This is a genomic window from Paraburkholderia sp. USG1, assembly GCF_031570135.1.
GTDB classification, from domain to species: domain Bacteria; phylum Pseudomonadota; class Gammaproteobacteria; order Burkholderiales; family Burkholderiaceae; genus Paraburkholderia; species Paraburkholderia dioscoreae.
This window is the reverse complement of record NZ_JAMWXW010000005.1, coordinates 56952-114132: the sequence shown is the minus strand read 5'-3', so window position 1 is coordinate 114132 and position 57181 is coordinate 56952. Positions and strand designations below refer to the sequence as shown.

Below are 57181 nucleotides of genomic sequence, written 5' to 3'. Positions count from 1 at the left end.
CTCTTCGCTGAGTTGCCGCAGATTGCGGTTGGTCGCCGCGACGATGCGCGTATCCACCGCGATTGTTTCATCGGAGCCGACGCGCTGAATCTCATGCGCTTCCAGCACGCGCAGCAGCTTCACCTGGCCGGCGAGCGGCAATTCGCCGATCTCGTCGAGAAAAATGGTACCCGTATGCGCGCTTTCGAATTTCCCCTTGCGGTCGCTCGAAGCCCCCGTGAACGCGCCTTTGCGATGTCCGAACAGTTCCGACTCCAGCAGATTGTCGGGAATCGCGCCGCAGTTCACGGAAATAAACGGTTTGTCGGCGCGCGAGCCGTTGGCGTGAATCACCTTCGCCATCAGCTCCTTGCCGGTGCCGCTTTCGCCGTCGATCAGCACGGGTAGATCGGTCGGCGCCGCTTTCTCGGCGATTTCGAGCGATTCGAGCAAACGCGGATTGTCGCCGAAAGTCCCCTCGAAAATGAAGCTGCGTTCGAGTAGCGCTTTGCGCCGCGCGCCGCGCGATTGATCGACACGCTCCTGGGGCTCGGCGGCCACTGCCGCTTGCACGAAACGTTCCTTGTGCGACAGTTGCATCACCTCGTCGCGTAGCGAGGTGGCTTGCCGGAGTAGTTTGTCGATGTCCGCGCGCTCCAGCCGCGACGACCAGCGCAACGTGGAGCGCAAAATCTCGATCCGCTCGATCAGCCCCGCATACGAAATTGCGGGACTGGCCTCTTCAATCTGGTCGAGTATCTTCATCATCACGCACTCAACTGTTTCTGGACCAACTGGTAATACATACCGCCGCGCTGAATCAGCTCTTCGTGACGGCCCTGTTCCACAATCGCTCCTTCGTACAGCACGAGAATCTTGTCCGCACGCATGATCGTGCTGAGTCTATGCGCGATGATCACCGCCGTGCGGCCTTTCAGGATGTCGTGCATATTGCCGAGAATATTGCTTTCCGATTGCGAGTCCAGTGCCGAAGTCGCTTCGTCGAATACCAGCAGCCGCGGATCGTGATACAGCGCCCGCGCAATGCACAACCGCTGGATCTGCCCGCCCGACAAACCGATTCCGCGCTCACCGACAATCTGCTCATAGCCGAGCGGCATCTTGCTGATGAACGCGTGCGCGTCGGCCATCTTCGCCACTTCCTCGATGCGGCGCCGATCGGGCGCATCGTCTCCGCTCGCGATATTCTCGGCAATCGTGCCGGAAAACAGCAGGTTGCTCTGCATCACATAGCCGATCTGCGCGCGGTAATAGGCTTTATCGACCACGCCGAGATCGTAACCGTCTATCGTCATCTTGCCCTCGGTTGGCGTGTAGAAGCCGACCAGCAACTTGGCGAGCGTGGTCTTGCCCGAACCGCTGCGCCCGACTATCGCCACCAGTTCACCCGGCTTGATATCGAAGCTGATGTTTTCGAGCACGTACGACGAGTCGTTTTCGCCGTAGCGGAAATAAACGCCGCTCAGACTGATTTCGCCCTGGAGTTCTGGCAGCATCACACGCGAAGGCAGATCCTGAGGCTTCTGCTCGGGTTCGATATCGAGTACATCGCCAAGGCGTTCCATTGCCACGCCGGCATCATTCAGCATGCTCCACAAGCCGACCAGGCCCATCAACGGACCCAGTACGCTGCCCATGAACGCGTTGAACGCGATCAACTGGCCGATCGTCATTTCGCGCGCCAGCACGAGATTCGCGCCGACCCAGAGAATCGCAATCGTGGTCGCGGCATTCAGCAACTGACTGCCGAGTCCCACGAGAATGTTGAACGCATGCGCGCGATATTGCACTTCGAGCGCCTTCGCGTACTTCTTCTCCCAACGCAAACGCACCGGCCGCTCGATACCCATGCCCTTGATGGTCTCGACACCTGCGAGCGCTTCCATCAGAAACGACTTCGATTCGGTCGACGCGGTGAACACTTCGCGCGCATAGCCTTTGATCTTAGGCGTGGCGATCGCGGTCAGCGCCATGATCGGAATGACGAACGCAATCAACACCAGCGTCATCTTCACGTTGTAGACGAACATGATCGTGAAGTAGATGAACACCATCAGCAGGTTCAGCGCCGTGGTGACTGTGGATTCGGTCAGGAAAGCGCGGATCGTCTGGTTCTCCTGGAAGCGCGCGAAAATGTCGCCGGTCTTGCGCTTGGCGAAAAACGAGAATGGCAGCGACAGGGTGTGCCTGAAGAACTGCGACATCATCGCGAAGTCCATATTGCGCACCATGAAATTGGCCAGATAGGCGCGAATCGACGACATCAACTGCGAAAAGACATTGGCGATAATCAAGCCGCCAATCAGCAGATGCAGCAGGCTGACATTCTGATGCACGATCACGCCGTCCAGAATGTTCTGGATAATCAGCGGCGGAATCACGCCCAATACCTGAATCACGAAGGTGGCGAGAAACAGGTGGCCGAGAATCTTCTTGTACGGCGTGAGGTAGCCGACAAAGCGGATCCACGGCGAACGCGCGGCGGACATTTGCAGCAGATTCGGGCCGCCGGCAAACAGCAGACAGGTGCCGCTCCAGCCGCGCTCGAAATCTTCGACGGTCATCTTCCTGAAGCCGACCGCCGGGTCCGCGACCCACACATAATCTTTTGAAAGCCCATACACCACGACATAGTGGTAGCCCTCCCAGTGCACGATGAACGGCAGGTCGAAGCCGCGCAACGAATCGAACGTGCATTGCACGCCGCGCGCTGTGAAGCCAAGCGACTCGCCCGCACGCGCGAGACTGTCGAGCGTGGCGCCCTGAGTGGTGACGTTGGCGAGTTCGCGCAATTTGCCGAGCGTCATCGGAATGCTGTAGTGGCGGCATATCATCGCAAGACATGCCGCGCCGCAGTCCATTTCCTCGGCCTGTTCGACCAGCGCGAAGCGTTTGATCACCTTCTCGCCAAACTCGGGTTTGGTCTGCAGATCGAGCATGAGCGGCAGCTTGCGCCGCTGTTCGAGCCGCTTTTGCCGCTGCAATTCGCGGTCGCCGTAACGAATCCGCTCGTCGAGTACTTCGCGCAACTTCGGATTGCGTTCGAGAATGAAGTGGACCGTGCGCTCAGGAATCACCAGTAGCCGCGTATCGGTCGTCGCGACAGCCGAGGCCATCTGCTCCTGGCGCATCAGGCAAGCTTTCTCGCCGAATATCTCGCCTTCGCCGAGCGTGGCGAGCGTGTAGTCACGACCTTCCTCGTGCCGGACAATACGCACTTGGCCCTGCCGCACCACATACAACCGCCGGTCCTCGCGTCCATCCTGCTTGAGAATCTCCTTGCCGGCTGCGACCCGCTTCACACCGACGCTGCGCACATACTCTTCGAGTTCCGCCTTGTTCAGCTTGCCACGCAGATCGAACAGTTGCGCGACGAAACCGCCCGCGGAGTTGATTGCCACATAACTGGCGACGAACGCCAGCGCGGCCTGATTGCCGGCGATCACCGGCTCGATCGCGGCACGCGGAATGAACAGCAACTCGGTTTTCGCCGACGCCCGCACCGACGCTTCGTGAACATAGGCGCGCAGCATCGCGATATCGGCAAAGATCTCGCCGGATTTGCGCACCCCCATGCTGGTTTCCTTGCCGTGCTCCTCCGTGAAAATCCGCACGGAACCCGAGCGAACCACGTATAGCCCGTCGGCCGTCTCGCCCGCGGAGCAGACCGTTTCGCCGAAGGAATAGAAGCGCGCTTGCGCATATTCGGCAAGACGCTCGATCTCGTCGCGCGAAAATGGCGAAAGGATCTCCACCGAGGTCAGAAACTCGGCTGCGGAGGGCGCGGTCTGGGGTGCATCCATGTGCTTGCGGACCTCGAATCGGCGTGTCGTGGCGTTGTTTCAATGCGGCATGCAGGGCGCGAACGGACTAGCGCGCTTCGATCACGTGTTCCTGCGCACGTGCGATCAGCCAGCTTTCGCGCAACAGCCGCCTGACTTCGGCGGCCACGTCGGCGTCCAGCGTCGCGGGATATTTGGCCGTGACGGCGAAAATCTCGAAGCACGAGCGATCCGCCGATGGAAACGGCCCCAGCAGGTCGCCCACAGCCGCGTTGAAAATCTTCGCTTCGATATCCGGCTTCAATGAGCCTCGCAGCACCTTGCCGATCACGCCACCCGCCTCGCGCGTATCCGCAATCGAGTGCTCGCGCGCCATGTCGGCAAAACTGTCGGGATCGTCGTGCAGATACGAAATCATTTCCTTCGCCTTGCCCTCGCTGTCGAGCACGATATGGCTCACCTCGATCGCGTCGAATTTCGGCGAATTCAGCGCGAAGTAATCCTTGATAGCGGCCTCGTTGCCGATCTCGTCGAGCATCTTCTCCTGATACAGTCCGTCGGTAATGAAAGCCTCGAACTCGTCGAGACTGACGTTGAGCGCGTCGAGGTACTGATTCATATCCGTCGCGCGATGCAAGCCGCGCACGCGGCGGAATTGATCGGCGCGTTGCTGGATTTCGTCGGCGCTCACGGTTATGCCCTGCTTCTTCGCCGCGTGAACCGTGAGCTTGTCGCGCACGATCTGCTCGATCAGGCTTTCGAACTGGCCGGTCAGTTTCAGAAGGCGAATGAACTCGCTCACGTCCACGACTTCGTCATCGATTCGCACTATCGCGGTCATTTCATCCGCTCCTTTAATTGACGTGTGATCCGCGCGGTCAACCCGCTACCTGCCTGAACGGATCGAGACCCAGGTCGATCAGGCGGCGCTCGCGCACCACGATCTCGGCGCTTGCCGTCATGCCGTAGCGCAACGGATAGCGCGTGTCGGCAATCTGGTAGTAATCCTTGTCGAGCGTGACGCGGCCTTCGTAGACCGGCTGCTTGTCCGTCGACGACGGCTTGGTGGCCGGGGAAATATAGGCCAGCGTGCCGTTGATCAGCCCATAGCGCTGATAGGGAAAGGCGTTGAACTTCAGCTTGACGGGCAAGCCTTCGTGCAAAAAAGCGCGATCGTGTTCGGCAATTTCTATTTTCAGCACGGGCCGTGCGTCTTTCGGCGCAATGCCGCCGAGCGGCGCGTTCGCCTGAATCTTGTCGCCGCGCTGCGTCGAGGTCACGTCGGTAATGACGCCCGAGACCGGCGCGAGGATCAGCAGAAAATTATCCTTGTCGATGTTCTCGAAGCGAATCCGCGCGGCCGCCTCGGACACCAGCCGCGCACTTTGCAGTTGCAGGCGCAACTTGTCTTCCGCGTCGGTAATGTCGCGCACCGCCGAATCGTATTGAAGCTGCAGGTCGGTGGTCTGCTGGCCACTGGTTTCCAGTTGCGCATTCGCCTGTGCGTATTCATGGCTCAGGCGGAAATCCAGCTCCGCGAGTTTTGATTGCGCGACACGGTACGCGTTATCCGCTTCCATCGCCGCAGTGCGTTTCTGCTCCACCTGCAATTCGGCAATACCGCCTCCGCCCGGCTGCGCGAACAGCCGCGAGTAGCGGTCCAATTCCTGGCGCGCCGCTTCACGCGTGCGCCGGGCATTGTCGAGCACGCTGCGCGCTTCGTCGAGTTCGGCCTTCTGCCCTTCCGCGAGTTTGGTCGTGCCTTCGGAGACGCGATTTTCGTGCTGGTGTGCTTCCACCTCCATCTGCGCCTTGAGCGCGGCCGCTTTACGCTCCATCAGCGCTTTCTTCTCAGGGAACTGCTTCCAGTCGCGCTCGGCGTCTTCCAGTTTGAGTTGCGCTTGCAACGCGTTGCTGGCGGCCTCGATTGCACCGCGCGCGTTCAACCGCGCCAGCACGTCGCCCTTCGATACGGGTTGCCCCTCGGCGATATACAGATCGGCAAGCTCGCCGTCGATCGGCGCGTAGATCCGGCGCACCTCCGATTCCGGCGACAGGGTGCCTTGCGCGCTAACGATCACATCCGCACGCCCCACGAACGACCACAGCAGTCCCACCACGACCAGCGCGACCATCGCCCAGATCAGCGCGCGCGCAATCCGCACGGGCTCCGCCGTGAGAATCGCAATGCCCTCGACGCTGTGATCTTCCAGCGCCTCCGACAACGGTCTAGGGTGACTGTCGCGCTTCACTCTGCTCGCCTCCGATCAACGCCAGCTTCGCTTTCAGAAGTCCCGGATCCAGCACCATGCGCAGTTCCGTCAGCGAACGGCGCTGCAAATTCGCTTCGGCTTCGATATCCGCAAGCAGACGGTCGAAGTCGGCGGGATGATCGGCCTTCAGTTGCGTGTAAATACGCATGCCCTGTTGCGCCGACGTTTGCGCATCGGAAAGCAGACGCGCCTCGCTGCGAAATCCCGGCGAAATACCGGCTTCGAGACGTTGCGTTCCGCCGATCGATCCGCCCGCGCGATATTGTTTCCACAGGCTCTGCGCGCGCAACAGCAGATCCTGCGCACGCGCCAGTGCCTTGTCGTGCAACGCGGCTACGTCTTTCTGGATCGACTGCAAAAACCACACGTCCGTTGCAGGATCGAGGCTCGCGTAGAACGACAGCAGGCGCTGGTCGTAATCCTTGTCGGCGCGCGTCTTTTGCAGGTTCGCGTATTGATCGAGCAGGGCTTTCTTGTGCGCCAGCTCGGCGGTGAGCACATCGGACCACGGCCCGGCGGGCATGGCCTGCAAACCGGCCAGCGCCTGCTGTGAGTCGCCGTGCTGCCATGCCGCCGTCACCGCGTCATGGCGCGCAATCACGTCAGGGGAAGGCAAACGGCTGGCCGCCATTTGTTGAAACTGCGCCTGAAAAGGCGGCGTGCCGAAATGCGCCGATTTCAGCATGGCGACCAACGGTGCCAATTGCCGGCTCAGCGCGGCATTCAGCAAGTCCGTGTATTGGCGCAAATCCTGACGCACCCGGTCAATGCCCGCGAGACGCGGGTAGCGCTGCGCGTAATCGTCGAGCACGGGTGGCAGCGCGTCGGGTTTGTCGCGCGCCAGTTCGGTGCGAATCGTCCCGTTCAGGCGATCGATCGCGGCGAGGTAGACCGAATCGTCGCTTTCGAGTTTGCGCAGATGGCTCAGCGCCTGCGCATAAGGGTCGGCGAATACGGGTACATAAGAAGCGATACGGTCGAGCGCGCGCTGGTGACTCTTCGCGTCGTCTTCCCAGCGTTGCAGGAGGTTGCCGATCGTGCCCTCGTCCGTGTACATGCGAATCGGCGCATCCATGCCACCGCGTCCCGCCACGAAGCGCTCCAGATCGCCGACCCATTGCAATTCACTAATCAGCGACGCCGCATCCGCATTGTTCGCGCTCAATGACTTCATTTCGTTGAGCAGTGCGTCGGCCTGATCGAACTGCGCCTTTTCCAGCACGTTCAGCCAGTTGGGGAGTTTCGCCTTCAACAGCGCCTCACTCGCTAGCGCGCTGACTTTCGTGTCCGCGGGATGGCTCGCCAGATAGCCCGTTGCCGTGGTCACCGCGCTGCTGTAATCGCCGTTGGCCAGCAGGTTCTTCAACTCGCGCTCCGACGAACCGCGCATATATAGCGTCGATGCAATCGCAATCAGCGCCACCAAGCCGACGCCGCCCCAAATCGCGATGCGCCGCACGCTCGCGCGATCGCCGATCGCAAAGGCCTTGCCGAGTTCACCCGCGAGCAAACGCCAACGTTGCGGCCTGCGTTTCGCCGCTCCCGCATGGGCGGCTCCGTTCGCACCATTCGCACCGTTCGTTCCGTTCGCTCCCTTTTCCGTACCCGTCGGCGTATCGCGTTTCCCATGCGCGGAAATAGGCTGCGCCGCCTCGTTGACTTCGTCTTCACGCTGCAGGCCTGGATCGACGCAAAAGATGTCGAGGAAAGAATGCGCGGCGCCGACGAAGGTGGTCTTGTCAGGATCGGCAGCTTCAGCGGCGGCCGGATTGAGGAATAGCTGGGTCACGGTGGGCTCGACTTCAGGGGTCTTCTGCAGCGTCACCCTGTAGACGAAGTGATCTCCGCCAAATGCAACGACGTCTCCCTCTACGAGCGGCAACGCGGATTCGTCCAGCCGCTTTCCGCCGACGAATGTGCCGTTGGTGCTGCCGAGATCTTCGACGTAGAGCTCGCCGCCCTTCAGAAAGATATGCGCGTGTCGCCGCGAAATGTAATTGACCTGATGCGGATAGCGGTCCTTGTAGCGCGAAAAGACGTCGTCCGATTTGCTGACGAGAAACGGAAACGCCTGCACCTCGATGAGTTGCAGGCCGAGATCGTCCCGCTGCGGCACCAGCAGCAGTCCCGGCGCGACGGCCGAACCGGCGGCCGCGACGATACGCGCGCGCGGCTCGATGCTCACCCGGTAGCAGAGCTCGTCGCCAAAGCACAGTTCATCGCCGGCGCGCACGCGTGCCGGTGTTTGCCGCACCGCGACGCCATTCACCGTCGTGCCGTTCTTACTGCCGAGGTCTGCCACGTACACCGCGCCATGTTCCATGAAAATCCGCGCATGACGGCGCGACAGGCGCGCAATCCGTTCCGCCGGATAGTCGGTAAATGGTGCCTCGCTGCGCCCGATTGCGAACAGGTTGTCGACGATCCTGATCGCGTCGAGCGCAGGACGTTGCGCGGACGCAGCCGGCGACAACACCACGTCGAACGCAGCGCCTTCAGTCGCGCGCATCTCAGCAATCGGAGCTTCGCCGGCGGCCATTTTATCTGGATCACTAAGCGTTTACCCGTTGCGCTGGGTGCGCAACGGAAACGGGACGAAGGACTACGGCGGAAAGATATGGTTCGAGTGAGCCGTGCATGAGCGGGCTCCTTAAAGATTGTAAGTCACACATGGCGAGTGTCAATTTTTCGATTGTCAGTTATGAAGGCAACGAGTGCGTCAGATACAGCCGAAATACCCCCTGCTGCGCGCCACGTTACGGATTAGCTCAGTGTTCCTTTACTTGTGCCTGCACATCCACGCTCGGCCAGCCGCCGCCCAGTGCTTTGTAAAGCAGCACCGTGTCGGACAGAATCTGCTGATGGTTGGCGAGCAGTTCCTGCTGCGCCTCCAGCAAGGTCCGCTCGGTTTCGAAGACCTCCAGCTGAGACACCACGCCGAGCCGCAATTGCGACTGGATCTGGTCCGCCACGATTTGCAGCCGCGACACCTCCTGCTGCAACTCCACGCGCTGTTCCTTGTGCGAATTCACATTGACCAGCGCGTTTTCCACTTCCTCGAACGCGCCCATCACCGCCACGCGATATTGCTGTTCGGCAACCGTAGATTGCGCTTGCGTGACTTTCACATGCGCCCGCACGCCGGGATCGAGCAGCGGAATGTTGATGCTGGGCATGAAGCCGTATGTGAACGACTTCAGCAGGTCGGTCAGTGCAAAACTCGCTGTGCCGCCGTGCCCGGTCAGGCTGATACTCGGCAGTTGTGCGAGCTTGGCCTGGCCGACCAGGTCGTAGGCTTCGAGCACTCTGAACTCGGCGGCCACCACGTCGGGACGCCGCGCAAGCAGTTGCGCCGGCAGGCCGTCCGGCACGGGCGGCAGTTGCACGCGCTGCTGCAAATGCCCCTTGGCCATCTGGAACTCTCCCGCCGGCACGCCGATCAGCGTGCAAAGTGCGTTGTTAGCGAGCGCGCGCGAACGGCGCAGATCGAGCAACTGATTGGTCAGGCGGTTGATCTCCGCCTGCTGGCGCAATACCTGCGTTTGCGGCACGAGGCCGTTGCGGCGCTGGCCGTCGTAAATCGTGAGGATCTGGCGGTTCGTTTCGAGCGTTTTCTGCTGCTGCTCGATCTGGTCGTCGAATTGAAGAATCTGGAAATAGGTGCTGGAAACATTCGATACCAGTTCGAGGTAGCCGGCGCGCCAGTCGGCCTCGCTGGCGTGGAATTCCGCCTTTTGCGCCTGCACGCCTTTTTCGACTTTGCCCCAGATATCGATATCCCAGTTCACCTGCGTCGCGACGTTGTACTGCTTGGCGAAGGTTTGGTGCGTGGTCTTTTCGAAATCGGCGCCCGCACCGAGATCCATGGTCGGCAAGGCGCCGGCTTTGGCTTCGCCGATCTGCGTGCCGGCCACGTCGATACGCGCGGCCAGTACCTTGATATCGAAGTTGCCGGCAATCGCCCTGGCGATCAGCGTGTCGAGATAGGGATCGTGGAAGCCTTTCCACCAGTCGGGTTCGATCGTCGCGGCAGCGGATACGGGTGCGCCCTTCTGATCCGACCAGGACGCCTTGGCCGGTGTGTCGGGGCGCTTGTAGTCGGGCATGCTGACATCGATGCAGGCCGACAGCGAAAGCACGCACGCAGTTACCGCCCAAACGCAGCGCAGCGCCGAGGTCTTGCGGAACATGCGCTGACGAACTGATGAAAGCAACGCTGACACGATGTGTCTCCGATGACGCCCACTTCATTGCACGAGCAGAACGCGCCCTTCAACCTTCAAGTAAAGCATCTCCTGCGCAGCTTCACCATCGAAGCAATGCGGGAAGATCGGCGCGGGAATCGGGCGGTGACGCGGGGGTCGCGTGGAAAGAACGATTGGCTGTGAAATCTTTTTGAGGAGCGGGCCGTCTGGAGCCCGCGGAGGCGCCAGGGCCTCCGCGGCGGCCTGTGCCGTTTAGTGCACGCTGATGTTGTTGCTTGCGTTCACGTGCGGATCGATCGTGGTCGTGACGCCAGCGACGAACGCTGCGTTGTTGCCGTTGGCGTTCTGGATGTCCATCTGCGTGTTGATCAGTTGGGTGGCGTTGACGGTCTTGCTGTTGTTCGGCGCGTACACCGGCATGAAGTTGAAGTACGACGACGACGGATAGAAGCCGGTGCCGCCGCGCACGGCGCTCATGGCCTTGCTGTCGAGTTGTTCGGTGATGGACAGGTCTTTGATGGTCAGCGTGTTCATGGTAAATCTCCTGGAAGGGAATACTGCACAGTTTGCGGTTGGGTTCGAGCAACTTGTCTGCTCGACTGTCACTAATGCATGGGCTGTGCCAGAGTTGCTTTCCGATCCTAAGAAATTTTCCGGAACGCTGTAGATAAAGGGTTGCGCGGTTGGTGCGCGGACGAATCTGAAGCAGAGCGGTCAAACGCCGCGCGGAAGATGGTGGATCTCAGCCAACAATTCGCGCGGAGCTGTTGGTTGCGGCGTAACACCGGGACGCTGGGGCGTCACGCCGCGCGTTGCGTCATCGCGCAATGACGGTGATCTTCTTCGAGTACACCGGCGGATTGTGAGGGACATGCATGTCGTCGCCCATCAACAGTTGCAACGTGTGCTTGCCTGGCGGGAGTTGAATCATGGTCTCCGTTTCGCCCGCACCGAAATGCAGATGATTGCGATCGGACGGAATCTCCTGATCCATTGGCGGCAAATCAGTGTCGATCAGCAGATGATGGTGGCCGGTATTCGGATACTTGACGCCTTTGGGCGCCACACCCATGTACCGCAGGCCGAACCACACCTTGAACGGCTTGTTGGCCGGTACGACCTGGCCGTCGTTGGGATAGCCGATATACGCATAGGCGCCGGCCGGTGCCGGCGTCGTACCCGCAATGGCGACATTCGGCGAAGCCAAAGCCGCCGACATGGCGAGTGCCGCGACCGCGATGATCTTGTACATGAAGGTCTCTCCGTTCTCACGGACCCGCTTTGAACGAACGGATCGCGCTAGTCTTTTAGCACGGTGATGGTGATCTTTTTCGAATACACGGGCGGCACATGCGGCACATGGTTGTGATCGCCGAGAATCAGTTGCAGCGTGTGCTTGCCCGGTGGCAATTCGATACGCGCGTCCGTCTCGCCCGCGCCGAAGTGCAGGTGATTGCGATCTGACGGGATTTCCTGATCGAGCGCCGGCAGGTCGGTGTCGATCAACAGATGGTGATGGCCGGAGTTCGGGAACACGACACCCTTCGGGCACACGCCCATGTTCCGTAGCCCCATGCGCACCCACAGCTTGCCACCGTGAATCACGGCGCCGTCCGGCGGCCAGATGATGTACTCCTCGGCACCCGGCGGCGAAGCCGTTTGATCGGCGAGCGCGAAGGCGCTCGGCAACATGTTGCCGAACACGAGGAAGAGCGTCGCGCGCAACGCCTTGCGCCGTGCCTCGCGATGCGCATTCGATTCATGACGCACATCGAGAACAACGGGGGTAACGGTTCTTCTTCGCATAGCGCACTCTCCCGAAGAATGGTCATGGCCACCCCGGCTGCACGAGGCAGGCCGGGCGTTCCGGCTGGATATCGCGGGCGCTCGCGCGGTTGGACGGCCGCCCTAGTTAAAACGACGCGCCGCCTCACTTTGTGAATTAGCTTAGGTCGTAACTTGCCAAAAAGATACGCCACGCTCGTTAACCGTATGACGCATTCGGGGCACGCCGACAGTTGTGACGCGCAAAGCGCGTGCTATCGTTATTAAGAGGTTGCAGATGGATGGTCGATAGCGGCGTCGATGCTTCGCGCGATTGACTCCAGCAACTGCTGCGAGTGGCGCGGTGCTCGATTGCCTATGTTCTGTCCGGAACAAACAGGATGTGAAGATGTGGCGAATATTCATGCTGGTGTGCATGGCCGGGGCGATTCAGGCGCATTGGGGCAGTGCGGATGCGGCGCCGCAACGTGACAGTGCCGAGCGAGGCGCGAGCGCGGAGAAGATGGACGCTGTGCCGCTCACCCCGTTCGCGCCACAGCGGGGCAAGCTGCCTTCTCCACGTATCGCGCTGGTGATCGGTAATGGCGCGTATGGTGCGGATCGCAGGGACCGCAATGACTTGCAAGTGGATGCACTGCGCGAGAACGCCCCGCGCGATGCCGAAGCCATGCGTGACAGGCTGCAAACGCTCGGCTTCGAGGTCATCATGCGCACGAATGCGACGCCGCAGCAGATGCGGCAAGTCATCGGCGAATTCCATGCGCGCTTGCGGCGCGGCGGTGTCGGCCTCTTTTATTTCGCGGGACACGGCATGCGGATCGGCCCGCAAACATTGCTCATCCCCGCAGGACTCGACGCTCGCTCGCCAGCTGCGGCGGTAAGCAATGGCGTCGATCTGAACGCCGTATTGCAGGCAATGCGCGCGCCGCGTGACGGTCAACTCAATCTCGTGATTCTCGATACGTGTCTGAACAATCCGTTCTCGGCGGACGTGACCGGCAATACGTCTGCGCTTCCAGGCAATACGGTGGTTGCATACGCAACCGCACCCGGCGGTTTTGCAGCGGACGGCGCGCGTCATGGCGTCTACACGAATGCATGGCTGCACGCGCTCGACAGCGCTCCGTCGCAAGCCTTGGCGGATCTGTTGCAACGCGTCGCGGCGCAGGTGCGCGACGTGACTGGTGGTGAGCAAACGCCCTGGCTTGCTTCATCGCTTCCGCAGACCTTGCTGACGGCCGATGCGACGTCCGCCATTCGTGACGATCCCGTGGTCACGCTGCATAGCAGAGGTATTTTGCCGAAAGACAGCAGCGAACAATACGAAATCACGTTCTGGAATTCGATCAAGGACAGCAATTACCCGGCCGACTATGAGGCGTATCTGAAGGCCTATCCGAACGGCCGCTTCGCCACGCTCGCTCATGCGCGCATCGACCGCTTACGCGCAGCAGCGACGTCGAATGCACCGTCCGCGGCCACGCCTGCTGCGCCGTCAGTTGCACCGGCTCCGCAAGCCGCGCGGCCAGCGCCGCCTCCCAGTGTGCCGCCGCCCAAACCCACCGCAAGCGCTCCCGCGCTGGCCACGCCACCTGCGGCGACAGTCGCGCAAAAGCCCGTCACGCATGCGCCGGTTGCCGGTGAAAGCCGTGATTGCGCCACCTGTCCGATCATGATCGCCGTGCCCGCCGGTTCTTTCTCGATGGGCAGCAGTACCGACGATCCTTCCGAAAAGCCCGTTCATCACGTGACCATCGGCGCGCCGTTCGCGATCGGCAAGTACGAAGTGACGGTCGATCAGTGGAACTCGTGCGTCGCCGCCAATGCCTGCCAGAAGCTCACACCCGAAAGCAACACTAGCAAAGCCGCGCCGGCGCGCGACCTCAGTTGGGACGACGCGCAGCAATACGTGAAATGGTTGAGCAGGACCACCGGCAAACCGTACCGCCTGCCCACCGAAGCGGAATGGGAATACGCGGATCGCGGCGGCACCACGACCGCCTACTGGTGGGGCGACCAGATGCGCAAGGGCAACGCCAATTGCAAGGACTGCGGCGACCCGTGGCACAAGGAAGGACCTGAGGCGGCCGGCTCGTTCGCACCAAATCCGCTCGGCCTGTACGACATGAATGGCAGCGTCTGGGAATGGACCGCCGACTGTTGGCACAACTCCTACCAGGGCGCCCCCGCCGATGGCCACGCGTGGGACAACCCAGGCTGCGACATGCGCGTGATTCGCGGCGGTTCGTGGCGAGAAGGCGGCGGCTATATGCTCAGCGCGACACGCTTCAAGTACAGCTCGGGCGTGCGCCAGTCGCAAGACGGCTTTCGGGTCGTCAAGGATCTCAAGTGACGTGGGTGGCTTGTCGGATCTGCCGCCGATTCACGGCAGACCGGCAAACCACGCCGACGCTCTCCACGCTCCATGCTCAAGGCGAGCGTGGCTTTGTCGTAATCGGCGCGAAATCGGCGACGATATGATCGCGGCCATATTTGCTGCCGATCTGTGTGAGCCGCGTGTCCAGCGCGCGCAGATATTCGGCGCGCGATTCGCTTTCGGGCCGCGGCTTGTCGAATAGCGGCGCAGGCGTAATCAGCAGCACGACCATCTCCGATCCGAACGGCTTTGAGATGATCCAGTCGCCGGCGCTGCCGATGGTGGCGGTGTAATGCGGCGGCGCCTGATTGTCCTTGGCGCGCGGGCTCGGCACCATGTGCACGACGCTGCCGTCGAGCTGGTAGTAGTCCAGGTTCACATACGAGTCATAGCCCGGCGTGGCGACGTCGACGACCAGCGGATCGCCGTCGCTCAATTGACCGCTGGGCGGCCTCACGTGCAAGGCCGCAGCGTGGCCGGTCTGCATGTTGTCAATCCAGTAGGGCGCGAGCGCCTTGACGGTGTCGCACTTGTCGTCGGCGAGCGGCTCGACTGCAAGTGTCACCGTATCGACGCCCGGCAGCGCCGCCAGCGTGTCCTTCAGACGCGCCGCGCCGTAACGCTGCGAGACGTAACCGCGCACCGTCAGCGAGTGATCCTGCACCGAAGCGGACAGTGCGGAACAGGGCGCCTGCATTAGCGCGGACGTGACGGTGGCTAGAGTCAGCGCGGGCTTGGGCGCGGGCGGTGGCGCAGGAGTCGTAGCGGGCGCCACCGCGACAGGACCTGCCGGAGGCGCCGCAACCGGCGCCGACACCGCCTCACCCGAAGACGACAAAGACGAAGACGAAGAAGCCGCCTGCTCCGCCGGACTCTGCGAAGCGCCCGCCTCCGTCTGCGGCTCGGTCTGCCGGTTCGGCGCCGAGCGGAACGCGAATACACCGACCGCCGCGGCGCACACCACCGCGAAGCTCGCGAGCCCCACCTTCGCCAGCGTGCCGGATTTCTCCGCGCGGGCTTCGTTATCGAACTCGGCGATGAAGCGCTCCACACTCGGCATGCGCGTATTGCGATCGAACGACAACGCGGCACGCAGCGCGCGCCATTGTTTCGCGTCGAGATTGGCGGGCCGCTGCGGCTTGAAATCAGCATTGCGGGCCTGCGTGGCCGACAACCGGTCGAACGGATGATGCCCCGTCAGCAGTTCATACGTGATGCAGCCGAGTGCGTAGATATCGTCGCGCGGGTCCGGTTCGCGGTGCTCGATCATTTCCGGGCTGGCGTAGGCGGGCGTCAACGCGCCGAGGCTGCCGGGATCGAAGACGGTCGCGTCGCTCTCCTCTTCCGGACGCTGAAACACGCGGGCGATGCCGAAATCGATCACCTTCACTTCGGCATTCGTTGTGAGAAACACGTTGGCGGGCTTGAAGTCGCAATGCACGAAGCCGCGTTCGTGAGCATAAGCGAGCGCGCTGCTCATGCCGCGCACGATCGGCAGTGCCGCGCGCACCGGCATGCCCTGATAGCCCGGCGTGCGCAGCAACTGGCTGAGCGGTTTGCCGGACAGATACTCCATGGTCAGATAAACGATCGGCCCGTCGCGGTCGAAGTCGTACACCGTGATGATGTTGCGATGCGCGAGCACCTGCGCCTTGCGTGCCTCGCGCTGTAACGCGACGAGCGAATTCGGGTTGCCGCGGAACTGGACGTTGAGCACCTTGATCGCGAGGTATGGCTTGCGATCCGAAGCTTCGAGCTTGCGCAGATCGAGCGCCTTGTACACCGTGCCCATGCCGCCGACGCCAAGGCATTCTTCGAGCACGAAACGGTTGTTCAACGTATCGCCGGTGCCTTTGATCTGGTCGTGTGCCGCCGCGCCGCCGGTGCCAGCCGCATTGGGTGCACTGCCTGCACTGCCGACGCTCGCTGGGCGCAGCGACGGAATGTCGACCGTGGTCTGGATGCCGGTTTCCTCGCCGCCCGCCGCCACGTTCGAGACGCGCAACTGCTCGATGCGCCGCCGCACTTCCACATAAAGATCGTCGGGTAGCGGCGCTTTGCGATGTGCTGCGCCAAGCATGTCCAGCAGCTGCGTGGGGCCGAGTCCTTCGGTGGTCAACGTGCTGTCGAGTTGAGCCACGAACTCGTCACGGGACAGCTCGCCGTTCTGAAAGTCGTGAATCACACGCGCAAGGCTAGCCATTTGTGCGAAGCACCGCCGCTGCCGTTGGACCGGATCGCACGCGACCCAAGCCTCTTCGGCCGATAGAGAACCTGTCGTAATCAGTTACATGTGCCGCTTCGATACTAGCTCCAGGTCCGTGCTTTCGCAAACCAGGATTGGCCCGCTGGTCGCGCAGTGAGCCGGTGTCGTGAGATATCCAACAGCGTGCCGTGGCCTGTCGGGTGCAAGCCGTCAACCGGTCATCTCGCCCGCACGGCATCACGTCTTCACCAAGCCGGTCCCATGCCTCGAAATCCTTATGCGGCGAGCTTCCTGAAACTTTATCAGGAGCCTTGAATAAATCTGGCACAGCCCGTGCATTAGTGAATCCCGAGCAGACAAGTTGCTCGCAACCAACCCCGACAGCCTCACCCTTACCTCCAGGAGATTCACCATGAACACGCTGACCATCAAAGACCTGTCCATCACCGAACAACTCGACAGCAAAGCCATGAGCGCCGTGCGCGGCGGTTTCGGCCCCTCCACCTCCTACTACAACTTCAGCCCCGTCTTCGCCCCGAACAACAGCAAGAAGGTCGATGCCACCCAGCTCATCAACAACGAGCTGAACCTGCAGAACGCCAACGGCAACAACGTCGCCTTTGCCTCCGGCATCAGCTCGACGGTCAACCCCTACCTCTCGACGAGCAACAACATCCACGTGTAATACGCGACGCGGCGAGGCGCCCGCCTTCCCGGTGCGCCTCACTTCCCGCCGCCTACCCGCGTCCTGCGCGCACCTTTGGAGAAGCACCATGTCACCCCTCATGATTCGCGATCTGTCCGGCACCCGCGAGCTCGACCGCCGCGCCATGTCGGCGGTGGCCGGCGGCACCGGCAGCAGCGTGCCCGGCCTGCCTTCGGTCGCCGGCCTCAGCGGCATTGCCAACGTCAATGTCTCGGTGAACCAGAACCTCAACCAGATGCAATACGTCAACGTCGCCGCACTCAACAACGTCGGCGTGATCGGCGCGGGCTTCGTGCCGCTGCACCTGAACGTCAGCCCGTCGCTCTGGGGCGCCAACTACGCCAACGTGTAACCGCTCAACGTGGCGGGGGCCGGGGGGCCCCGCTACGGCCGGCCGGTCGTCTCCGGCCGGCAAGCGGCGCACAGATTTCCTATACTGATTGTGCGAGGAGACCTCAGCACATTTCACGACACACCCGGGCGGCAGCCGGCGATTCACGCCGGCATGCCGCTCGCTTTCTTTCCTGGAGTCACTATGGCAAAGCTCATCATCAGGGATCTCACCGACAGCGTCGAACTCGACCGGCAGGCAATGACGGCTATCGTCGGCGGTGCTCGTATCGGCGCGCGGCTGAATGGGGCCGTGCCGCTGGTGCCGGCTTCGGCACGCGTCGTCGAATACCCTCCCGGGTTCCCCACTGCGCACCAGACGATTGCACGGGCGGCCATGCAGCGCAAACCGTAGCGCGCACGGTTCCCGCGCCGCATATTCACAACAGCGGCACGCGTTATCCACGCGTGCCGTTTGCTTTCGCGAACCGTGGAGCGGCGCAAGCCGACAACCCGCACGCGGTTGGTCGGGCCTCGCCGAACACTTCCGTTGCATGTCACGTTGTCCGGGCTTCATGTTCGGCGAACGCATGGCGTCTCTGCCTTGCTGGCCTTGCGTTGCCGCCTCGCATATGATTTCCTCGCTCATCGCGTGCAATTTGGCATACCCCTTGCAGAAGAATGGCTGAGCACCGCACCGTGCTCGCTCATCCACCTTCAGGAGTAACACCATGAAATCCTCACTCGTCGTCAAAGACCTGCCGCGCTCCGCGGATCACACACATGACGAAATGACGCTCACCGCCGCGCAGATGAAAACTCTGCGCGGCGGCCGTTCCGTCGTCGTCACTGTCGACGGCGGCTCGCAAGCGCACGTCGACGACTTTGCGATCAATACCGCCATCTTCGAAGGACGGATTAGCGGAACCTACCTGTAGGACGCGCGAGATGTCCGCAATTGGAAACAGGCCCCCTTCACGTCACCGTGGAGGGGGCCTGTCCAGTTGATGTGGTGAATGGTCTGACAGAAGCGCGCTTGCCGATAGTTCAACCCATTTCAGGCAGCGTCGGCCTTACTCCGAGGCGTTGAGGCCACAACATTGAACGACGCCTCTTCGGCCACCGCTTCGTCGAGACCGACAAAGCGGTTGAAATCCTCGAAGGAAGTCATCCGGTCCGCGACTGAATCGGTCGAGCCTTCGCGCATGAAGATTTCCATCATCTCCTTGACCGCTTTGTGCATCGCAAACATCGGTTCGATGGGGCACAGCGCATAGTCGAAGCCGAGCTTGTACACCTGGTCGAGCGTCAGATACGGACTCTTGCCCGAGCGTGCCATGTTGAACAGAATCGGCTTGCCGAGCGGCTTCAATCTGCGCACCATTTCCTGCATCTGCTCGATACTTTCCGGCGCGTCCGCATACAGACCGTCGACGCCGGCTTCGGCGTAGGCCGCGAGCCGCTCGATCGCATCGTTCAGACCCGTCACGGCAATCGCGTCGGTTCGCGCGACCACGAAGAAGTCGGGATCGGTTCGCGCGGCCAGCATGGCCCGCAATTTTGCCTGCATCTCCTCTTTCGGAATCACCTGCTTGCCGGCAAAGTGGCCGCACTTCTTCGGCACCGCCTGATCTTCCAGATGCAGCACCGAAGCGCCTGCTTCTTCCCACAAACGGATCGTCCGCTGCACGTCGAGGATGCCGCCGTAACCGGTGTCGGCATCGGCGAATACCGGCAGCGATGTAACCCGGCAAATACGGCGGATATGCTCGAACATCTCCGTCTGCGTCAACAGACCGACATCCGGCTGCCCGGCCACGATTGCCGATGCTGCAAACCCGCTCACGTAAATCGCTTTGGCGCCCGCCTGTTCGGCGAGCATCGCGGTCACGGCATCGTGCGCGCCGAGGCAAACAAAAGGCGGCGACTTCAACAACTCCCTGAAACGTGCAGAACGGCTCACAGTGCTTCTCCCTGTCAAGTCAGATCGGGCGATGTTCACGCCCGCGTCGAAGGCGACCCATTCGCGTTCGACGCGGGCGGCGGCCTATCGCGGCATGTAAGCCCACGCGCGTTTGGCGCGGTCCGTGCGGCGAAACGCGTCGATATCGTCGGCCAGACGCAACGTCTGATCGACCTCGTCGAGTCCTTCGAGCAGAACCGCCCGGCGCGCGGCGTCGAACTCGAACGGCATCGGTTCAAGTCCGTCCGCGCGGATTTGCAGGGCGCGCAGATCGACTTCGAGCGGCGTGCCGTCAGCGGCCACCGCAGCGAGTGTCGCGATCGACGCGGCGTCGAGACAGATCGGCAGCAGCCCGTTTTGCAGGCAATTGGCGAAGAAAATGTCGCCGAATGAAGGTGCGATCACGCAACGAATGCCGAACTCTTCGAGCGCCCACACCGCCATTTCGCGCGAGCTGCCACAGCCGAAGTTCACGCCGCCGAGCAGAATGCAGGCGTGCCGGAACGCTGGCTGGTTGAGCACGAAATCTTCGCGTTCTCCCTGCTCCGGACCGCCTTCGCGATAACGCAACGTCTCGAACAGCCAAGGGCCGAGCTGGCCTCGCACGAGTTGCGAAATTCTTTCGATGCGAATGATCAGATCCGTGTCGACGTTGTTGCGCGGTAACGACGCGGCCGGACCTTTGACCACCGTGAACGCTTTCATGATGGGGCTCCCGCATACGACGACGTCGGCGCGGCAATGTGACCGGCCAAAGCGCTCGCCGCCGCCACGGCCGGACTCGCCAGATGCGTGCGCGCGCCGGGCCCCTGGCGGCCGACAAAGTTGCGATTCGACGTCGATACGCAGCGCTCGCCACGCCCCACCACGTCGCCGTTCGCACCAACGCACATCGAGCAGCCGGGCTCGCGCCATTCGAAGCCGGCCGTGCGGAATATCTGCGCGAGACCCTGTGCCTCCGCTTCTCGCGCAACGCTCAACGACCCCGGCACCACCCACGCGGTCACACCTTCGGCGACATGGTGGCCCGCCACGATGCGCGCGGCCGCCTGCAAGTCTTCGATGCGGCTATTGGTGCACGATCCGATGAACACGCGATCGACCGCCAGCTCATCCAGATGCTGCCCCGCGTGCACGCCCATGTAGTCGAGCGCCCGTTGCAATGCTTCACGGCGCGCGGGATCGGACTCGTTGCCTGGATCCGGTACGGCGGCGTCGATCGCGATCACGTGTTCGGGGCTCGTACCCCAGGTGACCTGCACCGCGATCGCCGCCGCGTCGATCTCCACTTCGCGATCGAAGTGCGCGCCGTCGTCCGTCGGCAAGCGGCGCCAGTCTTCCAGCGCCGCCTCGAAGCTCGCGCCTTGCGGTGCATACGGACGTCCACGCAGATAGACAAAAGTCGTCTCGTCGGGCGCGACGAAGCCGAACTTGGCGCCGAGTTCGATCGTCAGATTGCACAGCGTCAAACGTGCTTCCATCGAGAGCGCTTCGACCGCCTCGCCAGCGAACTCGACTGCGTAGCCGGTACCCGCGCCGGCGCCGAGCGCGCCGATCACGTAGAGGATCATGTCCTTGGCCGTGACGCCCTCGGCGACGCTGCCTTTAAACCGTATCCGCATCGTTTTGGGCTTCTTCTGGCGTACGGTTTGTGTCGCCAGCACATGTACCAGTTCGGTCGAACCGATGCCGAACGCGAGCGCACCCAACGCCCCGTGAGTGCAGGTATGGCTGTCGGCGCAGACGATCAGCGTGCCCGGCAGCGACAATCCGAGCTCCGGTCCGATCACGTGGACGATGCCCTGCCTGCCTTCGGTGCCGATATCGAACAGAGGAATGGCGTGCTGCGCCATCTGCTCGCGCAGCGTGTCGACCATTGTCGTGCTCCAGTCCGCATCACCCGCCTGGCGGCCGGGTCGCGTGGAGATCACGTGATCGAGCGTCGCGAACGTCAACTCGGGGTTGCTGACCGGCAAATGGCGGGCTTCGAGTACACGTACCGCTTCGACCCCGGTCAACTCATGCATCAGATTGCGATCCACCTGCAACAGATCGGCGCTGCCCGGCAGATTCGCAATCGTGTGGCTGTTCCACAGCTTGTCGAACAGCGTGCGCGGCGCATTCATGATGCCGTCTCGCTGCTCTGTGCGTGACGCTTCTCGAACTCCCACACCTCCGGAAAGCCGACCAGTTCATGCAACTGGTCCATCGTGAACGACGGCACCTGCAGTTCGAGCGAGTCGCCGTGATCGAGCAGATGACGATAGGCGTTATCCAGCGCAGCGGTAGCCGCCGCCATGCCGATCGAAGGATAGATCGCGATATGGAAGCCCCATTCCTTCAGCGTGCTGATCGGCACGACCGGCGAGCGCCCGGTCGGCACCATATTGGCGAACACCCATGCGCCGCTATCGGCGAGCTCGCCGCCGATCCGTTCGAATTCCTCGGCGCTTTCCGGCGACTCGACGAAAACGATGTCCGCCCCTGCACGCGCGAACGCCTTGCCGCGCCTGATCGCTTCGTCGAGGCCGAGCGTAGTGCGCGAATCGGTTCGGGCGATGATCAGCATGTCGTCGCTGCGGCGCGCCTCGAGCGCGACTTCGATTTTCTTCAGCATGTCGTTCAGCGGCACCACCTGGCGGCCCTGGGTGTGGCCGCATTTTTTCGGCATCACCTGGTCTTCCATCTGGATCGCCTGCACGCCCGCGGCTTCGTAACCGCGCACCGTATGCCGCACATTGAGCAAGCCGCCGAAACCCGTGTCGGCGTCCGCGATCAACGGCTTGCCGGTGCCCTCGGCAATTTGCCGCGCACGTCCCACCATATCGGCGTAGCTGACCAGGCCCGCATCCGCGACGCCGAGATACGAGCCGGAGACGCCATATCCGGTCATGTACAGCGCTTCGAACGGCAGGCGGTCGGCGACACGCGCCGAGAACATATCGAATACGCCGGGCGCGACGACAAAGCGCCCGCTCTTGAGAATCGCTTTCAGCTTCCCGGAAGTGCTCATCGAACTCTCCTGCTCAGGTGCTATGGGTAAGATGCCGCTGCCACGCGAGCAACAGCAGATTGACGAGCGTGGCGAAAACGAACAGCATCAGCGCGAGCGCCATGATCGTGCTGGTCTCGCTGCGGTTCATCGCGATCATCAGCATGTGCCCGATGCCGCTTTGCGACGCGAACATTTCGCCGATCAGCGTGCCGAGCAGCGTCAGCGAAAAGCCGATGCGCAAGCCGGCGACCACTTCCGGCACGCAGGCGGGCAGCAGCACATGACGCGCGAACGCAAAAGGACTCAGACGATAGGTCCGCGCCGCGCGCGTATAGATCGGCGGCATATTGCGCACGGCATTCATGGTGAAGATCGTGATCGGCACGATCCCGTGCATCACGCCGAACACGATTTTGGCCCACAGGCCCAGACCGAACGCGAGCAATACGACCGGATATAGCGTGACTTTGGGAATCGAGTAGAAGCCCATCATCAGCGGCTCCATCACATCGCCGGCAAGTTTGCGCGCGCCGAGCAGCATGCCCAGACATACGCCGCCGATCGCCGAGATCAGAAACGCGGAGCCGAACGCGAATGCGGTCACGTACAGACTCGCCGGAAAATCCGGGTCGCTGACGATATGCACCGCACGTTCGAGCGTGCGCAACGGAGTCGTAATCGCGTCCGGACCGAGCATTTCGCTGAGTACCTGCCACAGCACGGCCAGCACGACGATCAGAACGACGCCGTCCAGCCAGCGTCGCGTATGCCGCGGCCTGACGGTATGTGCAACGACGATCGTGCTCATACGGCCTCCCTGCGGATACGCCGGTATAACCGCGCTTCGGCCGTGCGCAGCAACGCGTTGAGCGAGCTGACGAACAGCAGCATCAGCACCATCAGGCCGTACATGGTCGGATTGTCGAAGTTGTTGTAGGCAAAGGCGATCTGATAACCGAAGCCCGAGCCCGACAGCACGAATTCGCCCGCCACCACCGCAATGAACGCATAGACGACCGTGAGCTTGATGCCGGTGAAAACGAACGGCAGGCTCGACGGCAGCGTGATCAAGCGGATTTCGTCGAAGGTATTCAGACGGCACACGCGAGCCGTGCGCAGCAGCACGCGCGGTACGCGTTCCAGACCGTTGAGCGTATTCACCGCCATCGCGACGACCGCGAACAGAAAGCCGATGCCCACCAGCGGCCAGCGATTCAAACCGAGTACGACGATCAGGATCGGATAGAGCACGAACACAGGCACCGCGTAATACGAGAGCAACAGCGGATCGAGCACGCGCCTGACGCGCGGCAACCGGAACAGCAGCACGCCGCCGATGAAGCCGGCCACCACCGCCAGCGCGACGGCAAGCAATGCGCTGCCGAGGGTTTGCAGAATGTCCGTCGTGTACTGGCCCGACAACAGCAATTGAACGGCGCTCACCACCATTCGCGACGGCGGAATGAAAGAGATCGGATCGATCCACGCCGCACGGCTCGCAATCTCCAGCAAGACGATCAGTCCCACGACCAGGCCGAGCCGCCAGCGTGCGGCGGTATTCATTGCTGGCTCCCCAGCGCTTTCAATGCTTCTTCGCGCAACAGGCCCCACACTTGCGCCGTCAGTTCGCCGAAGCGCGCGTCGAGCGCGGTGGTGCTGTCGCGCATGCGTGGCCACCCGGTTTCTATCGTTCTGATAAAACGGCCGGGACACGCAGACATCACGCCGATGCGGTCGGACAGCAACACGGCTTCATCGATCGAATGGGTGATCAGCAGGACGGTCGCGCCGGTGTCGCGCCACAGCTTCAGGGTTTCGTCTCCCATCAGAAGACGCGTTTGCTGGTCGAGCGCGCCGAACGGCTCGTCGAGTAACATCAGTCGCGGCCGCACGACCATTGCCCGGGCAATGCAAACGCGTTGGCGCATACCGCCCGATAGTTGTGCCGGATAGGCGCGGGCAAAGGATTTCAGGCCCATGAACGACAGTGCGTGATCGACCCGCTCACGCACTTCCGTTTCCGCGACGCCTGCCTGCCGCGCGGCAAACGCCGCGTTGTCGAATACATTGAGCCACGGGAAACTCGCGTCTTCCTGAAACACGACGGCCACGCCGTCCGGCACTTCCGCACCGACCGGCTTGCCTTCGAACGTCACCGTGCCGCCGCTCGCCGGGTTCAGACCGGCCAGCACGTCGAGCAGCGTGGACTTGCCGCAGCCGGACGGACCGACCACCGAGAAGAACTCGCCGACCCGCAATTCGAGGCTCACGGGTCCAAGCGCATGAAACGGCGGCTTGCCCTGGCTGCCCTGATAGATTCGGGTGACGTCCGTGAGCGTAGCCTGAATGCGCTTTCCGTCGGGCGACAGCGTACTCGGAGCGACCACCGAGATATTGGCTTTATGGCGGGATAGCGCGCTCATCGAAGGCCTCACTTCCTGCTGCGCAGATCGGCCGGCAGCATCGATTCATCGACGATCTTCGGCCAGTCGAATGGACCTTCCGGAATGGCCTTGACCAACACGAGGCCCTTCAGTACCTCGTCCATGCCCTTGTAGTCGAAGCTGCCTTCGCTCCAGTATTTCGGATCGGCGTCGAGCACGTTGTTGATCGCCGACGCGGCGACCGCCGGGTCCATCTTGTACTCCTTGGCGAGGATCTGTGCGGCCTCGGCGCGATGCGCCGCCATGTAGACGACGGCCTTGCGGCGCGCTGCGATAATGCCGCGGATCACGTCGGGATGCGCCTTCAGATAATCGGTGCGGACAATGCCGACGGTCTGCGTTTCATTCGGCACCACGTCGTTCGAGCGAAACGCAATTCTCAATCCGTCTTTCTTTGCGCTATATGACGGCTCGGTCATGTAGCCGACATCGATCGCACCCTGCTGTAGCGACGTCAGCATTCCGCTCGAACTTCCCACCGGTTTGCGCTGCACCTGGCCGAGCAGGCCGACGCGGTCGAGCGCGATCGTGGAGATCATGTCGGTCGTCGATTTGGGGCTGCTATAGCCGATCGTCTTGCCTTTCATCTGTTTGATGCCGGTGATCGAGCCCTGCTTCAATTCGACCCAGACGAGATCGCCGAGACTCTGCACGCCCCCGTGTACGATCGTCAGATCGACTCCCTGCTTCACCGCCGCAATGGCCGCCGGCAACGCCACCTCGCCATACGGAATGTCGGAAGCCATCGCGTTGCGAATGCTCGTTCCGCCGCCTTCCGATGTAATGAAACCGGTGACATCAACTTTCTCTTCCTTGAAGAAACCTTTGTCGAGCGCGACGGCGAAGGGCACGCCGTACATGCCGTCACCCCAGTGCGTCACCGTCAGCGAACTGGCGTGAGCGCCGACGCTCGCAAGCGTCAGCGTCGCGCCCAGACAGATACCCCGCACGACTTTGCGTATCGCATCCATGTGGTGTGTCTCCATCCACGATTTGACGGTTGACGTCCGTCATTTTCGTTATGCCGCCGCGCGCCGTGACGCCGGTGACGGGTCAGCGAACGAGTTGATCAGATCGATCTTTGCCCGATCACTGTGTAAGTTAATGTATGCATTAAATCTTCAAAAGTACAGAACGATAACGGCTCACAACGACTGGGTTTACCCGTCATGCCGACTCGTATTGATCAGCTTTTACGCCTGATGGATGCCGTGCTGCTGCAGCACGGCAGTCTGCTCGCGCCAGCCGCGCTCGCGGTGCGCGCGATATAGGCGGCTCGCGCGCGCTGCATCGCCGCGACGAATCGCTTCGATGATTTCGTAATGCTCATCAATCGATTTTTTTGGCTGCGGATGCGGCCGCAACCGCTGCGTGAAGCGTCGCACACGATGCACCTGGTCACGGCAATTCATGACCACCTGCGCTAGCCGCGCGTTGCCGCCGAGTTGAACGAGCGCTTCATGGAAGGCCTCGTCGGCAAGCGCCCATGCCTGCATGTCCTGCTCGGCCAGCGCCTCGGTCATTTTCCGGCAGGCGTTTTCAAGCGGACTCAGATCGACGCCGCTGCGCGCCGCGACCAACGCCGCCGCGGTGGATTCGAGACTGGTCAGAACCTGGTAGATGTGGCTGATATCGGAGACTGACGTGGGAACGATACGGATGCCATGACGCGGCACGATTTCGACGAGACCCTCGCCCTGCAGGCGAATCGCAGCTTCGCGGATCGGAGTGCGACTCACGCCGAGCATCAGTGCGAGTTCCTGTTCGAGCAGATAGGAGCCAGGCGTCAGTTCGCTTTCTATGATTTTGTGCCGGAGGCGCTCGTACGCCTGTTGAGACGAGTTGCCGTTGCGCGGTTCGGTTTGCGCAACGGATTGGCTCTCGTACGAAACAGCACACTGAGATTGCTCCGGTGTTTTCGAAGCAGTGGTTTTCACGGCGCGGCCGGTGCCGGCGTTTGGCTTGCCGCCCGCTACCGCGCGTTTTTTGGCTGCGGGTTTGATCGCATGCTCTGGCGCGGCCGATTTGCGTTCTGGCACAACGGTTCTCCTCGCGGCGCCTGAACGGACGCGGCAATCCGGTATCGCAGCAAGCGTGTCTGCGGGGCCGGCCTCGGCCAGACTCGTCCGGTCCGGCTTCGCACGCAACGCGCCTTCGCTTTGATGCTAGCATCGCGCGCCGCACCATGACATGAAGGGAAACGCTTAATGCAATATACGCGCCGGACGTGACGTTCGCTCACACGCCGCGCAAGTGCGCGACCAGCAAGCGGCACGCGACCGGCAGTGCCTCCAGCGATCGCACCGCCAATAGCAGTTCGCGCTCGGCCCATGCGTCGGTGAGCGCAACCGTGGCGAGGCCGAGGTTCGCTGCCTGCTGCTGAGCGACGGCGTAAGGCATAACGCCGAGTCCGAGCCCCGCGGCAATCATCAGACATTGTGCGTCATAGCTCGTCACCTGAATGCGCAGATTGACCGGCCGTGCGTGTGCATGCGCCGCACGCGTAAGTTGCTGGCTGATCGCCGTATCGGGCGGCAGCCCCACGTATTCGAAGTCGAGTGTGTCGGCGAAGGCGACGGCCTGCTTTTGCGCGAGCGTATGGCCGCTCGGCACCACGAGTGTCAGGCAATCGCGGTGATAAGGGAACGTTTGCACGTCGTAGCCGTGCGGCACCGAAGTGAAGATGCCGATATCCACGGCGTTGTCCGCGACGGCCTTGACTACGCCGGTGCTGGCTTTTTCTTCGAGCTGGATCTGGATTCGCGGATGTTGCGCGGCAAACGCCTGGATCTCGCGCGGCAGAAACTGCACGACGGACGACACATTGGCTGCCAGCCGGATCAGTCCGCTCACGCCGCTCGCGTAGTCGCGCATCTGCACGGCAATGTCGTCGAGTTCATGCAGCGCGCGATGCGCGAGCACGACCAGCCGTTCGCCCGCGGCGGTGGGCGCCACGCCCTTGTTGGTGCGCCGCAGAAGCGCGACACCCAAGGTCGCTTCGATCTCGCTGATGCGCTTGCTGACGGCCGCTGCCGCGATATGTTCGCGCTCGGCCGCCGCCGCGATGGTGCCGGCCTCGGCGACGCTGACAAACAGTCTGAGCGAAAGCGGATCGAGTGTCGGCATGGTGCCCCGCGAATAATTGGAATGTTCCGCCGATGCCGGCCAAGCGCGGTACGGCGTACGGCACTCGGCATGATCCACGTAAACGGCAGCGACTTCAGCCAGTGTACCGAAACGGCCGGCGGCCGTGCCTCGTCATCGTGGTTCGCGATGGCGGCATGGCCAAGCACTGCTTTGTGTCCGCGCAGCACCCGGCAACAATGGCATGAAGCGACGGACCCGACCGAGGTGCCCCGTCCACGAGGAGCGAGCGATGCAAACGTCAACCCACGCAAAGATCAAGGTTTTCTGGCAACCCGGCTGTTCGTCGTGTCTGCGGACCAAGGAGTTTTTGGCGAACCAGGGCATCGAATTCGAATCCATCGACGTGCACAACGATCCCGACGGCCTTGCGCAATTGACCGCGTTGGGCGCGCGCAGCGTACCGGTGGTCGCGCTTGGGTCGAGATTTACGTTCTGTCAGTCCATCAACGACGTGATCAAGTTTCTGGATCTGAAAACGAAGATCATCACGCCGTTGCCGCCGCCGGAACTGGTCAATCGCCTCGAACTCGTGCTCGAATCGAACGCGCGATATACGCGGCAGTTTAGCGGCCCGGCTTTTCGCGAGCCGTTCCGGAATCGCAACCGGACTCCGGCGGGACTGACGTTTCATGTGTTTCGCGTGGCGGAGATGGGGATCGAAGCGGCGCAACAGATCGAACTGCTGTTCGAGGGATTCGACGAAGTGCCGCCCACTCACTGGGGGCCGGAGGAAATCGCCCAGTGGGGCGAGAGTGTGAAGGCGCGCCTCACCGCGTGGTGGAATGACGAGACCGACCGTTCGCTCAGCTACGACGTGCCGACTTACTACGGACGGCGCCCCATGCACGAGGTGCTAGAGCGCACGGCCTGGCACAGCGCGCAGCATACCCGCCAGGTCATGTTGATGCTCGAGAGCGAAGGAATCCAGATCGACCGGCCGCTGACAGCGCAAGATCTGGCGGGCTTGCCCCTGCCGGATGAAGTCTGGGACAGATAGGCGCGCGCAGTTCCTGTCGTTCACAGTTGTGCGCCGCCGCATAAAAAACAAACGCCAACCCATCCCCACTTTCGCGTGGCAGAATCGCCTTCATCCCGTCGGCGAGACTGAATCACATGACCACGCTGCGCGAAAAATCGACTGACTCGGTCTATCAACAACTGCGCACCAAAATCCTGAGCGACGAATTTCGCCCCGGCATGCAGTTGCTCGAACGCGACCTGGTGAGTCTCTTCGGCGTGAGCCGCACGCCAGTGCGGGAAGCACTGGTCCGCTTGCAAAAGGAGAACCTGCTGCAGATCGTGCCGCGCCACGGCATTCGTGTGCGCCAGGTCTCGCTGCCCGACATCGAAGCGATTCACCAGGTGCAAAGCAGCCTGGAAGCCACCGCGGCCGGCGTTGTCGCGACCATGAATCTACGCGCAAAAGAACTGCAGCCGTTAGACCAGATGTGCAACGCAATGGACCGCGCGCACGAGAAGAACGACTACGCGGCCTGGGCCAGCGCCGACGAGGCGTTTTTCTCCCAACTCCTGAAACTCTGCGGCAACCCGCGGCTCACGCAGATCGTCAACGCGTGCTGGGATCAGATCCGGCGCGTACGCGATCTCACCTTGCGGCTCAGCGCGTTGGCCGATCTGCCGAAGGCACGGCATCGATCGATCGTCGAAGCGATCCGCGCCGGTGACAGCGCGACGGCCGAGTGTTTGTGCCGCGACTATCGCGCGCACTGTCTGCAGTTCCAGCTCGACACCTTGCAGCGGCTTCGCATTCTCGAAGTCTGAAGGCCGCGAGACGTCGGCACCGTTCGACGCGATCCGTGTCGGGCGATTTCCAACAGAATCCATGATTTGTCGGGCGCGCGCCGTCAGTCGTTTATCGCCGATCGCGGCAGTGCGCCGGTGCCGTGACAGTACTGCAACGCAAACCCCTTATGCGGCGAGCTTCCTGCAACTTTATCAGGAGCCTTGAATAAATCTGGCACAGCCCGTGCATTAGTGAATCCCGAGCAGACAAGTTGCTCGCAACCAACCCCGACAGCCTCACCCTTACCTCCAGGAGATTCACCATGAACACGCTGACCATCAAAGACCTGTCCATCACCGAACAACTCGACAGCAAAGCCATGAGCGCCGTGCGCGGCGGTTTCGGCCCCTCCACCTCCTACTACAACTTCAGCCCCGTCTTCGCCCCGAACAACAGCAAGAAGGTCGATGCCACCCAGCTCATCAACAACGAGCTGAACCTGCAGAACGCCAACGGCAACAACGTCGCCTTTGCCTCCGGCATCAGCTCGACGGTCAACCCCTACCTCTCGACGAGCAACAACATCCACGTGTAATACGCGACGCGGCGAGGCGCCCGCCTTCCCGGTGCGCCTCACTTCCCGCCGCCTACCCGCGTCCTGCGCGCACCTTTGGAGAAGCACCATGTCACCCCTCATGATTCGCGATCTGTCCGGCACCCGCGAGCTCGACCGCCGCGCCATGTCGGCGGTGGCCGGCGGCACCGGCAGCAGCGTGCCCGGCCTGCCTTCGGTCGCCGGCCTCAGCGGCATTGCCAACGTCAATGTCTCGGTGAACCAGAACCTCAACCAGATGCAATACGTCAACGTCGCCGCACTCAACAACGTCGGCGTGATCGGCGCGGGCTTCGTGCCGCTGCACCTGAACGTCAGCCCGTCGCTCTGGGGCGCCAACTACGCCAACGTGTAACCGCTCAACGTGGCGGGGGCCGGGGGGCCCCGCTACGGCCGGCCGGTCGTCTCCGGCCGGCAAGCGGCGCACAGATTTCCTATACTGATTGTGCGAGGAGACCTCAGCACATTTCACGACACACCCGGGCGGCAGCCGGCGATTCACGCCGGCATGCCGCCCGATTTTTTTGGGCGAAGCGACGCTAGCCGGCACGCCCCACGCCACGCAATGTATCCGCGCCTCGAACGAACTCCCATCGCTCTATGCCGCTGAAAGTGCGCCGGTTCATTTAGCCTGGTGAATGTCCGCACGTAGCGACGCCGCCCGCCGTTCGCTCGCCTATGATGCTTAGGACGCCACGTGGTTTTTTATCGCCGTCCGCCAATAGCACGCGCTATCCGGACAGCTTGCTGGCGCAGAAGTGATCGCGGCGCACCGCATCCACGACGCGCCGCACACCATCAGCGACGATGGCAGCGCGCCACGAGCCGGCATCGCCAATTCGGATTGGAGACGCGCAATGAAATTTATCGTCCAATGGAACGGTCTGCCGACCGCCGAGAATTCCGTCATCGAACGTTTCATGAAGACCGGCGGCCAGGTGCCGGACGGTGTCAAACTGCTGGGACGTTGGCACGCTATCGGCGGATTGCACGGCTTTGCCGTGGTCGAGGCGGACGACACGCGCGGCATCTCGGCGCTCGCGCTCGAATGGGGCGACCTGCTCACCATGAGCATCTTCCCGGCCATGACCGACGAAGACCTCGGCGCAGCCCTCGGCAAACATCTGGCGGCGCGCAACAAGTAAGCACACCATGAGCGCCGGGCAACAGGACTTGTGCCCAACAGGCAAGCGGCCGCGGACGCCCGTCCACCATACCGCGGCGCGCTGAAGAGCCACCGCAGAATCTTCTTCTTGAATTCTGTATCAGTCGATATATAATCGCTTTCTATATCGACTGATACAGAATAGTCGTCAGCTACGCAGGAAGGATATTCATCATGGCAAGACCCCGCGAATTCGATGAACACGAGGTGCTGGAAGCCGCCAGCGCGGCTTTCTGGACGAAGGGCTACGTGGCCACCTCCACGCGCGACCTGGTCAAATCGACCGGCCTGACCCAGCCGAGCCTCTACAACGCATTCGGCGACAAGCGCGCGCTGTATTTGCGTGCGCTCGAGCATTACCTCGAACACACGTTGCGCGAGCGGATCAGTCGGCTAGAGCGCACCGTGTCACCGGCTCAAGGCGTCACCCTGTTCTTCCATGAGATCCTGGAGCGCACGCTGGCCGATCCCACCAAGCGCGGCTGCATGCTGGTGAATTCAGCGCTTGAAACCACATCGGACGACGAAGCATTCCGCGAAATCGTCGCCACGGAATTCGCTGAAGTCCGCGCGTTTTTCTACCGCTGTATGGTTGCGGCCAGCGAGAGCGGCGAAATCACCGCCGTTGTTTCCGCCGATGACGCAGCCACCCATCTGCTGGCCACGTTGATCGGCGTTCGCGTTCTCGCGCGGGTCGATCCGCAACCGGCGCTGCTGATTGGCGCGATTGCGCCGGCTTTGCTGCTGCTCGGTTTGCCCGCCCTACCGGCGAAAGACACGAACGTCTGAGCCAGGCGCCTGACAAGGCGCGCCCCTTCACCTCGATTCACCACCGACATCCGGCAGTGACGCGGCCACCGCGCGCACCGGTAAAGGAACCGTCATGTCCGCTGCACCGATAACGTCCGCCAGTCCAGTCTCACTCGACGCCCGCGCGCTCTTTGCAACGCTCGCCGGACTGTGCGGCAGTCTCGTCGCGATCGGCCTCGCCCGCTTCGCGTACACGCCGTTGATTCCCTCGCTGATCCAGGAGCACTGGTTCACCTCGTCGCAAGCGGTGACGCTCGGCGCGGCAAACTTCGCCGGCTATCTGGTCGGTGCGTTGATCGGCAGGCCGCTTGCGTCGGCGCTGTCGAACCGCAGCGCGTTGCGCATCCTGATGGCGGTGGTGACGGCCGCCTTCTTCGCCTGCGCATATCCGCTTTCGGTGAGCTGGTTCTTTACGTGGCGTTTGTTATCGGGCATTTCCGGCGGCGCGATCATGGTGCTGGTGGCAACGTCGATTCTTCCGCATATTCCGGTGCCGCGCCGTGGCTTTGTGAGCGGCATGATCTTTCTCGGGCTCGGGCTGGGCATCGCGGCATCCGGCACCTTGATTCCTAAGCTGCTCCACTTCGGCTTGCAAACCACGTGGATCGGCCTCGGCGTATTGGCGCTGGTGCTGACCGCCATGAGCTGGTTCGGCTGGCCCGCAACGAATCCGCCCGCCGCGGTGGTGCCGTCCGGCGCGCATCACGCGGGGCATCCCCAAGGCTTGACGCTGCGCGTGCTGTACGCGCAATACGCGGCGAACGCCCTCGGCCTCGTCCCGGCGATGGTGCTGCTCGTCGACTACGTCGCTCGCGGTCTGGGACGCGGCTCTGCAATCGGCGCGAACTACTGGGTGCTGTACGGCCTCGCTGCGATTGTCGGCCCGGTGATCTGCGGCAACATTGCCGATCGCATCGGCTTCGGCAAGGCGTATCGCGCCGGGCTGCTTCTGCAAGCGGTTGCCGTCGCCCTGCTCGCCTTTTCTGGCAACCCGCTGGCGCTGGCCGTCTCGACCGTGATTCTGGGTATTTTCACGCCGGGCATCGTGCCGCTCGTGCTCGGCCGCATTCACGAACTCGTGCCGCACGATCACACCGAACAGCGCGCCGCATGGAGCCGCGCGACGACAGCCTTCGCGCTCTTCCAGGCACTGGGCGGATATGGATACTCGTACCTTTTCTCGCATACGCATAACGATTACGCGTTGATTTTCACTTGCGGGGCGATAGCGCTCACCGTCGCATTCGTCGCGGATCTGGTGGCTTCGCGTAGCGGCACCGCGCGCAACACTGCGCAGTGACCGGTTCAAGGAGGTTCCGGCTCGATCTTTTCGCCTCGGGCATGGGGTTTGCTCAACCATGACATCGATACTGCCTTACGCAGAGCGCGCGCAAGCGCGCCTTGCGTGGCTGTCGTGAAGGCAGGTCTTATCAACCAGGCGGAGGTCATTCATATGTTGGGAACTATTCTTCTAGTGGTGCTGATTCTTCTCCTGATCGGTGCGCTCCCCTCGTGGCCGCACAGCCGTTCGTGGGGCTACGGTCCGACCGGCGGTATCGGCCTCATCGTGATCGTCGTGATCGTGCTGCTGGTGGTCGGCGTCATATAGCCGTAGCTGCCGTAACTGTGTCACGGCATCGGTTCAATCGTTGAAATCGGGTAATAGGCCGCCGGATATCTCTGCAGTTTGCCGCACGGATATCCGGCGGCCTCTTTATGTCGATGGTCGGCACGGATTCCCATCTTGTCACGCCGGGGGAAGCGATGGAAAAGTTACTCGCGAATCAGGTTGCTCTGGTCACGGGCGCCAGTTCGGGCATTGGATACGGTGTTGCCAAAGCACTCGCTGATGCGGGCGCTGCCGTCGTCGTGAACTATCACTCGCATGCGGAAGCGGCGGAACAACTCGTCAGTGAAATCGAAACTGCGGGCGGCGCCGCGTTCGCGGTTCAAGCCGACGTCTCCGATCCGGCGCAGGTCGAGAAGATGTTCGCGGCATGCCGCGCGCGCTTCGAAAGTGTCGATATCGTGGTCGCGAATTCGGGCCTGCAGAAAGACAGTGCGTTCGCCGACATGACGCTGGACGATTGGCAGCAGGTACTGGCGACCAATCTGACCGGCCAGTTCCTGACCGCACAGGCGGCCGTGAAGGAATTCCGGCGGCGCGGCCCGAGGCCCGCTTCCAAAGCGCTCGGCAAGATCATTTGCATGAGCTCGGTGCACGAGGTCATCCCGTGGGCCGGGCACGTCAATTACGCGGCGTCCAAAGGCGGCGTTCAGATGTTCATGAAGTCCCTTGCACAGGAGGTCGCGCCGGAACGCATTCGCGTCAACTCCATTGCGCCGGGCGCGATCCGCACGCCGATCAACAAGGACGCATGGGACACCGACGCCGCGTTGGAAAAGCTATTGAAGTTGATCCCCTACCGCCGCGTGGGCGAATCGGAGGACATCGGCAAGGCCGCTGTCTGGCTCGCCTCGGATGAAAGCGACTACGTGGTCGGCACGACGTTGTTCGTCGACGGCGGCATGACGCTCTACCCTGGTTTCGACGACAACGGTTAGCCGTTGCCGTCGAGCAGTTGCTCGAACAGATCCGTATCGCCCATCTGCCCGCCTTTGAGCATGACCTCCATGCCGTCGAGTTCCACGCGATCGGCATGGAGACGGCATACGGTGACGCCCGCCGATAACGGCGCAAGATACGACAGTCCCCACGCGCCGAGCGCGCGTACGGCAAAACTCGACGTGTCGCCGCCTCCAATGCCGATACGGCGCAATCGTACGGCGCACAGTACCTTCTGCAGCAGCGACGCACACGCATGCGCGAGTTGCGGCAACGCGCCGCCTTCGCCGGACGGGCTGCGGGTCGTGAACGCGAGTACGTTGCGGCCGCCGCGCAAGGGGCCGGCAATCGCCGCCACGCGCTCCGCTAAATAGTCGGACGCTGCGTCGCCGGTCATTTGCAGCGGGTCGAGTTCCACACGCAGATAGGACTGCGCGGCGCCGATCTGCACCTCCGTCAATGGCGAAAGACTGCCCGCCAGCACGAATACGGGGCCGCGCGCACGAGCCAGCGGCGGCGTGGCCGGGCTTTTCGCAGCGGCAGGTTCGGCGGGGTTCTCGCGCGCCAATGCGTAAGCCTGCGCGACGCTGCTCGCACCCACCGCGAGCAACGGCGCGGACACCGCGGCATAACGCGCAATCACGCGGCCAATCGCTTGCAGATGCGAATCGTCGAGAACATCGAACAGCAAGGCGTCGGGTTTCGCATCGAGCCGGCGTCGCACTTCCGCTTCGAGCCCTGCGTCGCCTGCGGCATGGCAACGCCAGTCGATCGATTGCACATTCTCCACGCCCTGCCGCTGGAGATGCACACGCAAGTCCGCTTCGTTCATCGGCGTGACGGGATGGCGGCTCATGGTCGGATGGCGGTCGATACGATAGATCGACTGCGCGCCATCGGCCGCGCCGGCTGCTGCGAACAGTTCACCGAATACGCAATAGCGCCGCAAATTCGGCTGACCGCCGATCACCGCGACGAGTTCGCTCACACAGTACTCGCGCAAGGTGCGAATCGCCACGCCGATGCTGCCGGTTTCCGGCGCGCTATCGAATGTCGAGCACACTTTATAGTGCATCACCCGTACACCAAGCGCGGCAAAAGCGGCGCCGACCTGCTCAAGTTCTTTCCGCTGCGCAGCGGGCGGCATGGTCCGCGCGGCGCCCGCCACGCCAATCGCATCGAGCTTGCCGAGCGTCGCAAGACGCGCGGCGTCCGGCGGCGCGAAGAACAGCATGGTGCGCAAACCCGCGCGAGCGAGATGGGCCAGCGTGTCGGTCGCGCCGGTGAAGTCGTCGCCGTAGAAAGCGTAATCCGGACCATTGCCGTTTATCTCGCGCACGTTGCCGGTCTTTTGTTCCGTGTCGCGTGTGGCGTTCATGCGCGGCCGCCGAAAAACGCCAGCGCGCGCCGCAACTCCGGCATATGTTCGGCGTACACCGGCAGCGGCGTGCCGGCCTGCACGGCCGCCCATGCCTGGCGCACGCTCGTCACACCCGCGGCAGGGCCATCCGGATGCGCGAGGATGCCGCCGCCCGACATGAACAGCAGGTCGGTAGAGCGCACCGCGTCGAAGGTTGCCTGCACGGTGCCGGCCCACTGTCCTGAAGAAAACGCCGGCAGTACGGCATCGTCGCAACCGGCGGCGAGCGGTGTCGCGCAATCGCGCGCCGACTCGATCACTTCGGCGTCGCTCTGGGCGAATTTGCCGGCGAGGCCGTGCACGTGCATATGATCGACGCCGCTCAGGCGCCACAACGTCTGATACGCCTGAAACGACATGCCCAGCGCCGGATCGCGCGACATCATGCCGTAGCCGTTGCGGTGCGCGTGAAGCACCAGCGGCGTGGCGCGGCGCAGCGACTGGATCGCGGAAAAGCCGCACCAGTTGATGCTCGCCATCACGCAACCGCCGCCTTCGCGTTCGACCAGTTCGGCGTGACGGCGCATGGCGTCGAGGTCGTCGGTGATATTGAAGGCGACCATCACCGGCCGGCCGCTGCGTTCGCGGTAGCGGCGCACTTCGGACATCACCGCCCGCACGCGCTCGGCAAGCGGCGCATGGGCGGGATTCGCGCACACCTCGTCGTCCTTGATGAAATCGACGCCCGCTTCGCACAGCTCGCGCACCAGCGCCGCCGTTTCCGCCGCGCTCAAGCCCACGTTCGGCTTGATGATGGTGCCGATCATCGGCCGGTCCTTCACTTCGGTCAGCGCGCGCGTGCCCGCTACGCCATGCCGCGGCAATTCGAAACGCGCACGGTACGAAGCCGGCAGGCGTAGCGACAACAGCCGCATACCGGTCACTTCGCCGAGATCGTATAGATTGCCGGCAACGGTCGCGGCCAGCGTGGGCAGATTCGCTTCGATATTGGCGAGCGGAAACGACAGCGTGATGCGCGCGCGCCGCCACGGCCCCGGCGTGCCCTGACGCTCTAGCCATGCGTTCGGCAAGCTGGGCCGCGCCGCCGCCTCGAGTTCTTCGACGCGCAGCACGCTCGCGCGGCTGCGCGCGCGCAGCGCATCCGATTCGTTGGCGACGCGCACGAAGGTGCCGCTCGACTGCTCGCCGGCCATGACGTCGGCGACGCGCGCGGGATCGAGCGGCGTCTCGATCAGATAGTCGGCTTCGAACGTGTCTTCGCCGACGGCGCGCGCTTGCAGCATCCCGCTCATAGCGTGCCCAGATCGGGAAAGCGGCGCACCGGCTCGCGGCCGTCCCAGTCGCGAGACGCCGCATAGATCATGTCGAAGAGCTTGCCTTTCGGCCCGGCGATCTCGGACAACTCGATCACCGTGCCGGGATGATTCTCCGTGTCGAAGTAGACAAAGCGCCCGTTGCGCCCGACTTCGCCGCTCATCGCAACCTTGAAACCCTGCTCCTGCAAGCGGGCGAGATCCGCGTCGAACGAGGTGGTCCAATACGCGTTGTGCTGCAAGCCGGTGTGGCCCGCGGCGAGAAAGTCGCGATACATCGACGGCGCGTCGTTACGCGTCTGGATCAATTCGACCTGCAACGGTCCCGAGTTCGCCAGCGCAACCGAGTTATGCACCTCGTACGTTTGCCCGCGGTACGTATAGTTTTCAATCGGCACGCGTTCGTTATAAAACCACGGACCTACGCCGAGCACGCGGCTCCAGTAGTCCATTGCGGCTTCGATGTCCCGCACCACGTAGCCTGCCTGCCGGATTTCGCCAAAGAAACGACTCATGAAACTCTCCCGATACTGCGGGGTTGAAAGACGAGCGACGCCCCGGCGCGGCGAAAACGCAGCGCCCGAAGGTCGAACCCGTTAAGAAACCAGAGAGACCCGGTTAGAGAAACCCGATCGAAATCCAGGGGATCGCCGCGACCAGAATCAGGCCGACGAGCAACGCGCCCATATAGCCGACAATCGGACGAATGCCCGCGTCAGGATTGACCTTGCTGATCGCGCACGCCGAGTAGTAACCCACGCCGAACGGCGGCGAAAAGAGCCCCACGCCCATCGAAAGAATCACGACGATCGCGTAATGCACTTCGTGCACGCCCGCGAGCCGCGCGATAGGAAACAGCAACGGCCCGAACAGCACGATCGCGGGAATGCCTTCGAGCACGCTGCCGAGCATCACGAACACGACAATCGAGACCGCAAGAAAACCGTATGCACCGCCGGGCATCGAGCCCATGACTTGCGCAAGATCCTGCGAAAAACCGGATTGTGTCAGCGCCCACGCCATTGCAGTCGCGCAGCCGATGATGAAGAGGATCGCGCCCGACAACGTCGCCGCATCCACCAGCATGCGGCCCAGCCGCCGCCATTCGAAGCGGCGGTACACCACCAGGCCGATCAGCATCGAATAGGCAATGCCGATGGTCGACACCTCCGTTGCGGTCGCCACGCCTTCGACTACTGCCATCCGAATCACGAACGGCAGCGCCAGCGCGGGCAGCGACACGATGAACAGACGCCCGATCTGCCGCTTGCTGAAACGCTGCGCGCCGCTCAGATCCTCCTTGCGATAGCGCCACCACACCACCGCGCACAGAATCAGCGCGAGCACCGCGCCTGGCAGCATGCCCGCGGTGAAGAGCGAGGATATCGACAGACCCGTTACGGAGCCGATCGTGATCAGCACAATGCTCGGCGGAATGGTTTCGCTTTGCGCGCCGGTCGTAGCGAGCAGCGCGACCAGATCGCCTTCGGAAGCGCCGCGTTTTTTCATCTCCGGGAACAGCACGGGCGCGATCGCCGCCATGTCCGCCACTTTCGAGCCGGAAATGCCCGACACCAGGTACATCGCGCCGATCAGCACGAATGACAGTCCGCCATGCACGTGGCCGACGAGGCTCGCGAGAAACTCGATCATCGCGCGCGCCATACCGGTCATTTCGATCAGCAAGCCGAGAAAGACGAACAGCGGCACAGCGAGCAGCACGAGATGCGACATGCCCTCGTCCATGCGGCCGACCACGACTTCGAGCGGCGTAAAGGTCGAGAGGCCCAGATAACCGAACGTGGCGAGCGCAAACGAAAAGCCGATAGGCACGCCCGAAAAAATCCCGATCGCCACCACGCCCACGAAAAAGATCACGAGATTGGTTTTGCCGAGCGTCTGAAACCATGGCCCGGCGAACACGGCTATCGCGGCCAGTACGGCGGTGATCGCGAGCACGATCACGACGTCGCGCACACGGCTCACCTGGACGAGGCGAATCAGACCGACCAGCAGCATGAGCGCCGCGCCGATCGGCAAAGCGAGCGCGCGCCACGCGTTGCTGATCTGCAAGGCGGGCGTCACGATCGCCGCTTCGCCGGACGCATAGTCGTATGCGGGTGCGATCAACAGCGCAAGCAATGCGATCGACGCGGCGATCGCCAGCGTATCGACGAATGCGCGCCGCTGCGGCGACAGGCGGCTGACCAGTGCGGTCATCCGCATGTGTTCGCCGCGCCGCAACGCGAGCACGGCGCCGAGCATGGCGAGCCACAGGAACAAGATGCCCGCCAGTTCATCGGACCACACGAGCGGCTGATGCAGCACATAGCGGCACATCACGCCCGCGAGCATCACGACGATCTCCACCGCGAGCAGCGCCGCCGCGCACACTTCGACGAGCGCAATCAGACCGCGATCGAAACTCCTCAACCAGCGGCGCGGCATGCTCGCCGCGTGCAGCGGCACGCCCGCCTCCGCCGGATTCAATGCGTGATTCGACATCCTGCTGCCTCCTCGCGGCGGCTCGCCGCGCTTTGTCTCTGACTCGCCCGTATGCAGCACGATCAGGCCAGCTTGCCGACCGATTGTTCGAGCAGATCCCACGCCTGATTGCCGAACCTGTTCTTCCATTCGGCGTAAAAGCCCGCCTGCCGCAGCGCCGCGCGGAACGTGTCCGGCGCGGGACGGTTGATCGACAAACCCTTGCTTTGCAGATCCGCAACCGCCGCCTCGTTCAGCTTGCGCACGTCTTCACGCTGCCTGAGCGCCGACTGGTTGAACGCGTCGCTGGCAATGCCCTGCAGATCCTTGGGCAAGCGTTGCCACGCGCGCTGGTTCAGCACGAACCAGTAGCCGTCCCACATGTGATTGGTCAGCGAACAGTACTTCTGCACTTCGTAGAGCTTGGCGACCTGCACGATCGGCAGCGGATTTTCCTGCGCATCGACAATATGCGTTTGCAGCGACGAATAGACCTCGCTGAATTGCAAACTCGTCGGCGCCGCGCCGAGTCCTTTGAACATATCGATGCTGAGCGGACTCACCGGCACGCGAATCTTCAGACCGCGCATGTTCTGCGCGCTCGTGATCGGACCGTTGCTGGTGGTGGTCTGACGAAAGCCGTTGTCCCACATTTTTTCGAACGATTCGAGGCCGGCCTTCTGCATCGCAGTGCGCACGTAGGCGCCGAGCTTGCCGTCCATGGCGCCCCACACCTGGTTGTAGTCGCTGAACGCAAAGCCCACGGCGTTGATCGCAACCGACGGCACCAGCGTCGACACCACCAGCGCCGACGGCGTGAACATCTCGATGCCGCCGCTGCGCACCTGCGCGAGCATGTCGGTGTCGCCGCCCAACTGGTTGTTCGGGAAGATCCGGATCTCCATGCGCCCTTTCGACGCCTCCTTGATCTGATTCGCGGCCTCCTGCGAGCGCACGTTCAGCGGATGCGTGAGCGGCAGGTTGTTGCCGTACTTGAACACGAACTCCGGGCCGGACGCCGCGCGCACGATCGCCGGAAAGCCCAGCGCGCCGGCTACCGGCACGGCGGCTGCCGCGCGCAGCAGGGTGCGTCTCGCGAGATTGGTCATTTGAGCGTCTCCTTGCTTATAATTGATGTAACTGTCGAATCCATCAAAAACCATCATCGCCCGTTCGCCGCACCTTGCTTTCCAGTCGCCGGTGTTGAGTCGTCGCGTGATAGCTGCAAGACTAGGCGTGCGCGGTAACTACTGTCAAACCGCGAACTTGATGTTTTTTGATGGATTTCCTTCTGCGAAGGACTGCTATGTCCGAAACGGTTCACCTCACCGCCGCTGCGCGTGCCCGCATTCCCGACATTGCGCGTGCCGCCGGTGTTTCAACCGCTACGGTGGATCGTGTGCTCAATGGCCGCGAGGGCGTGCGCGCCGTCACGGCACAACGCGTACTGCAAGCGGCCGCGCAACTCGGTTATCTGCTTACGCCGGAGGCGCCCGTCGCGTCGGCTTCGAAGCCGATGCGCATCGCGTTCCTGCTGCCTGCCGGAACCAATCGCTACCTGCACATGCTCGGCGACTACATCGACTTCGCCCACGATCAGTGGAACGCGTTGGACATGAAGTGCCGCGTGCATTACGTCGAGAGTTTCAACCCGAAGGAACTGGCGGACCGTCTGCTGCATTACGGACAGCGTGCGGATGGCGTGGTGTTCATGGCGCTCGAACATCCCGTCGTGCGCGATGCCGTGAATGCACTGGCGGACCAGGGTGTGCCGGCTATTACGTTGATTTCGGATTTATCGAATGCGCGGCGGCTGGCTTATGTGGGTATCGACAATCGCGCGGCAGGACGTACGGCCGCCTTGCTGCTCGGGCGCTTCATGGGCCCCCGGCCGAGCGGGAAGATCGCGATGCTCGCGGGCAGCCTCAACTATCGCGGGCATGAGGAACGCGAGATCGGATTTCTGCATCTGATCGAATCGACGTTCCCACAGGTGCGCGTGATCGGATTGCGTGAGGGACACGACGATAGCGAGCGCAACTACATGCAGACTCGCAAGCTACTGGAACAGCATCCCGATCTCGCCGGCATCTACAACAGCGGCGGCGGATCGGATGGCGTGGCGCGCGCGATTGTGGAAGCGCGCTCGGAGCAGAAGATCCTGTTTGTCGGTCACGGCTTGACGCCTGATACGCGAGCGCTGCTGATCGACGGCACGATGGACGCGTTGATCACGCAAACGCCGCAAGCCATGGTGGGAAACTGTCTGCGCATTTTCCGCAACGTGCGCGAAAAACGCGACGCATTGAGCGACGTGAAGCCGGTGCAGTTCAGCATTGTTCTGCGCGAGAATCTGCCTTGAAATTGGCGTGACGGCGGTGGATGTCCGGACACGGCACGTCAGGCACGCGGGATGCTCAATCACCTTCGTATTCAAACTTCGATACGAAAGGAGATCACACCATGCCTTATCTTCTCGGCTGGCTGCTTGGCGTTCCGTTGATCGTACTGGTTATCCTGTACCTCATCTTCCATTAATCGTTGGCGACTTGACCCGTTACGCAGTTGAACTGAGCTTCGTTCAACTGCTATACGAACGGCGACGCCGGTGTCCTGGCGTCGCCTTTCGCGCGTCCGCGCGATGCTCGCATGTCGACGCGCCGGCGCAGATATCTTTCCGCTTGCACTGCAAAGAATGGCGCGTAAAACTAAGCTTCGCTAGTCCGCGCAAAATGCCATATCTGCATACGTATGCGCGGAATGCGTACGAGCAAGGAGGGACCGATGGCAAGCAACGAGTACACGCTGTCACACCAGGACGTGGTGAAGGCCATCGTTATTCATCAGGGTATTCACGAGGGGTTCTGGACGCTGAACATCAATTTCGATGTCGCGGCCGGCCACGGTGCGCAAGTGCCCGACCCGTGCCTCGAGGTGACGATCAGAGGCATCGGCATCATGCGCGCGTCGCCTGTCGATCCGTTCGCGATCGACGCCGCGCTCGTCAATCCGCCGGCTCCCCAGCGTATCGAGGGAACCGTGCAGATCGCCGCGGGCGTCAACGGTACGCACGAGCGCGGCATGCAATTCTGCCGCGACGTCTATCGCAATGTCGCGGTACAGAGCGCGGTTAAAGCGCCCAGCAAACCGAGTTGACCTGGCGGGAACGCGCCGCTTCTTTTCGAGCGACGCATCGCGACGGCTGTGCTGTGTGGATGACGCCTTCAGCGCGCCCATGCTGATCCGTAAACTACCATCAGGCGATCCATGGCACTGCCGCTTAGGCCGTTGTAAAACGGTGCGAAGGCAGCGGGAGAAATTGCCGTCGGACGCCATATTCAACGCGAACACGAGTGCAGACACCTTCGATCAGGAACATGCGTTCATGCCCGGCGAGCGCGCCTTCCGGCGCTGGTGACACCGGAATTCGCCCGCGGGCCGCCTTCCTGTGAAGGCAGCGAGACACCGAGTGGCAGCTTATGGCCGCATAAGGCCGCGGACGCAAGGCCCGCAACCCGGACGGTTGTCCCGGGCATGAATGCACCTTGAAAATATACCCGGAGGTAAGCTGGATAGGCTTCTTAAAGCAGTGGACCGTATGTGCGATGCAGGGATGATCTTCCGTTAGAATGCATTTCTACAGAACAAGCTTCCGGAATCGCCCATGACCACCCGAAACCGCCCCATCGACAACCAGGATCGCAAGATCCTGCGCGAGTTGCAGAAAAACGCGCGTCTGAGCAATGCCGAACTGGCGGAGCTGGTCGGCATGTCGACCACCGCCTGCTGGAACCGCACGCGTCAATTGGAAACCGACGGATACATTCGCGGCTACGTCGCGCTACTCGATCAGCAGAAGCTCGGCTTCGCTGACGTCGTACTGCTCGAGGTAACGCTCGACCGTCACGACGACGACGCCCTCGCCCGCTTCGGTGCCGAGTTGGCCACGCTCACGGAAGTGCTCGAGGCCTATCTCGTGTCAGGCGACTACGACTATCTGGTGAAGGTTGCAGTGGACGGCACGGCGGGCTACGAGCGCTTTCTGCGCGAGAAGCTCTACAAGATCGCCGGCATCCGTCATAGCCGCTCGATGTTCGCGCTGCGCTGCATGAAAAGCATCCCGTCCGTGCAGGTGTAAGACGCGACGCGTGCGTGCGCGCACTCATTTTCAGCGCAGCGGCTTCTGACACGCCGCCAGCACCGCGCCCGCCGCGAGCAATAGCGCGGAATACACGAGCCCGCGCGCGAGGCCCGCGCCGTCCGAGACCCAGCCGATCACCATCGGCCCGACGATCTGCCCGAACGCGAACACGATCGTGAACGCGCTGATGCCCTTGGCCCAGTGACTCGCGGGCAGATTGTGGCGCACGAAAGCCGTGGTCGACGCCACGGCGGAAAGGAAGGTCGCGCCGAACAGCAGACCCGACACGAACGCGACCCACGGCTGCGTGAACAGCGCGGGCAGCAGCGTCGCGATTGCAAGCAAAGTGTTGAGCACCGCGAGCGCCTGGCCGCCGCGCATGCGGTCGAGCAAACTCGACCACACACGCGCCGAGACCACGGTCGCCACGCCGAGCAGCAGATAGAAGCCCGTGACGACAACCGCGCTCATGCCTGCATTGCGCAGCAGCGCCACGATAAACGTCATGTAGCCGATATAGCCGACGCCGAACAATCCGTAACCCGCCAGCGCCGGACTGAAGCGCGGCCAACGGGGTGCTTCGGTGGCAGAGTATGAATGTCCAGCCGACGCACCGGTCGCGTGCACGCTTTCGATTTTTCGCGCGGCGCCGATAGCCACCGTGGAGAACACCGCACACGCAAGCGCGAGCGCGAACCACGCGAACTGCCAGCCGTGCGCGACGTTGAAAATGGTCAGCGGCACCAGCACCGACGACGCCACGATGCCCCAGCCCGTGCCACCGTAATACAGGCCGAGGACGAGCCCTGCGTCGCGCGGCCTCGCCGACGCAAGCCGCGCCGCCAGCACGCCGCCGCTGATGAAAATCGCCGCACTGCTTACGCCGGTGACCACGCGCAACCCGAGCAGCGAGTGAGTGTCTGCAAACAGGCCGCTGCCGGCCATGAGGAGCGCGGTTGCCACGCAGCCGCCGCCGAACAGCGTGCCGGCCGACCAGCGGTGCGCAAGGCGCGGAAAAGCCAGCGCGCCGAGCAGATAACCCAGCGCGTTGGCAGTGTTCATCGCGCCGGCTTGAGCGAAGCTCCAGCCGAGGTCGAGTTTCATCGACGGCAACAGTAGTGCGTACGCGAAACGGGCCAGCCCGAGCGCGATCGCGCTTCCCAGCGACAGGGCCGCGGCGAGCGTCAGCGTGGGGAGGCGTCGCGCCGCTTCGGTGGGCCTGGAGGTCGATGCGTCGAGTGTTTTTATCGGCATTTCGCTAGCGGAAGTGGGCAAGGAGGCTGCAAGCCGCTGGTGCCGGCAAGGCTGAAGCCGGCACTTCGCCATCATATCCGGGGACGCCGGCCGGGGTTGACCGTTAGTTGCGTTAATAATTCGACCATTCACTACTCGCTCTACCTGCATTTCGCGCCTGGTGTCGGGTGCAAATCCACCGCGCGCCCCTTCTAAATGCGAATGATTTGCATTTAGAAGAAATTTAGCTCATCATGCGGCTCATCCGGTTCAAGGTGGCGCAAGCGCCTGATGCCGGCCCGACACAAGCACCTGACGCAGACTCTGCGTCATCGCCCATTCGTCGCACGACATGCGCTGGCCTGCGACGCGGCATCCGTGCCATCCGGCCGGCGCGATTCATTGGACCGTGTCCACCCAGGAGCATCGATGAACTTTCGCTCTCAACACGCCGGCCGCGCGGAACTGATCGACGATCATCCGACCGATACCGCCGACGCCCCCGATCGCACCGTCCTGAGTGCGGTTCGCACGTGGCTGCGGCCCGCCTGCGAAACGGCGAGCGGCGCCGTGCACTGGCGCGACATTCTCAGCGGCGTCGGCTTGCGCCAGGACGGCATCGAACACTTCGATCTGCTGATGCGTTCGCTAATGCACGTGTCGTATCGTCCGCTCGACATGCGCTGCCGCTGCGCCAGCGATCTCGGCAAGGACGAAGCGGTGATTCTGCAAACCATCGCGCTGCTGCAAAAAACTCACAGCGGCGCCGCGTTGCGCATGTTGAACGAATGGCTGCCTGCGCCCGCGGTAAGTGGCGTTCTGAAGCTGATTCGCTGGTTCGCCATCGATCTGCTCGACGCCGGTGTGGAACTCGACGTGCAAGCACGGCGCGTCACGTACATGCATTGAGGAATGCCTGCCTATGCCAATGGAATCCGACCAGGTTTGTCTGGCGACTTCGCGCGTACGAATGCGTGACAGCGGCGAGCCACATGGCGTTGAAGACGGCGTTGAACGTACCGCCAGCGGGCATGCCGTGCATCCCGCTCCGATCGAACACGCTACTGGCACGATAGCGGCACCAGCATTCCGGTGCCATCCGCTGTCACGCACCCATCCGTACAACGTCGGCGCGCCGCGCACAGGCGAGTTGCATCTTTGGCGATTCCGCTGCGAATGGTTGCCCGTTCCCGTGCAGGAAGGCGATAGCTGGCTCTCGAAGACCGAGCGCGAGCGCGCACGCTTGCATCCCAACGCCGCATTGCGCAAACGCTTTATCAGCGCGCGCGTGGTGGTGCGCTGGATCGTCGGGAACCTGTTCGACTGCGAGCCGCACGCCGTCGATCTGCAAGACGACGGCAGCGAGAAACTGCGTGCGCGTCATCCTCGCGACGGTCGCGGCATCGCGATCGATATCGCGTATGGCGGCATCTGGATCGTGATCGGCGTTGCATCGGCAACGCTTGGATTGAGTGTCGTCGTGCCCTCTCCCGGCACGGCGCCTGACGAAACGCCGGAAGCGTCGCGCCGGCGCGCTCGCTATGGCAGTCTTTGCAACGCGTTGCGTTACGCGCCCGTCGATATCGATATCGATCTGCTGTTCAGCCCCATTGCAACCGGTACCTTCGATCTCGCGGAATATGGCCGCTGGCATGTGCTCGACGTGCCGATGGCCGGCAAGATTCGCGCGGCGGTCGCGCTTGCGCAACCGCTCACTCAAGTGCACACGTTTGGCTGGCCGAAGGCTTTGGCATTTGGAGAGGCAAACGCATAATGCGCCACGCGGCCGCTATCGTCCGAACGCGGCGGCCGACCATGCCAGGCACGCGGCATAAGCGCGCGGCGCCGCAAGCCAGTGCGCGCCGATTTCACGCATGTCGTCGGGAATCTGATTGCGCAGCGTCACGCGCATGCTGTCACGCGGCAGCACTGTCAGACGCTGCAATCCACGTGAGATGCCTGCGCCCGTTGTTTTGACGAGCGCTTCCTTGGCGACCCACGCGTCGTAAAACGCTGCGGTCTGCTGACCCGCTTCGAGACCTTCGATCCACGCGGCCTCTTGCGGATCGAGCGTCAAACCCGCAATCGAATGCCAATCGAATTTGTCGCTGTGCTGCTCGATATCCACACCAACGCGCCGCACCGCCGAGATTGCAATCAGCCCATGTGCGCCCGCATGCGAGACGTTGAAATCGAAGCGATCCGAATCCGCGAGATGGGGACGGTGGTTGGCATCGAGCGCAAAACGCACGGCATGTGCTGCGATACCGAGTCGCCGCGCGAGTTGTTCACGCAACGTCGCACGCACGGCGGCGAAACGCAACGCGTCTTCATGGCGGCGAAAGTCGCGGGCTCGCGTGCGTTCGTCGTCGCCAAGGGACGCGAAAGCCGGGGCGTCCAGCGGCATAGTGAAGTCGATATCGATCCGCCACAACGCAATGTCTGACGGGCCGTCGTGCGGCAGCGGAACAGGGTCGATGGAATGCATCGCAAAGGTTCGGACGGTCTATGGGCGGTCGCAACAGAATAGTCACGACTCTACCCGATAATCCCGTCCGCACCGGCACGCGGCTTCAAACGTGTTTGACGTCCTTCGGCACGCCGAACAACAGCGCCACGCCGCTGACGAACAGTAGCGCGGTCAACAGATACAGCGCGTTGTCCATGCTGCCAGTATGCGTCTTGATCAGACCGATCACCCACGGACTGACAATCCCGCTCGTAATGCCGATGCTGCTGATCAGCGCAATCCCAGCCGCCGCCGCGGTGCCGGACAAATAGCCCGAGGGCACCGTCCAGAAGATCGGCAACGCCGCGAAGATCAGCACCGCGGCCAGCGAGAGAATCGCGAGCATCGCTGGAAAGCTGCTCAGATGAAGCGTCAGCAACGACAGCGCGACGCCGCCACCGATCGTGCAAACCGCGAAATGCCGGCGACGTTCTCCACGACGATCCGAATGACGCGCGATCAGAATCAGCCCCACCGCGCCGATTGCATTGGGAATTACCGTGTACAGGCTGATTGCAAGAACGTCATGCACGCCGAAGTCGCGAATCATCAGCGGCATCCAGAAGTTCAACGTCAGCGAGGCGCAGGTCAGTGAAAAATAGATGAACGCGAACAGATAGACCCGCGGATTGCGCAACGCCTGCACGAACGAGCGCGACGAATGCGCTGCAGACGAAGCACGGCGGTCTTCGTCGCGTTGCGCGATCAACTGCGCTTTCTCCGCGGCCGTGAGCCACGTGGCGTGCTGCGGGCCGTCCACCAGATAGAACGCCGCAAGCAGACCGAGCACGATGGCAGGCGCGCCCTCGATCACGAACATCCATTGCCAGCCGAACAATCCCAGCACACCGCCCATGTCGCGCATGATCCAGCCGGACACGAGGCCGCCGAGCACCCCCGCTACCGCCACGCCCGCAAAGAAGATCGACAGCACGGCCGCGCGCCGCCGCGCCGGATACCAGTAGGTCAGATACAACACAATGCCGGGAAAGAAGCCCGCTTCGAACACGCCGAGCATGAAGCGCAGCACATAGAAGTGCGCGGGTTTCGCCACCAGCATCATGCCGACCGATGCAATCCCCCACAGCAGCATGATCCGCGTGAACGTACGGCGTGCGCCGAAGCGCGCGAGCAGCATGTTGCTCGGCACTTCGCATAGCACGTATCCCACGTAGAAGACCGCCGCGCCGAGCCCGTACATTGCATCGCTAAAGCCGAGGTCGTGCTTCATCTGCAACTGCGCGAAGCCGATATTGATGCGATCGAGAAACGACACTACATAGCAGAGAAACAGAAACGGAATGATCCGCTGCGAAACCTTGCGATACAGCAGGTCGTCGTGCGCGGCGGCGGATGCACCCGGCTCGAGCGCGGGGGCGAGGGATTGGCTCATTGGTTATCTCCAAACGTGAGGGTCCAACGGACCCATTGGGTCCGGCGTCTTGATGCGCCGCGTTGTGGTCTGCTACTGAAACGGCAGGCGAGGTTGTCGATGCGCCGCGCTGCCGTGGTGGATTGCGCGCGGCTCGAATGGCCACGGGCGGTTTCTCTTCACTCCTGCCGGTTGTGGGTTCGCCAAAACCCGCTTCAGGCCGCCAGCGGATGCGACTGCGCGTCTCGAACCGTAGCAACGTCGATCGCGCCCTCGCGGGCATACCGCATTGCTTCGAGCAACGTGGCGTGATCGCCGATATGGTTGGCGAGCAGCAGAATCAGTTGCGCATTGGCCGACTGGCTCTGTGCGTCGTCCAGATCCCGATGCATATCGATCAACGCCTCATAGAAATCGTCGGGGCGGGCGAGATTGGGTTGCGTGTTCAGTGTCATGTCTGTCTCCTGCTATTTTTTGCTGGTGCGGCGCGTGCGGCGCGAGCCGCTTTCGCTACACGTTCAAGCCGTGCCTTCCACGTACAACGCGCGTTTCAATGCAGACTCGACATCGCCCGCGGCGACTTTCCGCCAACGCGCGCAAACATGCTGGTCCGGACGGATCAGATAGAACGTGCCTGGCTTTGCGTCATAACGCGCATGGACCAGCCCTTCGATATCGTGCGCGACCTGAGCGCCTGTAGACGCGTCGGACTGCGCGGCGTCACGCGTCACCACCACCAACTTCAACGGAATCGGCCCGCTACGCAACGCATCCAACGTGGCCCGAGTGGCCTGATCGACACCGTGCTCGCCGCAGAACAGCAGACCCGTGAATTGCTGGCCGAGTTGCTGCAGCAGCCATGCCGGCTGTTCCGCCACCTGCACCGGCGCATCCACGCACGACGCGCCCGGCACCATCGCGCCTTCGAAGTGGTCACTGTCCGCTGTATTCAGCGGAGAATCACGCAACACCGCCGGCACCGACAACCGGCCGCTGTTGGTCAATTGCCGCGCAAACGGATGATGACGGGCGAGCTTCAGCACCGCGTCGCGGAATACACGGCTCACGGGGCTCTTTGGCGTGATGAAATCTGTAGAGCGCGTGGAATTGCGGATGTTTTCGTCAGCGGCGAATTCGCGCTCGGTGGCATAGGTGTCGAGCAAAGCGTCGGAGGCTTTGCCTTCGAGCACCATTACCAGTTTCCATGCGAGGTTTTCCGCGTCCTGCACGCCGCTGTTCGCACCGCGTGCGCCGAACGGCGATACGCCATGCGCGGAGTCGCCGGCGAACAGCACGTTGCCGTGCCGGAAACTGTCCATGCGCAAACACGAAAACGTATAGACGCTGACCCATTCCAGCTCGAACTTCGCGTCCGGCCCGAGCAGCGCACGCACGCGCGGAATCACGCGTTCAGGCGTTTTTTCCAGCACGGGATCAGCGTCCCAGCCCAACTGGAAATCGATCCGCCACACGTTATCCGGCTGACGATGCAGCAGCACCGATTGATTCGGATGAAACGGCGGATCGAACCAGAACCAGCGTTCGGTCGGAAACTCGGCTTCCATCTTGACGTCGGCGATCAGGAAGCGATCTTTGAACGTCACGCCTTTACTGTCGAGTCCCATCAGGTTGCGGATCGGACTGCGTGAGCCGTCGGCGGCGACCACATAACGGCCGCGCAACGCATATTGACCGTTGGGCGTATCAATTGTCAGCGCCACGCCGGCGTCTTGAGTGCCGGGCGTGCCGTCTTGCTGCACGCCGACCACCTTGCTCTTCCAGCGGATCTCGAGATTGGGCATCTCCTGCGCGCGTTCGAGCAGAAAGCCTTCGACGTAATACTGCTGGAGATTGATGAACGCGGGCCGGTTGTGGCCCGCTTCCGGTTGCAGATTGAACGTGTACACTAACTCGTCTTTCAGAAACACCTTGCCGACATTCCAACTGATGCCCTTGTCCACCATTCGCTGCCCGCACCCCAGGCGGTCAAAAATATCGAGTGAGCGTTTCGAAAAACAGATCGCACGCGAACCGGTGGATAGCGAACAATCGTCGTCGACCAGCACGACCGGCACGCCCTGCTGCGCGACATCGATCGCGGTAGCGAGACCCACCGGCCCCGCGCCGACTACGATCACGGGATACGCCGCCTGGTCCGCGCCGCCTTGCGCGCTCTGTTCGCGGCAAGGCTGATAGTCGAACGACAGCGTCTGGTAGTTGATGCTCATCTTGTGTCTCCGTCCTTCTCCGCTCTGCTTTGTCTTGCTGTGTGCCGGTTGCTGTCAGGCTTGCAGCGCGTCCCACATTTCCTTGTCGCGTTGCGCGGTCCAGATGCGCGGATGCGTGATACCGCTCGCTTCGTCGAAAGCACGCGATACATCGAACGGCAGGCAATGCTCGTAGATGAAGACGTGGCCGAACTTCGGATCCATCGCTTTGCGCGTGTGGGCCATCGCGGCCTTCAGATCGAGTTTCTGCTCGACGGCTTCACGGCCCTGTTGCAGCAACGTGGTGACAAAGTCCTTCGTGTAATCCAGGCCCTTGTTGACGTCTTCCGGCGTGGTCAGCGCGGGGCCGCGGCCCGGCACGAGCTTGTCGGCCTTCAGCGCGCGCAACGCTTCGAGCGTGGCCGGCCATTGTTCGAGTTGCGCGTCGCCGCAATAGCAGGCTGCGTCGTATTCGACCAGATCGCCGGAGAACAGCACCTTCTGCGACGGCAGCCACACCACTGTATCGCCCTTGGTGTGACCCGCGCCGAGATGCGCGATGCGCACTTCGAGCTTGCCGAGGAACAGCGTCATTTCCTTTTCGAACACGAGTGTCGGCCACGTCAGGCCCGGCACCGTTTCGACACCGGCGAACAGACGCGGGAAGCGCTCGATCTCCGACTTCATGTCCGCTTCGCCGCGCTCGACGATCATCTCGTACGTGCCGCGGCTCGCGATCACTTCCTGCGCGCCTTCCTCGAAATACGCCGATGCACCGAGCACGCGCACCGCGTGGTAGTGCGACAGCACGACGTATTTGATCGGTTTGTCCGTGACGCTGCGAATCTTCGCGATGAGGTCTTGCGCCATGGCCGGCGTGGCGGTGGTATCGACGATCAGCACGCCGTCGTCGCCGATGATCACGCCTGAATTCGGATCGCCTTCAGCGGTGTACGCATAGGCGTTCTCGGACAACTTGGTCCACGTGACTTTCTTGACTTCCAGATCGGCCTGGGATGCGAATGCCTTTGCCATGATGCGTGTCTCCCTCAAAAGTTGAACGTGAGGCGAGACGGCCGGCTGCGCGAATGCCGCGCGGGCTGACGGTATTGGAGGATTGTCTCGCCCCGTTTTTGACTCTGTGACTGCGCCGGTGTGTCGGGGTGAATGCATCTTAGGACGGGGTCAGTTTATTTGTCAATAGCGAAATGTATCGCTATACGCAAACTCCGAGAGGCCTAAGATGAATTCAGGAAGGCACACGCCTTCGGTTAACATGGACCCTTTTTACGGATGAGCGCGGGTGTGAGCAAAGCAGCGAAACCGGCCACGGGCAAAGGCGCGAGCGGCCGCGACACGGCGGACGGCGGCAAGACGCAGCGTGGCATTCAAAGCGTCGAAGTGGGCGGCCGCGTGTTGCTGGCGCTCGCGCAGGCGCGCGCTCCGCTCGCCTTGTCCGACCTCGCCACCGCCGCGCGGATCGCGCCGGGGCAGGCGCATGCGTATCTGGTGAGCCTGAGCCGGCTGGGTTTGATCAAGCGCGACGAACTGTCGGGCCGGTACGAGCCCGGGCCGCTGTCGCTGCGGCTCGGTTTGCTGCATCTGCAGAATCAGCCGGCGTTTCGTGCCGCCGTGCCGCGCGCGGGCGCATTGGCCGAAGCCATCGGCTTTAGCGTCGCGATCTGTATTGCCGGGCCGCAAGGGCCGACCATCGTTCGCTATGAGCACGCGGGCTTTCCGTTGCACGTCAATCTGCATGTGGGCACGGTGATGTCGCTGCCGGCCACATCCACGGGACGTGTGTTTTGCGCGTTCCTGCCGCGCGACGTACGCGATGCCATGTGGGCGAATCAGTCCGGCGCCGCGAATCGCGCGATCACGCAGCCTGACGAAAGCGCCGCCTTCGAGGCCGCGCTGGACGCAATCCGCGCGCGCGGCCTGGAAAGCAGCGTGGATGCGCCGAGTCCGGGCATCAGCAGCCTGAGCGCGCCCGTGCTGGACGCCGACGGCCGCCTGTCGCTCGCGCTAACGGCGATCGGCTCGACCGGCGCGATCGACGTCGCCGCCGACGGCCCGATTGCGCGCGCGCTGCTTGCCGCGGCGCGCGACATCGGCGCCCAACTGGCTGCCGAGCCTTCCTTGTTAGCCTCTTGCGCATCGTGACCGATCCTCTCGACACGCCTCACACCCTTTCCGCCGACGCGAAACCGCAGCGCGGCATCCAGTCGCTCGATAGCACCGGCGAGTTGCTGGCAGCGCTGGTCGCGGCGGCGCGGCCGTTGAGCCTGCGAAACCTCTCGGCGGCGGCGGGCATGCCGCCGGCGAAGGCGTTTCCGCACCTGGTGAGCCTCCTGAAAATCGGTTTGCTCGACCGGGATGCGTCCGGTTGTTTCGAAGCCGGGCCGCTCGCGCTGGAGTTGGGTCTGATCGGCTTGCAGCGCCTGTCGCCGACGCGCGAAGCGGAACCCGAGGTGGTCGAACTCGCGGCGTCGACGGGCATGAGCGTGGCGATGGCGGTGCTCGGGCCGCTCGGGCCGACCGTCGTGCGTCTGGAGGAATCGGCGCGGCCGCTGCATGTGAGCCTGCGGGTCGGGACGGTGATGTCGCTGGTGAATACGGCGATAGGCCGCGTGTTTGCCGCCTATGTCGCAGACGACGTGCGCGCCGGTTTGCTGGCGCAGGATCATTTGCGCCTCGCGGGTGCGGATGCGGCGGATGTTTTTGCGGGGAAAGCGGCGTCAGCGGGCGGGGGCAAGGGCCAGGGCAACACGGACGCCGCCCCGGCGCCGCCGCTGACTCAAGCCTACGCGCAGCGTCTGGCGCAAGTCCGCACGGACGGGATCGATACGGCGCTCAGCCGGCCTGTGCCGGGCATCGACACACTGGCCGCGCCGGTGCTGGATCATACGGGCAGCATCTGTCTGGTTCTGGCGTTGATGGGGCCGAGCGGCAGTTTCGATAGTGAATTGGCAGGCGGGCCGGCGCAGACTCTGCGCGCCGCGACGATGAGGTTGTCGCGGCGCTTCGGGTGGATGGCGGCGGCGGAGTAATCGTTTTTTTTTCGAGAACAGCTCGTTTGGAATCGTTTCGAGAACGGAGTAATCGAAACGATTGCAGCACGGAGCGACTTCCACATCGCGCACCGGCACAGATCAAAATCGCACCCCCTCAATCCCCCGCCGCCTCCGGCTCATGCGACGCCAACCGCGCCTTCGCATGCCGCATCTTCTCCAGCGTCTTCGGCCCCGCTTTGAGCGCGACGCCAATCGCCAGCGCGTCCATGATGCAAAGATGCACGAGTCGCGACACACCCGGCGTATTCGGATCGATCGGACTCGGCACGCGCAGCAGCAGCGGAATATCCACCAGCCACGCGAGGCGCGAGCCGACATTGGTCAGCGCAATCGTGGTTGCACCACGTTCCTTGGCAATCTGAATACTTTCGTTCACTTCCACACTGCGGCCCGAATGCGAAATCGCAAAGGCCACATCGCCCGGCTCCATCAAGCCTGCGTAAAGACGCTGCAGATGTCCGTCCGTGAATGCGGTAGACGCAATATCGAGCCGCAGGAACCGCAATGCCGCGTCTTGCGCGACCAGCCCAGAGCCCGAACCGACGCCGAAGAAAAACACCCGCCGCGCGCCCGACAACGCCGCGATCGCACTCTCGACCACCGCGGGGTCCAGAGCGCCGCGTGCATGCGTAATGCCGTCGACAGCCGCCTCGCCCACCTTGTCCATGAGCGTCTGCACGTCGTCGTCGCGCGCCACTGCCGTGGAGGCATACGGCACGCCGCCCGCCACGCTCTGCGCCAGCTGCATCTTGAAGTCGCGCAGGCCATGTGCGCCGATCGCGCGGCAAAACCGCGTGACGGAAGGCTCGGACACCTCCGCGCGCTGCGCGAGTTCGGTGATGCTCGCGCGCATCGCGAAGTCGACGTCGCTCAATACCATGTCGGCGACCTTGCGCTCGGCGGGCCGCAAATTGGCAAGTGCGCTGCGAATGTGGGGAATCAAGTTCGGTGCGGACACCCGGTGTTCCTTAAAAGCGCTCCCAGACCTGTCGCTTCGCGCCAGGCCCCCGAGGGGGCGAGAAAACTTGGGGCGGCCCGGTCTCAAACGGCAACACGCGGTTCAGACCAGCCTGCGTCCACTCTCCGTATCGAACAGGTGAATATGCTCGGCCGGCAAACGTAGCGCAATACGCTCGCCGGGCTCGATCTTCGAGCGCTGGCGAGTCGTCACGCACCACGTGCTGCCGCCTATTTTCCCGTACAAGTGGGTCTCCGCGCCAGTTGGCTCGACCACTTCGACTTCCATCGTGGCGTCGGGTGTCTGCGCCATTGTCTCGATGTGCTCCGGCCGCACACCGAGCGTGACCTTCGCGCCGACCACGGCGGAAGCGGGTGCGCGCTCCAGCACGATCTCGCCGCCGCCGTCCGTGAGTTTCAGCGCGAGGCCCTGGCCTTGCGCGCGGCTCACGATCATACCTTCGGCAAAATTCATCGACGGCGAACCGAGAAAGCTCGCCACGAACAGATTCGCCGGATGGTCGTACAACTCCAGCGGACGGCCGATCTGCTCGATACGCCCCGCGTTCATCACGACAATGCGGTCAGCCATCGTCATGGCTTCGATCTGATCGTGCGTCACGTAGATCACCGTATTCTTCAGCCGCTGATGCAGCGCCTTGATTTCCGTGCGCATCTGCACGCGCAGCTTGGCGTCGAGATTGGACAGTGGCTCGTCGAACAGGAACAGCGACGGCTCGCGCACCACGGCGCGGCCCATTGCCACGCGTTGCCGTTGACCGCCCGACAGCGCGCGCGGCAAGCGGTCCAGATAACCGCCGAGGTTCAGCATTTTTGCAGCGGCTTCGATCCGCGGCTTGAAACTCGCCGCCGACTCCTTGCGAATCCGCGGCCCGAACGCGATGTTTTCATAGACCGACAGATGCGGATATAGCGCGTAGCTCTGGAACACCATCGAGATATTGCGCTGCTGCGGCGCGAGACCGTTCGCGCGCGTGCCGCCGATCATCAGATCGCCGCCGCTGATCTCTTCGAGCCCCGCCACCATGCGCATCAACGTGCTCTTGCCGCAGCCCGACGGTCCGACCAGCACCACGAATTCGCCGTCGTCGATGTCGAGATCGATGCCGTGCACCACTTGCGTGTCGCCGTAGCGTTTGAAGATGCCGCTCAGTTGCACTGCTGCCATGCTGTCCTCATCGTCTTCTTTCGTTGACTCGATCTCGTGCCTGCGCACAGGTTGCTTCAGGCGGTTCAGAGCGATTCGAGCGTCAGTTCTTCCGCCATCAGACGGTTGCCGGCCATCAGGCCGCCGTCCACCGGCAACGCGACGCCGGTAATCACGCGCGCCATCGGCGAGGCGAGAAACAGTACCGCGTCGGCAATGTCGTCGGGCGTC

The 57181-nt window shown here is 62.7% G+C and carries 55 protein-coding genes and 1 pseudogene (2 of these 56 only partly in view); 22 read left to right on the top strand and 34 right to left on the bottom strand.

The window, feature by feature from the left end; genetic code table 11:
• From NE850_RS08660 to NE850_RS08620, 9 genes are all read right to left on the bottom strand, one after another.
• Positions 1-747: the 5' portion of a sigma-54-dependent Fis family transcriptional regulator gene (locus NE850_RS08660; protein ID WP_007178254.1), read on the bottom strand. It extends 609 nt beyond the left edge of the window; 747 of the gene's 1356 nt are visible here — the first part of the coding sequence; it begins with the start codon at positions 745-747; its stop codon lies off the left edge, out of view.
• Positions 747-3803 carry a peptidase domain-containing ABC transporter gene (locus tag NE850_RS08655; protein ID WP_007178255.1) on the bottom strand — a complete coding sequence of 1019 codons (3057 nt, stop codon included), beginning with the start codon at positions 3801-3803 and terminating at the stop codon, positions 747-749. The genes NE850_RS08660 and NE850_RS08655 overlap by 1 nt, the downstream gene beginning before the upstream one ends.
• Positions 3804-3870: 67 nt before the next feature.
• Entirely contained in the window at positions 3871-4623 is a 753-nt protein-coding gene (locus NE850_RS08650; RefSeq protein WP_007178256.1) for a peptidylprolyl isomerase, read from the bottom strand.
• 37 nt (positions 4624-4660) lie between these two features.
• Complete coding sequence (locus tag NE850_RS08645; RefSeq protein ID WP_007178257.1) at positions 4661-6034, bottom strand: HlyD family efflux transporter periplasmic adaptor subunit; 1374 nt, start codon at positions 6032-6034, stop codon at positions 4661-4663.
• On the bottom strand, positions 6012-8594 hold the full coding sequence (locus tag NE850_RS08640) for an FHA domain-containing protein (protein ID WP_165189310.1): 2583 nt from the start codon (positions 8592-8594) through the stop codon (positions 6012-6014). The genes NE850_RS08645 and NE850_RS08640 overlap by 23 nt, the downstream gene beginning before the upstream one ends.
• A gap of 229 nt (positions 8595-8823) precedes the next feature.
• Entirely contained in the window at positions 8824-10245 is a 1422-nt protein-coding gene (locus tag NE850_RS08635; RefSeq protein ID WP_007178259.1) for an efflux transporter outer membrane subunit, read from the bottom strand.
• Positions 10246-10512: 267 nt separating this feature from the next.
• Positions 10513-10794 (bottom strand): hypothetical protein, encoded by a 282-nt coding sequence (locus NE850_RS08630; RefSeq protein WP_007178260.1) that lies wholly within the window; start codon positions 10792-10794, stop codon positions 10513-10515.
• A gap of 283 nt (positions 10795-11077) precedes the next feature.
• Positions 11078-11512: a DUF4399 domain-containing protein gene (locus tag NE850_RS08625; protein WP_007178261.1), complete on the bottom strand. Its 435-nt coding sequence runs from the start codon at positions 11510-11512 to the stop codon at positions 11078-11080.
• 47 nt (positions 11513-11559) lie between these two features.
• Complete coding sequence (locus NE850_RS08620; RefSeq protein WP_007178262.1) at positions 11560-12066, bottom strand: DUF4399 domain-containing protein; 507 nt, start codon at positions 12064-12066, stop codon at positions 11560-11562.
• 367 nt (positions 12067-12433) lie between these two features.
• On the opposite strand from NE850_RS08620, the pseudogene NE850_RS39425 reads away from it, so the two are divergent.
• Together NE850_RS39425 and NE850_RS39420 are read left to right on the top strand one after the other, a co-directional pair.
• Positions 12434-13261: pseudogene (locus NE850_RS39425) on the top strand (caspase domain-containing protein); the annotation flags it as partial.
• Between the two features lie 456 nt (positions 13262-13717).
• Positions 13718-14398 carry a formylglycine-generating enzyme family protein gene (locus tag NE850_RS39420; protein WP_405044815.1) on the top strand — a complete coding sequence of 227 codons (681 nt, stop codon included), beginning with the start codon at positions 13718-13720 and terminating at the stop codon, positions 14396-14398.
• 76 nt (positions 14399-14474) lie between these two features.
• On the opposite strand, the gene NE850_RS08610 is transcribed toward NE850_RS39420, so the two are convergent.
• The gene (locus NE850_RS08610; protein ID WP_165189330.1) at positions 14475-16625 is read right to left on the bottom strand and encodes a serine/threonine protein kinase; all 2151 of its coding nucleotides are present in this window, start codon (positions 16623-16625) and stop codon (positions 14475-14477) included.
• Positions 16626-17040: 415 nt separating this feature from the next.
• Between NE850_RS08610 and NE850_RS08605 the strand changes: the two genes are divergently transcribed.
• From NE850_RS08605 to NE850_RS08590, 4 genes are all read left to right on the top strand, one after another.
• Positions 17041-17313, top strand: a complete 273-nt coding sequence (locus NE850_RS08605; protein ID WP_007178265.1) for a hypothetical protein — start codon at positions 17041-17043, stop codon at positions 17311-17313.
• A gap of 88 nt (positions 17314-17401) precedes the next feature.
• Positions 17402-17686, top strand: a complete 285-nt coding sequence (locus NE850_RS08600) for a hypothetical protein (protein ID WP_165189333.1) — start codon at positions 17402-17404, stop codon at positions 17684-17686.
• A gap of 183 nt (positions 17687-17869) precedes the next feature.
• The gene (locus tag NE850_RS08595; RefSeq protein ID WP_007178267.1) at positions 17870-18079 is read left to right on the top strand and encodes a hypothetical protein; all 210 of its coding nucleotides are present in this window, start codon (positions 17870-17872) and stop codon (positions 18077-18079) included.
• Positions 18080-18395: 316 nt separating this feature from the next.
• Positions 18396-18602: a hypothetical protein gene (locus NE850_RS08590; protein WP_007178268.1), complete on the top strand. Its 207-nt coding sequence runs from the start codon at positions 18396-18398 to the stop codon at positions 18600-18602.
• Positions 18603-18721: 119 nt separating this feature from the next.
• On the opposite strand, the gene NE850_RS08585 is transcribed toward NE850_RS08590, so the two are convergent.
• The 10 genes from NE850_RS08585 to NE850_RS08540 all read right to left on the bottom strand — a co-directional run bounded on the left by NE850_RS08585 (position 18722) and on the right by NE850_RS08540 (position 28192).
• The gene (locus NE850_RS08585; RefSeq protein ID WP_310698642.1) at positions 18722-19627 is read right to left on the bottom strand and encodes an isocitrate lyase/PEP mutase family protein; all 906 of its coding nucleotides are present in this window, start codon (positions 19625-19627) and stop codon (positions 18722-18724) included.
• An 84-nt stretch (positions 19628-19711) separates the two neighbouring features.
• The gene (leuD, locus tag NE850_RS08580) at positions 19712-20332 is read right to left on the bottom strand and encodes a 3-isopropylmalate dehydratase small subunit (RefSeq protein ID WP_007178270.1); all 621 of its coding nucleotides are present in this window, start codon (positions 20330-20332) and stop codon (positions 19712-19714) included.
• Complete coding sequence (gene leuC, locus NE850_RS08575) at positions 20329-21753, bottom strand: 3-isopropylmalate dehydratase large subunit (protein WP_007178271.1); 1425 nt, start codon at positions 21751-21753, stop codon at positions 20329-20331. Before leuC ends, leuD begins: the two co-directional genes overlap by 4 nt.
• Positions 21750-22640: an isocitrate lyase/PEP mutase family protein gene (locus NE850_RS08570; RefSeq protein WP_310698641.1), complete on the bottom strand. Its 891-nt coding sequence runs from the start codon at positions 22638-22640 to the stop codon at positions 21750-21752. Before NE850_RS08570 ends, leuC begins: the two co-directional genes overlap by 4 nt.
• A 13-nt stretch (positions 22641-22653) precedes the next feature.
• A complete protein-coding gene (locus NE850_RS08565; RefSeq protein ID WP_310698640.1) occupies positions 22654-23430 on the bottom strand; it encodes an ABC transporter permease in 777 nt (258 codons plus the stop codon).
• Positions 23427-24185 (bottom strand): ABC transporter permease, encoded by a 759-nt coding sequence (locus NE850_RS08560; RefSeq protein ID WP_007178274.1) that lies wholly within the window; start codon positions 24183-24185, stop codon positions 23427-23429. The genes NE850_RS08565 and NE850_RS08560 overlap by 4 nt, the downstream gene beginning before the upstream one ends.
• Complete coding sequence (locus tag NE850_RS08555) at positions 24182-25045, bottom strand: ABC transporter ATP-binding protein (RefSeq protein WP_007178275.1); 864 nt, start codon at positions 25043-25045, stop codon at positions 24182-24184. Before NE850_RS08555 ends, NE850_RS08560 begins: the two co-directional genes overlap by 4 nt.
• Positions 25046-25053: 8 nt before the next feature.
• The gene (locus NE850_RS08550) at positions 25054-26037 is read right to left on the bottom strand and encodes an ABC transporter substrate-binding protein (RefSeq protein WP_007178276.1); all 984 of its coding nucleotides are present in this window, start codon (positions 26035-26037) and stop codon (positions 25054-25056) included.
• A 222-nt stretch (positions 26038-26259) separates the two neighbouring features.
• Positions 26260-27105, bottom strand: a complete 846-nt coding sequence (locus tag NE850_RS08545) for a GntR family transcriptional regulator (protein ID WP_310698639.1) — start codon at positions 27103-27105, stop codon at positions 26260-26262.
• A 199-nt stretch (positions 27106-27304) separates the two neighbouring features.
• Complete coding sequence (locus tag NE850_RS08540) at positions 27305-28192, bottom strand: LysR substrate-binding domain-containing protein (protein ID WP_007178278.1); 888 nt, start codon at positions 28190-28192, stop codon at positions 27305-27307.
• Between the two features lie 250 nt (positions 28193-28442).
• Between NE850_RS08540 and NE850_RS08535 the strand changes: the two genes are divergently transcribed.
• From NE850_RS08535 to NE850_RS08495, 9 genes are all read left to right on the top strand, one after another.
• A complete protein-coding gene (locus NE850_RS08535; protein ID WP_165189339.1) occupies positions 28443-29210 on the top strand; it encodes a glutaredoxin domain-containing protein in 768 nt (255 codons plus the stop codon).
• A 116-nt stretch (positions 29211-29326) separates the two neighbouring features.
• Entirely contained in the window at positions 29327-29995 is a 669-nt protein-coding gene (locus tag NE850_RS08530) for a GntR family transcriptional regulator (RefSeq protein ID WP_007178281.1), read from the top strand.
• Positions 29996-30279: 284 nt separating this feature from the next.
• Positions 30280-30552, top strand: coding sequence for a hypothetical protein (locus NE850_RS08525; protein WP_007178265.1), 273 nt, complete (start codon positions 30280-30282; stop codon positions 30550-30552).
• Positions 30553-30640: 88 nt separating this feature from the next.
• Positions 30641-30925, top strand: coding sequence for a hypothetical protein (locus NE850_RS08520; RefSeq protein ID WP_165189333.1), 285 nt, complete (start codon positions 30641-30643; stop codon positions 30923-30925).
• 502 nt (positions 30926-31427) lie between these two features.
• Positions 31428-31715, top strand: a complete 288-nt coding sequence (locus tag NE850_RS08515; RefSeq protein WP_007178282.1) for a DUF3303 domain-containing protein — start codon at positions 31428-31430, stop codon at positions 31713-31715.
• A 194-nt stretch (positions 31716-31909) separates the two neighbouring features.
• Positions 31910-32524: a TetR/AcrR family transcriptional regulator gene (locus NE850_RS08510; RefSeq protein WP_310698638.1), complete on the top strand. Its 615-nt coding sequence runs from the start codon at positions 31910-31912 to the stop codon at positions 32522-32524.
• A 94-nt stretch (positions 32525-32618) separates the two neighbouring features.
• A complete protein-coding gene (locus tag NE850_RS08505) occupies positions 32619-33845 on the top strand; it encodes a YbfB/YjiJ family MFS transporter (RefSeq protein ID WP_310698637.1) in 1227 nt (408 codons plus the stop codon).
• 153 nt (positions 33846-33998) lie between these two features.
• Complete coding sequence (locus NE850_RS08500; RefSeq protein WP_007178285.1) at positions 33999-34154, top strand: DUF3309 family protein; 156 nt, start codon at positions 33999-34001, stop codon at positions 34152-34154.
• A 155-nt stretch (positions 34155-34309) separates the two neighbouring features.
• Positions 34310-35110 (top strand): SDR family oxidoreductase, encoded by an 801-nt coding sequence (locus NE850_RS08495; RefSeq protein WP_035517410.1) that lies wholly within the window; start codon positions 34310-34312, stop codon positions 35108-35110.
• On the opposite strand, the gene NE850_RS08490 is transcribed toward NE850_RS08495, so the two are convergent.
• From NE850_RS08490 to NE850_RS08470, 5 genes are all read right to left on the bottom strand, one after another.
• Positions 35107-36489 (bottom strand): four-carbon acid sugar kinase family protein, encoded by a 1383-nt coding sequence (locus NE850_RS08490; RefSeq protein WP_310698636.1) that lies wholly within the window; start codon positions 36487-36489, stop codon positions 35107-35109. The genes NE850_RS08495 and NE850_RS08490 overlap by 4 nt on opposite strands.
• Positions 36486-37784, bottom strand: coding sequence for a ribulose-bisphosphate carboxylase large subunit family protein (locus NE850_RS08485; protein WP_007178288.1), 1299 nt, complete (start codon positions 37782-37784; stop codon positions 36486-36488). Before NE850_RS08485 ends, NE850_RS08490 begins: the two co-directional genes overlap by 4 nt.
• Complete coding sequence (locus NE850_RS08480) at positions 37781-38320, bottom strand: VOC family protein (RefSeq protein ID WP_007178289.1); 540 nt, start codon at positions 38318-38320, stop codon at positions 37781-37783. The genes NE850_RS08485 and NE850_RS08480 overlap by 4 nt, the downstream gene beginning before the upstream one ends.
• Positions 38321-38423: 103 nt before the next feature.
• Complete coding sequence (locus NE850_RS08475) at positions 38424-40310, bottom strand: TRAP transporter large permease subunit (RefSeq protein WP_007178290.1); 1887 nt, start codon at positions 40308-40310, stop codon at positions 38424-38426.
• A 62-nt stretch (positions 40311-40372) separates the two neighbouring features.
• Positions 40373-41398, bottom strand: coding sequence for a TRAP transporter substrate-binding protein (locus NE850_RS08470; protein ID WP_007178291.1), 1026 nt, complete (start codon positions 41396-41398; stop codon positions 40373-40375).
• Between the two features lie 197 nt (positions 41399-41595).
• Here NE850_RS08470 and NE850_RS08465 point away from each other — a divergent pair, with 197 nt between their 5' ends.
• The 3 genes from NE850_RS08465 (at position 41596) to NE850_RS08455 (ending at position 44427) form a co-directional block, all read left to right on the top strand.
• Positions 41596-42651: a LacI family DNA-binding transcriptional regulator gene (locus tag NE850_RS08465; protein ID WP_007178292.1), complete on the top strand. Its 1056-nt coding sequence runs from the start codon at positions 41596-41598 to the stop codon at positions 42649-42651.
• 422 nt (positions 42652-43073) lie between these two features.
• The gene (locus NE850_RS08460; RefSeq protein ID WP_007178293.1) at positions 43074-43445 is read left to right on the top strand and encodes a hypothetical protein; all 372 of its coding nucleotides are present in this window, start codon (positions 43074-43076) and stop codon (positions 43443-43445) included.
• A gap of 508 nt (positions 43446-43953) precedes the next feature.
• Positions 43954-44427: an Lrp/AsnC family transcriptional regulator gene (locus NE850_RS08455; RefSeq protein ID WP_007178294.1), complete on the top strand. Its 474-nt coding sequence runs from the start codon at positions 43954-43956 to the stop codon at positions 44425-44427.
• Positions 44428-44457: 30 nt separating this feature from the next.
• On the opposite strand, the gene NE850_RS08450 is transcribed toward NE850_RS08455, so the two are convergent.
• Entirely contained in the window at positions 44458-45684 is a 1227-nt protein-coding gene (locus NE850_RS08450; protein WP_310698700.1) for a YbfB/YjiJ family MFS transporter, read from the bottom strand.
• A 408-nt stretch (positions 45685-46092) separates the two neighbouring features.
• Between NE850_RS08450 and NE850_RS08445 the strand changes: the two genes are divergently transcribed.
• Both NE850_RS08445 and NE850_RS08440 read left to right on the top strand, forming a co-directional pair.
• Positions 46093-46572, top strand: coding sequence for a hypothetical protein (locus NE850_RS08445; protein ID WP_007178296.1), 480 nt, complete (start codon positions 46093-46095; stop codon positions 46570-46572).
• Between the two features lie 13 nt (positions 46573-46585).
• The gene (locus NE850_RS08440; protein WP_007178297.1) at positions 46586-47437 is read left to right on the top strand and encodes a hypothetical protein; all 852 of its coding nucleotides are present in this window, start codon (positions 46586-46588) and stop codon (positions 47435-47437) included.
• A 15-nt stretch (positions 47438-47452) separates the two neighbouring features.
• On the opposite strand, the gene NE850_RS08435 is transcribed toward NE850_RS08440, so the two are convergent.
• The 5 genes from NE850_RS08435 to NE850_RS08415 all read right to left on the bottom strand — a co-directional run bounded on the left by NE850_RS08435 (position 47453) and on the right by NE850_RS08415 (position 52786).
• Positions 47453-48151: a 4'-phosphopantetheinyl transferase superfamily protein gene (locus tag NE850_RS08435; protein ID WP_007178298.1), complete on the bottom strand. Its 699-nt coding sequence runs from the start codon at positions 48149-48151 to the stop codon at positions 47453-47455.
• An 85-nt stretch (positions 48152-48236) separates the two neighbouring features.
• Positions 48237-49565 carry an MFS transporter gene (locus NE850_RS08430; RefSeq protein WP_007178299.1) on the bottom strand — a complete coding sequence of 443 codons (1329 nt, stop codon included), beginning with the start codon at positions 49563-49565 and terminating at the stop codon, positions 48237-48239.
• Positions 49566-49759: 194 nt separating this feature from the next.
• Positions 49760-49999 (bottom strand): DUF2783 domain-containing protein, encoded by a 240-nt coding sequence (locus NE850_RS08425; RefSeq protein WP_007178300.1) that lies wholly within the window; start codon positions 49997-49999, stop codon positions 49760-49762.
• Positions 50000-50062: 63 nt separating this feature from the next.
• Entirely contained in the window at positions 50063-51772 is a 1710-nt protein-coding gene (locus NE850_RS08420) for an FAD-dependent oxidoreductase (protein ID WP_007178301.1), read from the bottom strand.
• 54 nt (positions 51773-51826) lie between these two features.
• Positions 51827-52786: an MBL fold metallo-hydrolase gene (locus NE850_RS08415; protein ID WP_007178302.1), complete on the bottom strand. Its 960-nt coding sequence runs from the start codon at positions 52784-52786 to the stop codon at positions 51827-51829.
• Between the two features lie 258 nt (positions 52787-53044).
• Between NE850_RS08415 and NE850_RS08410 the strand changes: the two genes are divergently transcribed.
• Positions 53045-53914 (top strand): IclR family transcriptional regulator C-terminal domain-containing protein, encoded by an 870-nt coding sequence (locus NE850_RS08410; RefSeq protein ID WP_310698635.1) that lies wholly within the window; start codon positions 53045-53047, stop codon positions 53912-53914.
• On the top strand, positions 53911-54801 hold the full coding sequence (locus tag NE850_RS08405; protein ID WP_007178304.1) for an IclR family transcriptional regulator: 891 nt from the start codon (positions 53911-53913) through the stop codon (positions 54799-54801). Before NE850_RS08410 ends, NE850_RS08405 begins: the two co-directional genes overlap by 4 nt.
• 118 nt (positions 54802-54919) lie before the next feature.
• Here the strand turns inward: NE850_RS08405 and NE850_RS08400 are convergent, their stop codons facing one another.
• From NE850_RS08400 to NE850_RS08390, 3 genes are all read right to left on the bottom strand, one after another.
• A complete protein-coding gene (locus NE850_RS08400; protein ID WP_007178305.1) occupies positions 54920-55783 on the bottom strand; it encodes a MurR/RpiR family transcriptional regulator in 864 nt (287 codons plus the stop codon).
• A gap of 102 nt (positions 55784-55885) precedes the next feature.
• Positions 55886-56971, bottom strand: a complete 1086-nt coding sequence (locus NE850_RS08395) for an ABC transporter ATP-binding protein (RefSeq protein WP_165189344.1) — start codon at positions 56969-56971, stop codon at positions 55886-55888.
• 65 nt (positions 56972-57036) lie between these two features.
• Positions 57037-57181, bottom strand: the 3' portion of a protein-coding gene (locus tag NE850_RS08390) for an SDR family oxidoreductase (RefSeq protein WP_165189347.1). The gene runs 629 nt beyond the window's last position; the window shows 145 of its 774 coding nt (coding positions 630-774); its start codon lies beyond the right edge, outside the window; it ends in the stop codon at positions 57037-57039.

Excerpts from the sequence above, each read along its gene's own strand:
- NE850_RS08655 (WP_007178255.1), bottom strand. The coding sequence starts at position 3,803 with ATGGATGCACCCCAGACCGCGCCCTCCGCAGCCGAGTTTCTGACCTCG.
- NE850_RS08650 (WP_007178256.1), bottom strand. The coding sequence starts at position 4,623 with ATGACCGCGATAGTGCGAATCGATGACGAAGTCGTGGACGTGAGCGAG.
- NE850_RS08640 (WP_165189310.1), bottom strand. The coding sequence starts at position 8,594 with ATGGCCGCCGGCGAAGCTCCGATTGCTGAGATGCGCGCGACTGAAGGC.
- NE850_RS08635 (WP_007178259.1), bottom strand. The coding sequence starts at position 10,245 with ATGTTCCGCAAGACCTCGGCGCTGCGCTGCGTTTGGGCGGTAACTGCG.
- NE850_RS08630 (WP_007178260.1), bottom strand. The coding sequence starts at position 10,794 with ATGAACACGCTGACCATCAAAGACCTGTCCATCACCGAACAACTCGAC.
- NE850_RS08625 (WP_007178261.1), bottom strand. The coding sequence starts at position 11,512 with ATGTACAAGATCATCGCGGTCGCGGCACTCGCCATGTCGGCGGCTTTG.
- NE850_RS08620 (WP_007178262.1), bottom strand. The coding sequence starts at position 12,066 with ATGCGAAGAAGAACCGTTACCCCCGTTGTTCTCGATGTGCGTCATGAA.
- NE850_RS39420 (WP_405044815.1), top strand. The coding sequence starts at position 13,718 with ATGATCGCCGTGCCCGCCGGTTCTTTCTCGATGGGCAGCAGTACCGAC.
- NE850_RS08610 (WP_165189330.1), bottom strand. The coding sequence starts at position 16,625 with ATGGCTAGCCTTGCGCGTGTGATTCACGACTTTCAGAACGGCGAGCTG.
- NE850_RS08605 (WP_007178265.1), top strand. The coding sequence starts at position 17,041 with ATGAACACGCTGACCATCAAAGACCTGTCCATCACCGAACAACTCGAC.
- NE850_RS08600 (WP_165189333.1), top strand. The coding sequence starts at position 17,402 with ATGTCACCCCTCATGATTCGCGATCTGTCCGGCACCCGCGAGCTCGAC.
- NE850_RS08595 (WP_007178267.1), top strand. The coding sequence starts at position 17,870 with ATGGCAAAGCTCATCATCAGGGATCTCACCGACAGCGTCGAACTCGAC.
- NE850_RS08590 (WP_007178268.1), top strand. The coding sequence starts at position 18,396 with ATGAAATCCTCACTCGTCGTCAAAGACCTGCCGCGCTCCGCGGATCAC.
- leuD (WP_007178270.1), bottom strand. The coding sequence starts at position 20,332 with ATGAAAGCGTTCACGGTGGTCAAAGGTCCGGCCGCGTCGTTACCGCGC.
- leuC (WP_007178271.1), bottom strand. The coding sequence starts at position 21,753 with ATGAATGCGCCGCGCACGCTGTTCGACAAGCTGTGGAACAGCCACACG.
- NE850_RS08570 (WP_310698641.1), bottom strand. The coding sequence starts at position 22,640 with ATGAGCACTTCCGGGAAGCTGAAAGCGATTCTCAAGAGCGGGCGCTTT.
- NE850_RS08565 (WP_310698640.1), bottom strand. The coding sequence starts at position 23,430 with ATGAGCACGATCGTCGTTGCACATACCGTCAGGCCGCGGCATACGCGA.
- NE850_RS08560 (WP_007178274.1), bottom strand. The coding sequence starts at position 24,185 with ATGAATACCGCCGCACGCTGGCGGCTCGGCCTGGTCGTGGGACTGATC.
- NE850_RS08555 (WP_007178275.1), bottom strand. The coding sequence starts at position 25,045 with ATGAGCGCGCTATCCCGCCATAAAGCCAATATCTCGGTGGTCGCTCCG.
- NE850_RS08550 (WP_007178276.1), bottom strand. The coding sequence starts at position 26,037 with ATGGATGCGATACGCAAAGTCGTGCGGGGTATCTGTCTGGGCGCGACG.
- NE850_RS08540 (WP_007178278.1), bottom strand. The coding sequence starts at position 28,192 with ATGCCGACACTCGATCCGCTTTCGCTCAGACTGTTTGTCAGCGTCGCC.
- NE850_RS08535 (WP_165189339.1), top strand. The coding sequence starts at position 28,443 with ATGCAAACGTCAACCCACGCAAAGATCAAGGTTTTCTGGCAACCCGGC.
- NE850_RS08530 (WP_007178281.1), top strand. The coding sequence starts at position 29,327 with ATGACCACGCTGCGCGAAAAATCGACTGACTCGGTCTATCAACAACTG.
- NE850_RS08525 (WP_007178265.1), top strand. The coding sequence starts at position 30,280 with ATGAACACGCTGACCATCAAAGACCTGTCCATCACCGAACAACTCGAC.
- NE850_RS08520 (WP_165189333.1), top strand. The coding sequence starts at position 30,641 with ATGTCACCCCTCATGATTCGCGATCTGTCCGGCACCCGCGAGCTCGAC.
- NE850_RS08515 (WP_007178282.1), top strand. The coding sequence starts at position 31,428 with ATGAAATTTATCGTCCAATGGAACGGTCTGCCGACCGCCGAGAATTCC.
- NE850_RS08510 (WP_310698638.1), top strand. The coding sequence starts at position 31,910 with ATGGCAAGACCCCGCGAATTCGATGAACACGAGGTGCTGGAAGCCGCC.
- NE850_RS08505 (WP_310698637.1), top strand. The coding sequence starts at position 32,619 with ATGTCCGCTGCACCGATAACGTCCGCCAGTCCAGTCTCACTCGACGCC.
- NE850_RS08500 (WP_007178285.1), top strand. The coding sequence starts at position 33,999 with ATGTTGGGAACTATTCTTCTAGTGGTGCTGATTCTTCTCCTGATCGGT.
- NE850_RS08495 (WP_035517410.1), top strand. The coding sequence starts at position 34,310 with ATGGAAAAGTTACTCGCGAATCAGGTTGCTCTGGTCACGGGCGCCAGT.
- NE850_RS08490 (WP_310698636.1), bottom strand. The coding sequence starts at position 36,489 with ATGAACGCCACACGCGACACGGAACAAAAGACCGGCAACGTGCGCGAG.
- NE850_RS08485 (WP_007178288.1), bottom strand. The coding sequence starts at position 37,784 with ATGAGCGGGATGCTGCAAGCGCGCGCCGTCGGCGAAGACACGTTCGAA.
- NE850_RS08480 (WP_007178289.1), bottom strand. The coding sequence starts at position 38,320 with ATGAGTCGTTTCTTTGGCGAAATCCGGCAGGCAGGCTACGTGGTGCGG.
- NE850_RS08475 (WP_007178290.1), bottom strand. The coding sequence starts at position 40,310 with ATGTCGAATCACGCATTGAATCCGGCGGAGGCGGGCGTGCCGCTGCAC.
- NE850_RS08470 (WP_007178291.1), bottom strand. The coding sequence starts at position 41,398 with ATGACCAATCTCGCGAGACGCACCCTGCTGCGCGCGGCAGCCGCCGTG.
- NE850_RS08465 (WP_007178292.1), top strand. The coding sequence starts at position 41,596 with ATGTCCGAAACGGTTCACCTCACCGCCGCTGCGCGTGCCCGCATTCCC.
- NE850_RS08460 (WP_007178293.1), top strand. The coding sequence starts at position 43,074 with ATGGCAAGCAACGAGTACACGCTGTCACACCAGGACGTGGTGAAGGCC.
- NE850_RS08455 (WP_007178294.1), top strand. The coding sequence starts at position 43,954 with ATGACCACCCGAAACCGCCCCATCGACAACCAGGATCGCAAGATCCTG.
- NE850_RS08450 (WP_310698700.1), bottom strand. The coding sequence starts at position 45,684 with ATGCCGATAAAAACACTCGACGCATCGACCTCCAGGCCCACCGAAGCG.
- NE850_RS08445 (WP_007178296.1), top strand. The coding sequence starts at position 46,093 with ATGAACTTTCGCTCTCAACACGCCGGCCGCGCGGAACTGATCGACGAT.
- NE850_RS08440 (WP_007178297.1), top strand. The coding sequence starts at position 46,586 with ATGCCAATGGAATCCGACCAGGTTTGTCTGGCGACTTCGCGCGTACGA.
- NE850_RS08435 (WP_007178298.1), bottom strand. The coding sequence starts at position 48,151 with ATGCATTCCATCGACCCTGTTCCGCTGCCGCACGACGGCCCGTCAGAC.
- NE850_RS08430 (WP_007178299.1), bottom strand. The coding sequence starts at position 49,565 with ATGAGCCAATCCCTCGCCCCCGCGCTCGAGCCGGGTGCATCCGCCGCC.
- NE850_RS08425 (WP_007178300.1), bottom strand. The coding sequence starts at position 49,999 with ATGACACTGAACACGCAACCCAATCTCGCCCGCCCCGACGATTTCTAT.
- NE850_RS08420 (WP_007178301.1), bottom strand. The coding sequence starts at position 51,772 with ATGAGCATCAACTACCAGACGCTGTCGTTCGACTATCAGCCTTGCCGC.
- NE850_RS08415 (WP_007178302.1), bottom strand. The coding sequence starts at position 52,786 with ATGGCAAAGGCATTCGCATCCCAGGCCGATCTGGAAGTCAAGAAAGTC.
- NE850_RS08410 (WP_310698635.1), top strand. The coding sequence starts at position 53,045 with ATGAGCGCGGGTGTGAGCAAAGCAGCGAAACCGGCCACGGGCAAAGGC.
- NE850_RS08395 (WP_165189344.1), bottom strand. The coding sequence starts at position 56,971 with ATGGCAGCAGTGCAACTGAGCGGCATCTTCAAACGCTACGGCGACACG.